The sequence below is a fragment of the Devosia sp. genome, from assembly GCF_048261455.1.
Taxonomy (GTDB): domain Bacteria; phylum Pseudomonadota; class Alphaproteobacteria; order Rhizobiales; family Devosiaceae; genus Devosia_A.
This window is the reverse complement of record NZ_JBLXGA010000002.1, coordinates 1-55,632: the sequence shown is the minus strand read 5'-3', so window position 1 is coordinate 55,632 and position 55,632 is coordinate 1. Positions and strand designations below refer to the sequence as shown.

Annotated in this window: 53 protein-coding genes and 2 pseudogenes; 32 read left to right on the top strand and 23 right to left on the bottom strand. The window is 64.0% G+C overall.

Features of this window, described 5'->3' with window-relative positions:
• A partial coding sequence (locus tag ACN0TK_RS02285; protein ID WP_417307821.1) for an ABC transporter permease subunit occupies positions 1-1,442 on the top strand: 1,442 nt, incomplete at its 5' end.
• Between the two features lie 49 nt (positions 1,443-1,491).
• Here ACN0TK_RS02285 and ACN0TK_RS02280 read toward each other — a convergent pair.
• The gene (locus ACN0TK_RS02280) at positions 1,492-2,484 is read right to left on the bottom strand and encodes a mannonate dehydratase (RefSeq protein WP_417307820.1); all 993 of its coding nucleotides are present in this window, start codon (positions 2,482-2,484) and stop codon (positions 1,492-1,494) included.
• 142 nt (positions 2,485-2,626) lie between these two features.
• On the opposite strand from ACN0TK_RS02280, the gene kdgD reads away from it, so the two are divergent.
• The 3 genes from kdgD to ACN0TK_RS02265 all read left to right on the top strand — a co-directional run bounded on the left by kdgD (position 2,627) and on the right by ACN0TK_RS02265 (position 5,391).
• On the top strand, positions 2,627-3,565 hold the full coding sequence (kdgD, locus tag ACN0TK_RS02275; protein WP_417307819.1) for a 5-dehydro-4-deoxyglucarate dehydratase: 939 nt from the start codon (positions 2,627-2,629) through the stop codon (positions 3,563-3,565).
• Positions 3,562-4,896, top strand: a complete 1,335-nt coding sequence (locus ACN0TK_RS02270) for an enolase C-terminal domain-like protein (RefSeq protein ID WP_417307818.1) — start codon at positions 3,562-3,564, stop codon at positions 4,894-4,896. Before kdgD ends, ACN0TK_RS02270 begins: the two co-directional genes overlap by 4 nt.
• 204 nt (positions 4,897-5,100) lie before the next feature.
• Complete coding sequence (locus ACN0TK_RS02265) at positions 5,101-5,391, top strand: hypothetical protein (protein ID WP_417307817.1); 291 nt, start codon at positions 5,101-5,103, stop codon at positions 5,389-5,391.
• 78 nt (positions 5,392-5,469) lie between these two features.
• Here ACN0TK_RS02265 and ACN0TK_RS02260 read toward each other — a convergent pair whose 3' ends face one another.
• From ACN0TK_RS02260 to ACN0TK_RS02250, 3 genes are all read right to left on the bottom strand, one after another.
• Positions 5,470-6,627 (bottom strand): mandelate racemase/muconate lactonizing enzyme family protein, encoded by a 1,158-nt coding sequence (locus ACN0TK_RS02260; protein ID WP_417307816.1) that lies wholly within the window; start codon positions 6,625-6,627, stop codon positions 5,470-5,472.
• Between the two features lie 151 nt (positions 6,628-6,778).
• Positions 6,779-7,567 carry a cell wall hydrolase gene (locus ACN0TK_RS02255; protein WP_417307815.1) on the bottom strand — a complete coding sequence of 263 codons (789 nt, stop codon included), beginning with the start codon at positions 7,565-7,567 and terminating at the stop codon, positions 6,779-6,781.
• Positions 7,568-7,927: 360 nt separating this feature from the next.
• Positions 7,928-8,608 carry an HAD family hydrolase gene (locus ACN0TK_RS02250; RefSeq protein ID WP_417307814.1) on the bottom strand — a complete coding sequence of 227 codons (681 nt, stop codon included), beginning with the start codon at positions 8,606-8,608 and terminating at the stop codon, positions 7,928-7,930.
• A 116-nt stretch (positions 8,609-8,724) separates the two neighbouring features.
• Here ACN0TK_RS02250 and ACN0TK_RS02245 point away from each other — a divergent pair, with 116 nt between their 5' ends.
• The gene (locus tag ACN0TK_RS02245) at positions 8,725-9,333 is read left to right on the top strand and encodes a DnaJ domain-containing protein (protein ID WP_417307813.1); all 609 of its coding nucleotides are present in this window, start codon (positions 8,725-8,727) and stop codon (positions 9,331-9,333) included.
• Here the strand turns inward: ACN0TK_RS02245 and ACN0TK_RS02240 are convergent.
• A complete protein-coding gene (locus tag ACN0TK_RS02240; RefSeq protein ID WP_417307812.1) occupies positions 9,308-9,760 on the bottom strand; it encodes a DUF1810 domain-containing protein in 453 nt (150 codons plus the stop codon). The genes ACN0TK_RS02245 and ACN0TK_RS02240 overlap by 26 nt on opposite strands.
• Positions 9,761-9,910: 150 nt before the next feature.
• Between ACN0TK_RS02240 and ACN0TK_RS02235 the strand changes: the two genes are divergently transcribed.
• Complete coding sequence (locus ACN0TK_RS02235; RefSeq protein ID WP_417307811.1) at positions 9,911-10,378, top strand: thermonuclease family protein; 468 nt, start codon at positions 9,911-9,913, stop codon at positions 10,376-10,378.
• 4 nt (positions 10,379-10,382) lie between these two features.
• Here the strand turns inward: ACN0TK_RS02235 and ACN0TK_RS02230 are convergent, their stop codons facing one another.
• The gene (locus ACN0TK_RS02230; RefSeq protein WP_417307810.1) at positions 10,383-11,528 is read right to left on the bottom strand and encodes a HAMP domain-containing protein; all 1,146 of its coding nucleotides are present in this window, start codon (positions 11,526-11,528) and stop codon (positions 10,383-10,385) included.
• 246 nt (positions 11,529-11,774) lie between these two features.
• Between ACN0TK_RS02230 and ACN0TK_RS02225 the strand changes: the two genes are divergently transcribed.
• The 11 genes and pseudogenes from ACN0TK_RS02225 to ACN0TK_RS02175 form a co-directional block, all read left to right on the top strand.
• Positions 11,775-12,731: a sugar-binding transcriptional regulator gene (locus ACN0TK_RS02225; protein ID WP_417307809.1), complete on the top strand. Its 957-nt coding sequence runs from the start codon at positions 11,775-11,777 to the stop codon at positions 12,729-12,731.
• 158 nt (positions 12,732-12,889) lie between these two features.
• Positions 12,890-14,200: an ABC transporter substrate-binding protein gene (locus ACN0TK_RS02220; RefSeq protein WP_417307808.1), complete on the top strand. Its 1,311-nt coding sequence runs from the start codon at positions 12,890-12,892 to the stop codon at positions 14,198-14,200.
• A gap of 168 nt (positions 14,201-14,368) precedes the next feature.
• Complete coding sequence (locus ACN0TK_RS02215) at positions 14,369-15,241, top strand: carbohydrate ABC transporter permease (RefSeq protein ID WP_417307807.1); 873 nt, start codon at positions 14,369-14,371, stop codon at positions 15,239-15,241.
• Between the two features lie 102 nt (positions 15,242-15,343).
• Complete coding sequence (locus ACN0TK_RS02210) at positions 15,344-16,168, top strand: carbohydrate ABC transporter permease (protein WP_417307806.1); 825 nt, start codon at positions 15,344-15,346, stop codon at positions 16,166-16,168.
• Between the two features lie 12 nt (positions 16,169-16,180).
• Positions 16,181-17,188, top strand: coding sequence for an ABC transporter ATP-binding protein (locus tag ACN0TK_RS02205; protein WP_417307805.1), 1,008 nt, complete (start codon positions 16,181-16,183; stop codon positions 17,186-17,188).
• 14 nt (positions 17,189-17,202) lie between these two features.
• On the top strand, positions 17,203-18,681 hold the full coding sequence (locus ACN0TK_RS02200) for a mannitol dehydrogenase family protein (protein ID WP_417307804.1): 1,479 nt from the start codon (positions 17,203-17,205) through the stop codon (positions 18,679-18,681).
• Positions 18,682-18,763: 82 nt separating this feature from the next.
• Positions 18,764-19,342 (top strand): annotated as a pseudogene (locus ACN0TK_RS02195) (HAD family hydrolase); the annotation flags it as partial.
• Positions 19,343-19,402: 60 nt separating this feature from the next.
• Positions 19,403-21,034 carry an FGGY-family carbohydrate kinase gene (locus tag ACN0TK_RS02190; RefSeq protein ID WP_417308133.1) on the top strand — a complete coding sequence of 544 codons (1,632 nt, stop codon included), beginning with the start codon at positions 19,403-19,405 and terminating at the stop codon, positions 21,032-21,034.
• 70 nt (positions 21,035-21,104) lie between these two features.
• Complete coding sequence (locus ACN0TK_RS02185; protein WP_417307803.1) at positions 21,105-21,350, top strand: hypothetical protein; 246 nt, start codon at positions 21,105-21,107, stop codon at positions 21,348-21,350.
• 19 nt (positions 21,351-21,369) lie between these two features.
• Positions 21,370-21,561: a hypothetical protein gene (locus tag ACN0TK_RS02180; protein ID WP_417307802.1), complete on the top strand. Its 192-nt coding sequence runs from the start codon at positions 21,370-21,372 to the stop codon at positions 21,559-21,561.
• 322 nt (positions 21,562-21,883) lie between these two features.
• Positions 21,884-22,222: pseudogene (locus tag ACN0TK_RS02175) on the top strand (transglycosylase SLT domain-containing protein); the annotation flags it as partial.
• A gap of 16 nt (positions 22,223-22,238) precedes the next feature.
• Here the strand turns inward: ACN0TK_RS02175 and ACN0TK_RS02170 are convergent.
• Positions 22,239-22,895 (bottom strand): response regulator transcription factor, encoded by a 657-nt coding sequence (locus tag ACN0TK_RS02170; RefSeq protein WP_417307801.1) that lies wholly within the window; start codon positions 22,893-22,895, stop codon positions 22,239-22,241.
• A 763-nt stretch (positions 22,896-23,658) separates the two neighbouring features.
• On the opposite strand from ACN0TK_RS02170, the gene polA reads away from it, so the two are divergent.
• Entirely contained in the window at positions 23,659-26,574 is a 2,916-nt protein-coding gene (polA, locus tag ACN0TK_RS02165) for a DNA polymerase I (protein ID WP_417307800.1), read from the top strand.
• 219 nt (positions 26,575-26,793) lie between these two features.
• Entirely contained in the window at positions 26,794-28,119 is a 1,326-nt protein-coding gene (locus tag ACN0TK_RS02160) for a hypothetical protein (RefSeq protein ID WP_417307799.1), read from the top strand.
• A gap of 327 nt (positions 28,120-28,446) precedes the next feature.
• Here ACN0TK_RS02160 and ACN0TK_RS02155 read toward each other — a convergent pair whose 3' ends face one another.
• Positions 28,447-28,752, bottom strand: a complete 306-nt coding sequence (locus ACN0TK_RS02155; RefSeq protein WP_417307798.1) for a GIY-YIG nuclease family protein — start codon at positions 28,750-28,752, stop codon at positions 28,447-28,449.
• Positions 28,753-28,966: 214 nt separating this feature from the next.
• Positions 28,967-29,194 carry a DUF3072 domain-containing protein gene (locus ACN0TK_RS02150; RefSeq protein ID WP_417307797.1) on the bottom strand — a complete coding sequence of 76 codons (228 nt, stop codon included), beginning with the start codon at positions 29,192-29,194 and terminating at the stop codon, positions 28,967-28,969.
• A 127-nt stretch (positions 29,195-29,321) separates the two neighbouring features.
• On the opposite strand from ACN0TK_RS02150, the gene ACN0TK_RS02145 reads away from it, so the two are divergent.
• The 8 genes from ACN0TK_RS02145 to ACN0TK_RS02110 all read left to right on the top strand — a co-directional run bounded on the left by ACN0TK_RS02145 (position 29,322) and on the right by ACN0TK_RS02110 (position 38,856).
• Entirely contained in the window at positions 29,322-29,585 is a 264-nt protein-coding gene (locus ACN0TK_RS02145) for a DUF2171 domain-containing protein (RefSeq protein ID WP_417307796.1), read from the top strand.
• Positions 29,586-30,190: 605 nt separating this feature from the next.
• A complete protein-coding gene (locus tag ACN0TK_RS02140; protein ID WP_417307795.1) occupies positions 30,191-31,030 on the top strand; it encodes a DUF1206 domain-containing protein in 840 nt (279 codons plus the stop codon).
• 209 nt (positions 31,031-31,239) lie between these two features.
• Positions 31,240-32,838 carry an ABC transporter substrate-binding protein gene (locus ACN0TK_RS02135; protein WP_417307794.1) on the top strand — a complete coding sequence of 533 codons (1,599 nt, stop codon included), beginning with the start codon at positions 31,240-31,242 and terminating at the stop codon, positions 32,836-32,838.
• 56 nt (positions 32,839-32,894) lie between these two features.
• Complete coding sequence (locus tag ACN0TK_RS02130; protein WP_417307793.1) at positions 32,895-33,905, top strand: ABC transporter permease subunit; 1,011 nt, start codon at positions 32,895-32,897, stop codon at positions 33,903-33,905.
• The gene (locus ACN0TK_RS02125) at positions 33,902-34,813 is read left to right on the top strand and encodes an ABC transporter permease subunit (RefSeq protein ID WP_417307792.1); all 912 of its coding nucleotides are present in this window, start codon (positions 33,902-33,904) and stop codon (positions 34,811-34,813) included. The genes ACN0TK_RS02130 and ACN0TK_RS02125 overlap by 4 nt, the downstream gene beginning before the upstream one ends.
• 3 nt (positions 34,814-34,816) lie before the next feature.
• Entirely contained in the window at positions 34,817-35,659 is an 843-nt protein-coding gene (locus ACN0TK_RS02120; RefSeq protein ID WP_417307791.1) for an ABC transporter ATP-binding protein, read from the top strand.
• A complete protein-coding gene (locus tag ACN0TK_RS02115) occupies positions 35,656-36,492 on the top strand; it encodes a dipeptide ABC transporter ATP-binding protein (protein WP_417307790.1) in 837 nt (278 codons plus the stop codon). The genes ACN0TK_RS02120 and ACN0TK_RS02115 overlap by 4 nt, the downstream gene beginning before the upstream one ends.
• Before the next feature lie 204 nt (positions 36,493-36,696).
• Positions 36,697-38,856: a putative bifunctional diguanylate cyclase/phosphodiesterase gene (locus tag ACN0TK_RS02110; RefSeq protein WP_417307789.1), complete on the top strand. Its 2,160-nt coding sequence runs from the start codon at positions 36,697-36,699 to the stop codon at positions 38,854-38,856.
• Here the strand turns inward: ACN0TK_RS02110 and ACN0TK_RS02105 are convergent.
• Genes ACN0TK_RS02105 through ACN0TK_RS02095 form a run of 3 tightly spaced genes read right to left on the bottom strand, consistent with a single transcriptional unit; the run spans position 38,853 to position 40,950 of the window.
• The gene (locus ACN0TK_RS02105; protein ID WP_417307788.1) at positions 38,853-39,299 is read right to left on the bottom strand and encodes a Fur family transcriptional regulator; all 447 of its coding nucleotides are present in this window, start codon (positions 39,297-39,299) and stop codon (positions 38,853-38,855) included. The genes ACN0TK_RS02110 and ACN0TK_RS02105 overlap by 4 nt on opposite strands.
• Positions 39,299-40,114 carry a metal ABC transporter permease gene (locus ACN0TK_RS02100; RefSeq protein ID WP_417307787.1) on the bottom strand — a complete coding sequence of 272 codons (816 nt, stop codon included), beginning with the start codon at positions 40,112-40,114 and terminating at the stop codon, positions 39,299-39,301. The genes ACN0TK_RS02105 and ACN0TK_RS02100 overlap by 1 nt, the downstream gene beginning before the upstream one ends.
• Before the next feature lie 44 nt (positions 40,115-40,158).
• Entirely contained in the window at positions 40,159-40,950 is a 792-nt protein-coding gene (locus tag ACN0TK_RS02095) for an ATP-binding cassette domain-containing protein (RefSeq protein ID WP_417308132.1), read from the bottom strand.
• Between the two features lie 15 nt (positions 40,951-40,965).
• On the opposite strand from ACN0TK_RS02095, the gene ACN0TK_RS02090 reads away from it, so the two are divergent.
• Positions 40,966-42,267, top strand: a complete 1,302-nt coding sequence (locus tag ACN0TK_RS02090) for a zinc ABC transporter substrate-binding protein (protein WP_417307786.1) — start codon at positions 40,966-40,968, stop codon at positions 42,265-42,267.
• A 637-nt stretch (positions 42,268-42,904) separates the two neighbouring features.
• Here ACN0TK_RS02090 and ACN0TK_RS02085 read toward each other — a convergent pair.
• Positions 42,905-43,027 (bottom strand): hypothetical protein, encoded by a 123-nt coding sequence (locus ACN0TK_RS02085; RefSeq protein ID WP_417307785.1) that lies wholly within the window; start codon positions 43,025-43,027, stop codon positions 42,905-42,907.
• Between the two features lie 121 nt (positions 43,028-43,148).
• On the opposite strand from ACN0TK_RS02085, the gene ACN0TK_RS02080 reads away from it, so the two are divergent.
• The 4 genes from ACN0TK_RS02080 (at position 43,149) to ACN0TK_RS02065 (ending at position 47,393) form a co-directional block, all read left to right on the top strand.
• On the top strand, positions 43,149-44,012 hold the full coding sequence (locus ACN0TK_RS02080) for a flagellar hook-length control protein FliK (RefSeq protein ID WP_417307784.1): 864 nt from the start codon (positions 43,149-43,151) through the stop codon (positions 44,010-44,012).
• Complete coding sequence (locus ACN0TK_RS02075; protein WP_417307783.1) at positions 44,009-44,287, top strand: EscU/YscU/HrcU family type III secretion system export apparatus switch protein; 279 nt, start codon at positions 44,009-44,011, stop codon at positions 44,285-44,287. The genes ACN0TK_RS02080 and ACN0TK_RS02075 overlap by 4 nt, the downstream gene beginning before the upstream one ends.
• Before the next feature lie 75 nt (positions 44,288-44,362).
• The gene (locus tag ACN0TK_RS02070; protein ID WP_417307782.1) at positions 44,363-45,418 is read left to right on the top strand and encodes a D-TA family PLP-dependent enzyme; all 1,056 of its coding nucleotides are present in this window, start codon (positions 44,363-44,365) and stop codon (positions 45,416-45,418) included.
• Positions 45,419-45,446: 28 nt separating this feature from the next.
• Positions 45,447-47,393: a beta-N-acetylhexosaminidase gene (locus tag ACN0TK_RS02065; protein ID WP_417307781.1), complete on the top strand. Its 1,947-nt coding sequence runs from the start codon at positions 45,447-45,449 to the stop codon at positions 47,391-47,393.
• An 84-nt stretch (positions 47,394-47,477) separates the two neighbouring features.
• Here the strand turns inward: ACN0TK_RS02065 and ACN0TK_RS02060 are convergent, their stop codons facing one another.
• From ACN0TK_RS02060 to ACN0TK_RS02015, 10 genes are all read right to left on the bottom strand, one after another.
• A complete protein-coding gene (locus ACN0TK_RS02060) occupies positions 47,478-48,452 on the bottom strand; it encodes an ABC transporter substrate-binding protein (protein ID WP_417307780.1) in 975 nt (324 codons plus the stop codon).
• Positions 48,453-48,474: 22 nt separating this feature from the next.
• Positions 48,475-49,572 (bottom strand): ABC transporter permease, encoded by a 1,098-nt coding sequence (locus tag ACN0TK_RS02055; RefSeq protein ID WP_417307779.1) that lies wholly within the window; start codon positions 49,570-49,572, stop codon positions 48,475-48,477.
• A complete protein-coding gene (locus tag ACN0TK_RS02050; protein ID WP_417307778.1) occupies positions 49,569-50,450 on the bottom strand; it encodes an ABC transporter permease in 882 nt (293 codons plus the stop codon). The genes ACN0TK_RS02055 and ACN0TK_RS02050 overlap by 4 nt, the downstream gene beginning before the upstream one ends.
• Complete coding sequence (locus ACN0TK_RS02045) at positions 50,447-50,998, bottom strand: hypothetical protein (RefSeq protein ID WP_417307777.1); 552 nt, start codon at positions 50,996-50,998, stop codon at positions 50,447-50,449. Before ACN0TK_RS02045 ends, ACN0TK_RS02050 begins: the two co-directional genes overlap by 4 nt.
• Complete coding sequence (locus tag ACN0TK_RS02040) at positions 50,998-51,777, bottom strand: ABC transporter ATP-binding protein (RefSeq protein WP_417307776.1); 780 nt, start codon at positions 51,775-51,777, stop codon at positions 50,998-51,000. The genes ACN0TK_RS02045 and ACN0TK_RS02040 overlap by 1 nt, the downstream gene beginning before the upstream one ends.
• On the bottom strand, positions 51,777-52,214 hold the full coding sequence (locus ACN0TK_RS02035; protein WP_417307775.1) for an NUDIX hydrolase: 438 nt from the start codon (positions 52,212-52,214) through the stop codon (positions 51,777-51,779). Before ACN0TK_RS02035 ends, ACN0TK_RS02040 begins: the two co-directional genes overlap by 1 nt.
• Positions 52,215-52,216: 2 nt before the next feature.
• Positions 52,217-53,671, bottom strand: a complete 1,455-nt coding sequence (hydA, locus tag ACN0TK_RS02030; protein ID WP_417307774.1) for a dihydropyrimidinase — start codon at positions 53,669-53,671, stop codon at positions 52,217-52,219.
• Complete coding sequence (locus ACN0TK_RS02025; RefSeq protein WP_417307773.1) at positions 53,668-53,817, bottom strand: hypothetical protein; 150 nt, start codon at positions 53,815-53,817, stop codon at positions 53,668-53,670. Before ACN0TK_RS02025 ends, hydA begins: the two co-directional genes overlap by 4 nt.
• Positions 53,818-53,884: 67 nt before the next feature.
• The gene (locus ACN0TK_RS02020; protein ID WP_417307772.1) at positions 53,885-55,135 is read right to left on the bottom strand and encodes a Zn-dependent hydrolase; all 1,251 of its coding nucleotides are present in this window, start codon (positions 55,133-55,135) and stop codon (positions 53,885-53,887) included.
• A 102-nt stretch (positions 55,136-55,237) separates the two neighbouring features.
• On the bottom strand, positions 55,238-55,632 hold a 395-nt coding region (locus ACN0TK_RS02015), incomplete at its 5' end, for an aldehyde dehydrogenase family protein (RefSeq protein ID WP_417307771.1).

Genomic DNA, 55,632 nt, shown 5'->3' with positions numbered 1-55,632 from the left:
GGCTCTCCGATTCCAACCTTGCCCTCGGCAGCGTCACCGCGGTGAACGTGTGGAAGGGCATTCCTTTCTATACGCTGCTGCTGCTCGCCGGCCTCAAGGCCATCGATACCGAGCTCTATGAATCGGCTGAAGTCGACGGCGCCAATGCCGTGCAGCGTTTCCGCTACATCACCCTGCCGGGCATGCGCTACGTCATCCTGGTGGTGATGCTGCTCAGCTTCATTTCCACCTTCAACCAGTTCGGCCTCATCTTCCTGATGACCGGCGGCGGACCGAGCGGCGCGACGCGCCTTTACTCGATCCTCGCCTACGAAAAGGCGATTGGCTCGCTGCAGTATGGTCCCGGTAGTGCCATCGCACTGTCCGTTGCCCCGCTGATGGCCTTCCTGATCTACCTGCTCTCCAAATACATGCGGCACGACGAACGCTCGGCCGGCGTGGAAAAGAAGCGGTTCAGCCTGGGCATCGGCAAATTCTTCGGTGCCGCCTTCACCCTGCTGCTGGATATCTTCTTCTGGCCCTTCGACATGCTGAACCGCGGCATCGAACGGATCGGTTTCGCCGTGCGTCAGCGCATGACGGGCTCCGCCTCCAAACCGGTGTTCAACCCGCAGAACCGGGAGCGAATGGGCATCGGTATGCGCTTGCTGATCTTGTTCCCGATCATGGTGTTCGTCTTGTTCCCCTTCTACTGGGTGACGATCACCTCGTTCAAAACGACGGCGCAGATCAGCCAGCGTGAGTCGATCTTCTGGCCCAGTCCGGCAACCCTGAACCAGTATCAGGAACTGGTCTTCAACTCGCCGTTCCTTGTCTGGCTCGGCAATTCCCTGCTGGTCGCTGCGCTCAGCACGGCCATCTCGGTGGCCATCGCCGCCTTGTCGGCCTATGCCCTCACGCGTCTGAAGTTCCTCGGCGCCGGATTGCTGACCACGTCAATCCTCATCACCTATCTGTTGCCTGGAACGCTGATCTTCATTCCGCTCTACCAGACGCTCAGCGATCTCGGACTGATCAACAGCTATGGTGCCCTGCTGACCACCTACCCGACATTCCTGGTGCCATTCGCCACCTGGGTGCTGATCGGCTACTTCCGTTCCATCCCGGTGGAACTGGAGGAGGCGGCGATGATCGACGGGGCGAGCCGGCTCTATGCCTTCATCCGCATCACCCTGCCGCTCGCGGCACCGGCGCTGCTCTCGGTGGCTCTGTTCGCCTTCACCACCGCCTGGAACGAGTTCCTGTTCGCCTTCGTGTTCATCACGTCGGAATCGCTCAGGACGCTGCCGATCGGCCTGCAGTCGATGGTGGTGGGTGACATCCTGCCCTGGGGTGAGTTGATGGCGGCGTCGCTGCTGACCGCAATCCCGGTGGCCGTGCTCTACATGTACGCCCAGCGGTTCCTGGTCGGAGGCCTTACCGTCGGTGCGGTCAAGGGTTGATGGCAATCACGCCAACCGGGCGGGAGCAATCCCGCCCGGTGGCACTGGCTTACAATTCGACGGAGCCGGGCATTTCCTCATTGAGGACCTGCATCAGCGCGCGGATGTAGCCGAAGCAATACGAGAAGGCGACGGCATCGTCCGCCGCCCCGCTCAGATGCGGCACATGGTCGGGCATGACCATGTACTTGTAGCCGACCTCCGCCAGCACTTTCAGCGCACTCCACATGTCCATGTCGCCCTCGTCGGGGAAGGACTCCATGAAGCTGAGCTTCTTGCCCTTGATGTTACGGTAGTGGATGTTGAACAGCTTGCCCCGCTCGCCGAACCAGCGGATCGCATCGTTGATCTCGGCGCGTGGGTCATCCATCATCTCGCCGACCGAGCCGATGCAGAAGTTCAGTCCGTGATAGGGGCTCTCGCGCATCTGGACGAGCTTTTTAAGGCCCTCGACCGTCCCCAGCACCCGCGTCACGCCCATATAGCCGGGCGGCGTATAGGGGTCGTGCGGATGGCAGGCGAGGCGGATCTTGTTGCTCTCGGCGACGGGGATGACGCGCTCGAGGAAATAGTCGATCCGCTCCCAGTTCTCCTCCTCGCTGAGCTCCCCGATGGGGCCGGGTTTGGCCTGGTCCATCTTGTCCCAGCGGAAGGTCGAGTTGCGCGATCCGCCGCGGCCGGCCTCCGAGGTCGAGCGCGGAATGCCGATGATGTTGAGATTGTACTTGGCGGCGGGGATGCCGACTTCGGCCAGCATCTCGATCAGCCGGCAGATGGACTCGATCTGCTTGTCGCGGTCGGGGCCGGCACTCAGGATGTCCGGGCTCGACTGCCGGGTGATCAGCATGGATTCGAGCGGCAGCTGCACCATGTCGAGCACCAGCCCGCAGCGCTCCATCCGCTCCTTGTGGCGCTTCAGGTCGTCCAGCGTCCAATCGTGCGGGTTGCCCTCCGGGTCGGCGTTGACATGCGTGACACCGAGCTGCGCGAACTGACGGTATTCGTCGTCGGTCCGCACCCGGTTCTGTGTTCCGAGATACATCTATCTCCCCCTGGTGATTGTTCTTTTTATGATGTCGCCGCCGGCGGCCTTCGGCCGGACGGGTAGCCGCGCAGCAATCGACAGCTGACGGCGTCTCCAGCTTGGCGCGAATAACTATCGGGTGAAAGGCCCAAACATAAACATGGCTCAGTTTACGCCCAATCAGATGGCAACCGAGATCGGCAAAGGTTTGCTGTCCTTCCCCATCACCCACATGACTGCCGATCATCAGTTTGACGAGACTCCGTTCCGCGACCACCTGCAGTGGATTCTCGATGCCGGGCCGGCGGGCGTGTTTTCTGCCGGCGGTACGGGCGAGTTCTTCTCCCTCACCCCCGATGAGGTCGAAAAAGTAACTGCCGTCAGCGTCGAAGTGACCAATGGCAAGGTCCCGGTCATTTCCGGCGCGGGCTATGGCACCGCCATCGCCACCGATCTCGCCAAGCGCGCCGAACGCGCCGGTGCCGATGGCATCCTTCTGCTGCCGCCCTATCTGGTGAACGCCAGCCAGGAAGGCCTCATCGCCCATGTCGAGGCGGTCTGCAAATCCACCGGCCTCGGCGTCATCGTCTACAACCGCGACAACGCCATTCTCAACGCCGAGAGCGTCGCGCGGCTGTGCGAATCCTGTCCCAATCTGGTCGGCCTCAAGGATGGCGTCGGCGATATCGAGCTGATGGTGCGCACCGAAAGTCTTGTCGGTGACCGCCTCGTCTATGTCGGCGGCCTGCCGACGGCGGAAACCTTCGCGCTGCCCTATCTCACCATGGGCGTCACCACCTATTCCTCGGCGCTGTTCAACTTCATGCCGGTCTTCGCCCGCGGCTTTTACAATGCGGTTCGCGCCAACGACCTGCCCACCATCGCGGCGGGTCTGCGCGATTTCATCCTGCCCTACACTGCCATCCGCAACCGCGGCCGCGGCTATGCCGTGTCGATCGTCAAGGCCGGCGCCACCATCGTCGGGCGCCCCGGCGGCCCGGTCCGTCCGCCGCTGACCGAGCTCGACGAGAAGTCCTTTGCCGATCTCGCCGCGCTGGTCGAAAAGCACGGCGATGTCGCGCCGCGGGGCAACCAGTGAGCCTCTCCGCCGCACCCACCGTCACTGGGCTGCGCGTCGTCCCGGTGGCGGGCCATGATTCCATGTTGCTCAATCTAAGCGGTGCCCATGCCCCGCTGTTCACCCGCAATGTGGTCATCCTCACCGACAGCGCCGGCCACACCGGCCTCGGTGAGGTGCCGGGCGGCGAAGCCATCGCGAAAACCATCGCCGATGCCGAAGACCTGCTCACCGGCCAGCCGATTTCGTCCTATCGCAGCCTCCTGCGCGAGGTGGGCGAGGCCTTTGCCGCGCGCGATGCCAGCGGCCGGGGCGCCCAGACTTATGACGAGCGCGTCACCATTCACGCCGTCGCCGCGCTCGAATGCGCGCTGCTCGATCTCTTCGGCCAGTTCCTCGGCGTCCCCATGGCCGAACTGCTCGGGGACGGCCAGCAGCGCGATCGCGTCGAAATGCTCGGCTATCTGTTTTACGTCGGTGACCGCAGCAAAACCCCGCTCGGCTATCGCGAGCCGCCGACCGAGGGCGACGACTGGCTGCGCCTTCGCGACGAAAAAGCCCTCGACCCCGAGGCCATCGTTCGCCTCGCCGAAGCCGCCGAAGCCCGCTACGGCTTCCGCGATTTCAAGCTCAAGGGGGGCGTCTTCGCCGGCACCGACGAGGCCGAGGCCATTGTTGCCCTGGCCGAGCGCTTCCCCGAGGCCCGGCTCACCATCGACCCCAATGGCGCCTGGTCGCTCGCCGAAGCCATCGAGATCGGCAATGTGCTCAAGCCCATCCTCGCCTATGCCGAGGATCCATGCGGCGCCGAAGCAGGCTTTTCCGGCCGCGAGGTCATGGCCGAGTTCCGCCGTGCCACGGGACTAAAGACCGCCACCAACATGATCGCCACCGACTGGCGCCAATTGGGCCATGCCGCCGTCCTCGGCAGCGTCGACATCCCGCTCGCCGATCCGCATTTTTGGACGCCGCGCGGCTCGGTCGACGTGGCAAAGCTCTGCCACCGCTGGGGCCTCACCTGGGGCAGCCATTCCAACAACCATTTCGATATTTCGCTGGCGATGTTCACACAGGTCGGCGCCGCCGCCCCTGGAACCATCACCGCCCTCGATACCCACTGGATATGGCAGGACGGCGAAGGCCTCGCCGTCGATCCTCCGCTGATCGAAGATGGTCACGTCGCTGTCCCCGAGCGTCCGGGTCTCGGCGTCGAACTCGACGAGACGGCGCTGGAAGCGGCGCATCAGCGCTACCGCAGCCTCCCCGCCGGCGCCCGCAACGACGCCGCGGCCATGCAATACCTCATCGACGGCTGGCGCTTCGACCCCAAACGCCCCTGTATGGTGCGCTAGGCCCACCACACGCGGCCACGGCGCGCCTGAAACTTGCTCGCGGGTCGAGATCGCGCCACGCACCTTCTCCCCTCGTGGGAGAGAGTGCCCGAGGGCGGATGAGGGGCACGCCCCCAGTTCCCCCCACAACGCCCCACCACCCAATTCCGGAACGTCCCTCCACCCGAGGCGTTGGGTCTGTGACGAATGCAAAGGAGAATTCCAATGGCCAACGCATCGCACAACATGGGCTCTCACACCGGCGCGCAGCATGGCGCCAAGGGCGCGGGCAAAACCAAGCCAGGTGAGACGTTGGACGAGTTCGATCTCGCGTCCGATCTCATGGGCAACAATCAGCTTCAGGCCGACAACCAGGTCGATCACGTCAATGAGCGCAAGGCTCAGGCCGGCGCCACGGGCGAGACGGACGGCATCATCGAAAGCTTCGAAAAGCTCGACAAGGATGTCCGCGCCGAGCGCGACCTGGGCAAGGGCAACCGTTCCTCCAAGGAATAGCCGCCCGCTCCGACTGCCAGAAAGTGAAACGCCGGCCTCTGAGGCCGGCGTTTGCATGTTCAGTGCAGATGAAAAGCCTCACTCGAACCAGGTCGTCCCCGGATACTGGTGAGCCTTCGCCACCTCTTCGTTCAGTTCCAGCCCGATGCCCGGGCGGTCGCTCATCTTGATCCGGCCGTTCTCGATGATCTCGCCGCCATCGGTCACCGTGCGCCAATAGTCCAGCCGGCTGAACCAGTGGTACTCGAGCACGAGGAAGTTCGGCACCGTGGCGCACACATGCGCCGAGGCCATCGTTCCGATCGGCGACGACACATTGTGCGGCGCGAACGGGATGGAATAAACGTCCGCCATTTCCGCGATCTTGCGGCATTCGGAAAGCCCGCCGCACTTCGGAATGTCCGGCATGATGATGTCCAGCGCCTGCTTCTCGAAAACCTCGCGATAGCCGTGGCGCAGGTAGAGGTTCTCTCCGCCGCAGATCGGCACGCTGGTCGAGCGGGTGATCTCGGCCATGACGCCAACGTTCTCGGGCGGAATCGGCTCTTCCAGCCACATCAGCTGCAGGTGCTCGAGATCCTTGCACAGGCGTATCGCCGAATGCTTGTCGAGCCGTGTGTGCAGGTCGCAGGCGACGTCCACGTCCTTGCCGGCCGCTTTCACCACCATCTCGGCCAGCTGCACCATGCGGTCATGCTCCCACTTGTTGGGAGTCATGTTGAATGTGTCCTTCACATACCACTCGGTTTCCGTGCCGGTGTGGCCATAGGCGCGGATATCGAGGTCGACCTTCAGCGCGGTGAACCCGGCTTCGAGAACCGTGTCGATTTCGCGCTGCACTTCGTCCATGTTCATGCCGGGCGACACTTCGCAGTCGCAGTAGACGCGGATGTCGTCGCGGAACTTGCCGCCCATCAGCTCGTAGATCGGCACCTCGAGCGCCTTGCCCTTGAGGTCCCACAGCGCAATCTCGATGCCCGTCAGTGCAGTGATCAGCGCGCCCGCGAATCCGCCCTCGAACACCAGACTGCGGCGGATTTCCTCGAACATCGCATCGATGGCGAACGGGTCGCGGCCCACCAACCGGCGCTCGAGCTCCTTGATGATGGCGATGGCCTGATGCCCGCCATGCACGCACTCACCCAGCCCGGTCACCCCGGCGTCTGTTTCAATCTTCACCCATAGCTGCATGGTATGGCCGGTGCTGGCGGCCGTCTTAACCGACGTAATCTTCACTGCTGTCTCCTCCACGCGACACGCCGGATTGGATTCCGCTCTGGTGTCGCCTTACGTACCTCAACTTACCGCAAACCGGGTGCGGCGCAACGGTGCGCAAACGAAAAAGCCCGCCTTGGGGGCGGGCCTTTCGTCTAGTCTGAGCAGTTGTTTAGTTCTTGGCGTAGAACAGGTGCGAACCGATTGCGGCGACGCGGTGGAAGCTGCGCGACCAGCTCGGTTTCACTGCCGTCGTATGGTAAAACAGCACCGAATTCGGCACCACACCCGGCGTCTCGCCATCCTGGAACTCGTGGAAGGCCGTCTCGGCCATCTTCATCGAGCGGTTCCATGCGGCCCGCTCGGAGCCGAAATCGCTGCGCCCGTCACAGGCGAAGGTGAACTGGCAGCGGAACTTGCCCTTGTCGGCATTCTGGAACACCACGCCGCAGATCGTCGACGGGTAGCGTTTGTTCATCGCCCGGTTGATGATGACATTGGCAACTGCCAGCTGCCCCTCACGGCTCTCGCCACGGGCTTCATGATAGATCGCCTGGGCGAGACACAGCTTCTCGTCGTCGGCCAGCTTCACGCGCTTTTCGGTCGGCACGAAGTCTTTCGTCACATAGTCGCTCAGCACTTCGGCGTTCAGCGCCGGCTTGGCGGTGATGTCGACGCGCTCGATCGCGTCCAGTGCCTGGTTGCGTTGCCGGTCGATATAGCCCAGCAGCACTTCTTCGGTCAGTTCGGGCAGCGGTGCCGGGACATCGAAGCCGTCGAAGGCTTCGATCTTCTTCTGGCGCTCGGCATAGGCGGCTACCAGCGTCGACGTCAGCTTGGGCTGGGTGACGGCGTGGAATTCCTGGCGCTTCTCGACAATGCCTTCAGGCAATTCGATGGGAACCACGGGCGCAATTGCGAGTTCTTCAGCTGAAGCCGGATGAAAGGTGATCGCCAGCACGACGACTGCTGATGCGATTGCGAGGCCTCGCGCCAAAGCGCGACGCGTCCATCCCGAGTTCACTTCCCGCAATGTGCCTACCTTCCCCCGCGTCGCCCCCGAGGCAGCGCAGTTTCGTCAATACCGTCGCCCGGAAACTAGCCGAGCGCGGTGCCCGATGGAACCCAGTTTTTACAGTTACTTAACCATGAACGTTAGGGCATTAAAAACAGGTTAATAGCTCGCGCATTGGCAAGAAACCCCTTAAATTCAGGGGCTTCCGCCGCAGTAAACGAAGCCTTCGGGAAGTACGTAAAAGTTAATCGATTCGAATCGTTGCGCGTTTGCAACAGATATCGGGGCCGATTTCGCCCCCTGGACTCAGCCTGCCGTGAACGCGGCCTCGCGCAGATGGTGCAGGCTCTCGAGAACGTCGTGGCACAGCGCGATGATCTCTTCATTGGGATGAACGATGTCGGGCACCATGATCGTCTGCATCCCGGCCGCGACCGCCGCACGCACGCCTGTGTGCGAATCCTCGACCGCCAGGCACAGCTCCGGCGCGATGCCGAGTCGCCCCGCCGCCGTCAGGTAGGGTTCGGGGTGTGGCTTGGGGTTGATCACGTCGTCGCGGCTCACCACAGTGTCGAACCGGTCGAGGATGCCGGCACCACCCAGATGGCTGATCGCAGCGGCGGAGCGCGACGAGGTCGCCACCGCCATCGGGATCTTGCGCGCTTTCAGTTCGTCCAGCAGTTCGACCACACCGCTCTTCAGCGGTACGGCGATTTCCATGCGCGATTGCATCTTCGTGCGGCACATGTCGTCGAAGATCGCGTATGGAAAGCTCACGCCATAGGCTTCCGCCAGCACCTTGCTGGTATGCTCATGCGTATTGCCGATCATCGAATGATGCACGCTGTCGGTCATCTCGAACCCGAGTTCGGATGAGACGTCGAAAACGATGTCGCGAAACACTGCTTCGCTGTCGATCAGCGTGCCGTCCATGTCGAACACGGCGGCTGCAAACGGTCTTATCGGCTGGGAACGGGTAGGCACCATTCGGGCTGCTATAGGCCGCTTCGCCCCGCTTGACCAGATGGCCCGGCCAGATGACCGGTCACTTCGCGTCTCCGTCCCGCTTCAACCACGCCGATTGACCTGCTAGACACCACCGAATGAGCGAATTCGACCCATACGATATTCTCGGTGTCACCGCCGCCGCGACGCCTGCCATGGTCAAGACGGCCTACCGCCAGCGCGTCCAGGTGGCCCATCCCGATCGTGGCGGCGATCCCGACCAGTTCATGCTGATCGTGCGCGCCTTTGGCCTGCTGTCCGATCCCGATGCCCGCCGCCTTTACGATGAGACCGGCTGCATCGACGAGGATGGTGCGCGCAACTATCGGCGCGACGTCGCCAGCATTCTGGTCGACATGTTCGATGCGGCGGTCGAAACCGCCGTCGCCACCGGGCTCGATCTCACCAAGCTCGATTTCGTCGCCCAGATGACGGCGGCCGTCACGACCGGCCTCGGCGACGCGCGGGTCAAGCTCGCCCGGGCCGATCGTCAGATCGGCGAAATCCAGAGCCTCAGGGCCCGCATCAGGCGCGCCGACAGCGGCCCGAACCTCTTCGTCGAGCGCCTCGACGCGCAGATTGCCGCCCGCACCGAGCAGCACGCCACCATCCGGCGCCGCGTCGCCATGCTCGAAACCGCCCTCGTCGAACTGGGCAATTACCAGTCCGAAACCGAACTCATCACCGCGCTCGAAACCCGGCTCTGAACGCGTCCTGACGCGGCGCCAGGCCCAGCAGTTGCAGGGTCGCCGGGTCTTCCTGCCCGTCATAATACTTGGCCAAAACCTCACCGAACACCGCAGCGTCTGGCGCCGCCCGGCTGAACAGCGTCATCGAACTGCGCAGCTTCAGGTCATCCGGCGTGCCGAAGATGGCGTGTGCGCTGCGCCCCTCCACGGCAAGCACCATCTCGCTGCACGCCACGAGCCGCGGCCCCAGCACCGGGTGGCGCAGATAGGCCTCGGCTTCCTTCAGGTCCGCGATGCCGAAATGCTGCGCCGTCGGACTTCGGCCCAGCCCGCGCAACTGCGGAAAAATGAACCACATCCAGTGGCTGGTCTTCCTGCCAGCGCTGAGTTCAGCCTCGACCTGTGCATAGACCGGCGCCTGCGCCGCAACGAACCGCTCCAGCATGGCGCGCCTCCCCGTCGTTAACTTCGTGGTAACCCCTAGGCCGCTTCCCTGATCCGCGACTCGCGCCACCCGGACACACTGCCCCGGCGAGGCCGTGAAGGGGAGGGGAAGATCGCCAGATCGCAGCGCAACCGTCGCCGCCGCAAGCGATTGCCCGTCTGGGCTCCCGTTGGCCTGCTCCTGACCATGGTCGGGCTCGGCACCCTCTCGGCCGCGTCGCGCGCCCTAGAAGAACCCGGCAACCTCGTGCCAACATCGTCGCCTGCGGCCCATGCCGCCGCCTTCGCCAAATGCCGCAACGGCAGTCAGCTCACCTGCGTCGTCGATGGCGATACCTTCCGTCTCGACGGGCTGAAAATCCGCATCGCCGATATCGATACACCTGAAACCTATCGCGCCGGATGCGTGGCCGAACGGACGCTGGGAGATGCCGCGACCATCCGCATGACCCAATTGCTCAATGCCGGGCCCTTCACCATGCAGCGCGCCGATCGTGACGAAGACGTCTATGGCCGCAAGCTGCGTGTCGTCATGCGCGATGGCCAGTCGCTTGGGGAAATCCTGGTCGCCGAGGGTCTGGCGCGCCGCTGGGATGGCGCCCGCCACCCCTGGTGCTAGCCGGTCACAGCTCGCGCCGGTCCAGAACCCGTGCATTGTCGCGGAACGCCGTGGCCGCGCCGGCCATCCGCCCCACTTCATCCTTGCGGCCGACATAGGGAATTTCGGCATCCAGCCGGAAAGCGGCGATATCGGTCATCGCCGCGGTGATCCGCTGCAACGGCCGCACTACGCGCACGATGACCAGCCACACGGCACCCACCGCCAAGGCCAGGCCCAGCAACACGCCGGCCGCGCTGAGCGCCAGATTGCCCCGTGCCACCTCCGAGGCACGCGTCGTTTCGGTCTCCATCACGGCGCCGGCGACCTTTTGCATTTCCAAAATCGTGTCGATCGCGCGGGTCGACTCGTCGATCCAGGTCTGGGCGTCGATCGGGTAGGGCGCACCACCGATCCCCGCCGCATAGATCCGCTTGCGCAGCGCTTCGAACGACCCGAAGAACACCGCATCGACCCGCGCCGTCGCGTCGGCGATCTCGGTGTCGATGCCGGTGGTCTGGGCAAACAGCTTTACCTCGTGCCAGGCCTGCTCCAGCCGGCCGCGCAACCCGCTCAGCAATCGCAGCTTGCCGGCATCGAGCGGCGCACCCGAGGCAATGGCGCCGCCGATATGCGCGCGCTCCAGCCCCGAAAACTCGCTCATCGTCCACATTGACGATTTCACAGCATCGATGAGCGCGATGCGCGCCAGCGGATCGTCCGACTGGAAATCGGCCAGCTGTCGCACATCCTGCGAGCTGTGAATCAGCTGGGTCATCGCCTCCACCCAGCGCGCCGCCAGCATCGGCGGGCGCTGCGCCACCGGCACGTCGAGCGCTTCCTCGGTCTCGAGGCGCAGTTTGCGCGCCGTTTCGAACCGCTCGGTAAACAGCGTGATGGCGCTGCCAGACAGGTCGTTCATTGGCTGCGCCGCGATCCGCTCCAGCGCTTCGGTCATCGCCGCGTCGCCACTGGCCCGCAGTGCGGTCAGCCGGCCCGTCACATCCGGCGACGCCGGTTCGGGGGCGGCCAGCGCGGTATTGGTCAGCCCGCGCTCCAGCGCCCAGCTGCCGGCGCTGCTCAGCAGCAGGTCCGATGTCGTATTGCTGTAAACGATGCGCGCATGACCATTCGACTGATCCAGCGCATCCATCGCGTTCTGGATCGCCATGCCGATCACAACCAGCGATAAAACGCCAATTGTTACAATTAGGCTTGTTTTGATCGAGGGCGGAACGACTTGCATTGTTTATCTCGCCGAACTGATAGCCCGTACGCCATCAAGCGATATACTTACCCTTTACCCGGCCGCAGGCCAATGCCGATTTATTGCTAGGCTGGACGGTCCGCGCCAATTCGCCCCTTGCGGGCAAAAGCCCCGTGCCTGAGTATCTGCTCCGCAACGGAGAAAGTGACGATGGCGCAGCGGCAGGAAACGTCCGGCAATCGCCTGGACGATGCGGCGCGGGCCGGGTGGCTCTACTATGTCGCCGGCAACAATCAGGAGCAGATCGCCAGAAAACTCGGCGTCTCGCGCCAGACGGCGCAGCGCCTGGTCTCGCTCAGCGTCAGCGAGGGGCTGGTCAAGGTGCGGCTGGATCACCCCATCGGCCGCTGCATGGAATTGGCCGAGGCCCTCAGCAGGCGTTTCGCTCTCGATCTGTGTGAGGTCGTTCCCTCCGATCCCGGCTCCGACTCCACCATTCTGGGCGTTGCCCAGGCCGCGGCCGCCGAAATCGAGCGCCGCCTGCGCGCCCCCGAGCCCATGGTCATGGCCATCGGCACCGGCCGCACCCTCAAGGCGGCCATCGAGCAATTGCCGCCCATGGATTGCCCGCAGCACAAGGTCGTCTCGCTCACCGGCAACATCGCCCCCGATGGCTCGGCCGCCTTTTACAACGTCATCTTCAACATCGCCGACGCCGTGAAGGCGCGCAGTTTCCCAATGCCGCTGCCGGTCATCGCGTCGTCCGCCGCCGAGCGCGAGGCGCTGCATCGCCAGCCGATGATTCGCGACACCATGGCCCTCGCCGCCCGCGCCGACATCACCTTCCTCGGCATCGGCGATCTCGGGCCCCAGGCGCCGCTGTTTCTCGATGGCTTCATTTCCGAGCCCGAACTCAAGGCGCTGCAGAAGGCCGGCGCCGTCGGCGAGATCGTCGGCTGGACCTTCGATGCGCAGGGCAAACTGATCGACGGGCTGACAAATGATCGGGTCGCGTCGGCCCCGCTGCCGTCGCGCGAAACCTCGCTTGTTGTGGCACTCGCCATGGGCGAGAAAAAATTGCCCGCCATCCAGGCCGCACTTAATCGCAGGCTTGTGAACGGTTTGCTCACAGACGAGCGCACTGCGGAAGCACTGCTATCCGCCTGATTTAGCGCAAAAATCCCTAAAAGTCGTACAATTCAGCACAGCGCTGGCGTCGCGCTGCGCGCATGCCTGCCATGCAAATGGCTTGACTTCGTCAGCTGCATGGTGAGTAATTGCCCAAGCCAAGGATAAATGCTCGACTTGGTATTGGGAGGATACATATGAGACTGCTACCGGCCATTGCGGCCTTTTTGCTCGCCGGCGCGGCCACCAGCGCCATCGCCCAGACCACCACGCTGACCATCGCCACCGTGAACAATGGTGACATGGTGCGCATGCAGGGTCTCACCGACGATTTCACCGAAAAGAACCCCGATATCGAACTGCAGTGGGTCACGCTCGAGGAAAACATTCTGCGCGAGCGCGTCACCACCGACATCGCCACCAAGGGCGGCCAGTTCGACGTCATGACCATCGGCACCTATGAGGTTCCGATCTGGGCCGGCCAGGATTGGCTGCTGCCGCTCGACAATCTCGGCGACGACTATGATGTCGAAGATCTGCTGCCCGCCATCCGCGGTGGCCTGACGGTCGACGGCAAGCTCTACGCCGCCCCGTTCTACGGTGAATCCAGCTTCATCATGTACCGCAAGGATCTGATGGAAAAGGCCGGGCTCGAAATGCCCGACGCCCCCACCTGGGACTTCATCGCCGAAGCGGCGCGGGCCATGACCGACCGCGACAACGACATCAACGGCATCTGCCTGCGCGGCAAAGCCGGCTGGGGCGAGAACATGGCGTTCCTGACGGCCATGTCGAATTCCTTCGGCGCCCGCTGGTTCGACGAGGACTGGAATCCCCAGTTCGACTCTGACGCCTGGAAGAACACGCTGCAGTTCTACGTCGACCTGATGAACGATGCCGGCCCGGCCGGTGCCTCGTCCAACGGCTTCAACGAGAACCTGACACTGTTCCAGCAGGGCAAGTGCGGCATGTGGATCGATGCCACGGTTGCGGCGTCCTTCGTCACCAACCCCGATGAATCCCAGGTCGCCGATCAGGTCGGCTATGCGCTCGCCCCCGATACCGGTCTCGGCAAGCGTGGCAACTGGCTCTGGGCCTGGTCGCTGGCGGTCCCCGCAGGGTCGCAGAAGGCCGATGCGGCGCAGAAGTTCATCGCCTGGGCAACCAGCAAGGACTATCTCGAACTCGTCGCCGAAAACGAAGGCTGGGCCAACGTCCCGCCGGGCACCCGCACCTCGCTGTACGAGAACCCGGAATACACGGAAGCTGCGCCCTTCGCCGAAATGACGCTCGAAGCCATCAACTCGGCCGACCCGAACAACCCCACGGTTGATCCGGTCCCCTATGTCGGCGTGCAGTTCGTCGCCATCCCCGAGTTCGCCGGTCTCGGCACCACGGTGGGTCAGATCTTCTCGGCTGCGCTCGCCGGCCAGACCAGCGTCGATGACGCCCTGTCCCAGGCACAGGATGCCGCCACCCGCGAAATGCGCCGCGGCGGCTACATGTAAGACCCGACGTCCGGGGCCGCCTGTCCTCAACCGGCCCCGACGTGCTCAGTCCCCGCGCCGCTCACTCCTCCTGGGCGCGGGGGCGCCCCATCACCGGACCGCCCCTTAAAGCACCGATCGTCCGGCCCACCGTTCATTTCGTGATACTGCAACGCGGGAGACGCTCCGATGGCAACCAGGCAGACGCGCACCCTTGCGCGCATCATGATCGCCCCGTCGGTGGTGGTGCTGCTGATCTGGATGGTGATCCCGCTCGGCCTGACCCTGTGGTTCTCGTTTCAGAACTACAACATCCTGCGTCCTGAGCGCCAAAGCTTCGCCGGCTGGGACAACTTCATCTATGTCTATACCGATCCGGCTTTCTGGCAGTCGATCTCCAACACCCTGACCATCGTCGTCGGCGTCCTTGCCATCACCGTGATCATCGGCACCTTGCTGGCTCTGCTGCTCGATCAGCCGATCTGGGGGCAGGGGATCGTCCGCATCCTCGTCATCTCCCCATTCTTCGTCATGCCGCCCGTGGCCGCTGTGCTGTGGAAGCACATGATCATGAACCCGACCTGGGGCGTCTTTGCCGAAATCTCGCGCGGCCTCGGCCTGCAACCGGTCGATTGGTTCGCCCAGTTTCCGCTGTTCTCGATCATTCTCATCGTCGCCTGGCAATGGCTGCCGTTTGCGACCCTCATCCTGCTGACCGCGCTGCAATCGCTCAGCGAGGAGCAGAAGGAAGCCGCCGAAATGGATGGCGCCAACTTCCTCAACCGCTTCATCTACATAATCCTTCCGCACATGGCCCGGGCCATCACCGTGGTGATCCTGATCCAGACCATCTATCTGCTCGGCGTCTATGCGGAGATCCTCGTCACCACCGGCGGTGGCCCGGGCTATGCCTCCACCAACCTGCCGTTCCTCATCTATCGCATCGGCGTCCTCAACTCCGATGTCGGCGGCGGTGCTGCAGGCGGTGTCATCGCGGTCGTCCTCGCCAACATCGTCGCCATCTTCCTGATGCGTGCCGTGGGGAAGAACCTCGATGCGTGAGCTTGAGCACTTGGCACCACACACCGAACCCCAAGAGCCTCATCCTGAGCGTGTCGAAGGAGAGGCGGGCACACCGCGCCATAACCAGAAGGGAGCCCGCTGATGGCCCGCGCCGTATCCACTCGCCGCCGTATCGTCATGACCACGCTGGCCTGGCTCGTCGCGCTGGTGCTCTTCTTCCCCATTCTTTACGCCATCATCACCTCGCTGAAGACCGAGGGCGAGGCGGCGGCGGGCTTCAGCCTCATTCCCAGCTTCACCATCGAGAGCTATTTCGATGTTCAGGCGCAGCGCGACTATTTCAAGCCGTTCTTCAACTCGGTGATCATCTCGCTCGGCTCGACCGTCATCGCCCTGTTGATCGGCATTCCGGCGGCCTGGGCCATGGCCTTCACGCCCACGCCGCGCACCAAAGACGTGCTGATGTGGATGCTCTCCACCAAGATGATGCCGGCCGCCGGCATCATGGTGCCGATGTATCTGATCTTTTTGTGGCTCGGCCTGCTCGATACGCTCTTCGGCCTCACCGCTATCCTGACGCTCATCAACCTGCCGATCGTCATCTGGATGCTCTACACCTACTTCAAGGAAATCCCGGTCGATATCCTCGAAGCCGCCCGCATGGATGGCGCCACGCTCCCCAAGGAGCTGATCTACATCCTCGTGCCCATGGCCGTTCCCGGCATCGCCTCGACCCTGCTGCTCAACGTCATTCTCGCCTGGAACGAGGCCTTCTGGACCATTCGTCTGTCGGCCGCCAATGCCGGGCCGCTCACCGCGTTCATCGCATCCTTTTCGTCGCCGCAGGGCCAGTTCCTGGCCAAGCTGTCGGCGGCTTCAACTCTCGCCATCGCGCCGATCCTGCTGCTCGGCTGGTTCAGCCAGAAACAGCTCGTCCGCGGTCTCACCTTCGGCGCCGTGAAATAGGGGTCACGCAAGATGGGTTCGATCACTCTCGACCACGTCAACAAGTCCTTCGGCAGCCATGCCGTCATCCCGGATGCAAGCCTGGAGATCGAGGATGGCAGCTTCGTCGTCTTCGTTGGCCCCTCGGGCTGCGGCAAGTCCACGCTGCTGCGGCTGATCGCCGGGCTCGAGGATACGACCTCGGGCGCCATCAAGCTCGACGGGCTCGACGTCACCGATAAGGGCCCGGCCCATCGCGGCCTCGCCATGGTGTTTCAGTCCTACGCGCTTTATCCGCATATGACGGTGCGCCAGAACATCGCCTTCCCGCTCAAGATGGCGGGCATGGAAAAGGAGGCACAGGACAAAAAGATCGCCGAGGCGGCGCGCGTCCTCAATCTCGGTGACTATCTTGATCGCAAGCCCCGCGCGCTCTCCGGTGGGCAGCGCCAGCGCGTCGCCATCGGCCGCGCCATCGTGCGCGAGCCCAAGGCGTTCCTCTTCGATGAGCCGCTGTCCAATCTCGATGCGGCGCTGCGCGTCAACATGCGCATCGAGATCACCGAACTGCACCAGCAGCTCAAGACCACCATGGTCTATGTCACCCACGATCAGGTCGAGGCCATGACCATGGCCGACAAGATCGTCGTGCTCAATGCCGGCCGCATCGAGCAATACGGCACCCCGATGGAGCTTTATCGCACGCCGGCGAATATCTTCGTCGCCGGCTTCATCGGCTCGCCGCGCATGAATTTCGTCACCGGCAAGGATGCCGAGAAATTCGGCGCCGCCACCATCGGCGTGCGCCCCGAGCATCTCACGCTCGCCAGCGGCGAAGGCATGTGGAAGGGCACGGTCGGCGTCGCCGAACATCTCGGCTCCGACACCTTCCTGCACGTCCATGTCGATGGCATCGGCCAGCTCACCGTGCGGGCCGGCGGCGAACATGCGCTCTCGCATGGCGATACCGTCTGGCTTTCGCCCGACCCCACCCGTATCTACCGCTTCGACAAGGACGGTCTGGCCCTGCCAGGCGCCTGACGAGGAACGTGTCTATGCCTGTAAAACTCTCCACCAGCACCCTGTCGCAACTCGATGCCAGCGTGACAACGCCGAACTATGATGCTTCCGCTCTCACCGCCGGCATCGTCCATTTCGGCGTCGGCAATTTCCATCGCGCCCATCAGGCGGTCTATCTCGATGATCTGTTCGGGCTGGGCGAGGGGCACGAGTGGGGGCTCATCGGCGCCGGCGTCCGGCCCGCCGATACCGGCATGCGGTCGACGCTGGCCCGGCAGGATTGGCTCACCACGGTCGTCGCCCAGGAGGCCGGCGAAAGCACCGCGCGCGTCACCGCGCCGATGGTCGATTTTCTGCCCATCGGCGATGCCGCGGCAATCATCGCCCAACTCGCCGACCCGAAGATCCGCATCGTCTCGCTCACCGTCACCGAGGGCGGCTATTATATCGATCCGGCCACCCAGCGCTTCGACCCCGATCACCCCGAGATCGCTGCCGATGCCGCGGCGCCGGACAGCCCGAAAACCGTCTTCGGCCTCATCCTCGCCGGTCTGCGCCTCCGCCGCGACGAAGGCACCCAGCCCTTCACCGTCATGAGCTGCGACAATATCCCCGGCAATGGTCACGTCACCGAAAACGCCATCGCCGGCCTCGCGCAAAAGATCGATCCGGCGCTTGCCGACTGGGTCCGCGCCAGTGTCGCCTTCCCCAACGGCATGGTCGATCGCATCACCCCCGCCACCTCCGATCGCGAGCGCCAGCTGCTCGCCGACAATTTCGGCGTCGCGGATGGATGGCCGGTGTTCTGCGAACGCTTCCGCCAATGGGTGCTGGAGGACAATTTCCCTGCCGGCCGCCCGGCGCTCGAAAAGGTCGGCGTGCAGTTCGTGCCCGATGTCGCGCCCTACGAGCACATGAAGATTCGCATCCTCAACGGCGGCCACGCGACCATCGCCTACCCGGCGGCGCTGATGGACATCCACTTCGTCCACGAGGCCATGGAAAACGACCTGGTCCGCGATTTCCTGCGCAAGGTCGAGCGCGACGAGATCATCCCCGTCGTCCCGCCGGTGCCCGATACCGATCTCGACGGCTATTACACTCAGGTCGAGGCGCGCTTCGCCAATCCCAAGATCGGCGACACCATCACCCGGCTCTGCCTCGATGGCTCCAACCGCCAGCCCAAGTTCATCCTGCCCTCGGCCGCCGACCGGATCGCCGCCGACCAGTCCGTCACCGGCCTCGCGCTCGTTTCGGCGCTCTGGGCCCGCTACTGCTACGGCGAAACCGACTCCGGCCAGCCCATCGCCCCCAACGACCCCAGCTGGGACCGCCTCACCGCCCAGGCGAAAAAGGCCAAGGACAATCCAGCCGCCTGGCTCGAGATGACCGATATCTTCGGCGATCTCGGGACCAACCAGGCCTATGTCACCGCCTTCACCCACGCCCTGTCGACCCTGTGGGCCTTCGGCACCGTCGAAACCCTCAACCGCTACCTCTCCGACACCCTCTAGCCCGGCGCCCATCCGTCCCGCGCAAATCGCCCTAGCCGCCCTTGCCGCCACCGGCTAGCCTGCGGCCCGAGAGGGAAGGTCCATGTCTGCGCCGATCAAACTGGTGATTTTCGACTGCGACGGCGTGCTCGTCGACAGCGAGCCGCTGGCCATGCGGGTCCTGCGGCGCGCCATCGCGCGCCAGGGCGTCAGCATTTCCAACGAGACCGCCTATCGCGACTTTCTCGGCCGCAGCCTGCAATCAATCTCGCAGACCCTCGAAGCTGATCACGGCACGCCGCTGGGCGAGGATGCGCTGCGCATGATGCGCGACGACCTGTTCGCGCTCTATCGCACCGATCTGCAGCCGACGCCGCATCTGGCCGCGACGCTCGACCGGCTCGACCTCCCCGTCTGCGTCGCGTCGTCCTCCGGCCCCGAACGCATTGCCGTCAGCCTCGAGGTCACCGGCCTCATGCCGCGCTTTGCCCCGCATATCTATTCGGCCACCATGGTCGAACGCGGTAAGCCGGCGCCCGATCTCTTCCTGCATGCGGCCCGCGAAATGGGCGTTGCCCCCGAAAACTGCCTCGTTATCGAGGACAGCCCGGCCGGCGTCCGGGCCGCCCGTGCTGCCGGCATGCGGGTCTTCGCCTATCTCGGCGGCGGCCATGTCGAAGCCGCCGGCCTCGCCGCCCAGCATGCCGCGCTTGAGCCCGATGCGCGCTTTGCCGACATGCGCATGCTGCCCGGCCTCATCGCGCTGCATCAGACCCGGGACCGGGGCAGGGCGCCAGATCTCGTCGCCGCCGTTGATGTCGGCACCGCCAGCGCCCGCGCCGCCATTGTCGACGCAAACGGCGACTTTCTCGCCCGCGCCGATGCACCCTTTGCCATGCACCGGCCCGACGGTGACATCGCCGAGCATGACTCCGAAGCCATCTGGGCCGCCGTCTGTCTCGCGACCCGAGAAGCCATGAGCCGCTGCCGCGCCGCGCCCGACGAAATCACCGCCATCAGCTTCGACGCCACCTGCTCGCTAGTGGTTCGGGCCGCCGATGGCACGCCCCTGCCGGTGTCGACAACCGGCGAACCGGCGCTCGATACCATCGCCTGGATGGATCACCGTGCCCAGGCCGAGGCCGCCGAGGCGACCGCCACCGGTCACCCCGTGCTGGCCCATACCGGCGGCACCTTCTCGCCCGAAATGCAGGTGCCCAAGCTGATGTGGCTCAAGCGCCATCTGCCCGGCACCTGGCAGCGGGCGGGGCTGATCTTCGACCTCGTCGATTTCCTCTGCTGGCGCGCCTCCGGCAATCCGTCGCGCTCCATCTGCACCTTGACCTGCAAATGGACCTATCTGCCGCATCAGGGCGGCTGGCAGCCCGATTTCCTCGCCACCGTCGGCCTCGATGATCTCATGGCGCGCGCCGGCCTGCCCGACAGCCCGGCCGCCATCGGCGCCGATCTCGGCCCGCTCACCTACGATGCCGCCACCGGCCTCGGCCTCACCGAAACCTGCCGCGTTGCCATGGGCTTGATCGACGCCCATGCCGGGGCGCTTGGCGCCGTCGATCCCTCTCGCGCTGCTGCCGAGGGCGGCCAACTGACCCTCGTCGGCGGTACCTCGAGCTGCGTCATGGCGCTGTCGGCCGATCCCCACCCGGTGCCCACCGTCTGGGGGCCCTTTGCCGATGCCGTGCTGCCCGGGCTCTGGCTCAACGAGGCCGGTCAGTCCGCGACCGGCGGCCTGCTCGAATATGTCTTGCGCACCCATTCGGCCGGTGGTGCGCCCACCGCATCACGGCACGCCGCGGTTCTCGCCCGCATCGCCGAGTGCCGTAAAGCCGAGGGCGATGCCTATGCCCGCCGGCTGCATCTTCTACCCGATTTTCACGGCAATCGCTCACCGCTCGGCCAGCCCCGGGCCCTCGGCGTCGTCAGCGGCGCCACGCTCGACGAGAGCTTCGATGCGCTCTGCCGGCTCTATTATCGGGCGGCCACCGCCATCGCCATGGGCCTTCGGCACAACCTCGAAACCCTGGCGGACCACGGCTATCAGACAGCCGAGATTCACATCGCTGGCGGCCACACCCACAACCCGCTGCTGATGGAGCTCTATGCCGACGTCACCGGCGCCTGCCTGCTCGAGCCGGCAACGCCCGATGCAACCCTTCTTGGCGTGGCGATGGTTGCGGCGACCGCGGTGGGGCACCATGCCGATCTGCCCGCCGCCGTGAGCGCCATGGCCCCGCCGACCACGGTGCGCCGGCCCAATCCGGCCCTCCGTACCCGGCACGATCACGACTATCGCATCTTCCACCAGATGCTCGCGCACCGCGCTGCGCTCGACGCGCTCATCGCTGCCGACTGAGGCGCCGTCGGGGTCCGCCGGTCGGAACTCACGCCTGTGCCATGGGTTGTGCCTCTTCAAGGAGGCCGACATGACCATACAGCCACAGCTGCCCCCAAATCTCGACCCCAACCTCCCCGGCCGCGTGCCGGACGTCCCCGGTCCGGGCACGCCCGAGCCTGTGCCGGAGCCGCAGCCCGATCCGGTGCCTGGTCCTTTGCAGGAGCCGCCGCCGGCGCCGGGTCCCGATATTCCGCCGGCCGAATTCCCGGAGCCCGATCCGGCACCGGAGCCCGACATCACGCCGCCGCCCGGTGAAGAGATCCCCGTCCGCTGATCAAGACAGGAGACCCACGATGACCGACGAAATCGCCCCGGAAGTCACCCCGCCCGATGGCACCAAACATGGTCCGGTGCCACCCATGCAGCCGGGTGAACGGCACCCCGACCCGGGCCGGAAGCCCATCCCGAACCCGAAAAAACCCGGCGACAATCCGGTCCTGCCCCCCGGGCAGGATCCGTTTCCCGATAACGTCGTCGACGATTGATCACGTGTGACGGCGGCTGCTTCGGCAGCCGCCCGCACTGCGGGTTAACAGATAGTTTCCTGCCGGCTCCGGCTCTGCTATGTGTCTGGCCATGAAGCCGGTAGCCACCATCCCCAAACACGCCGTCACCACCTCGGGCATGCGCCTTGTCGCGCCGCTTTTGGCGGCAGCCGTGCTGAGCGGGTGCTCCATGTCGGGCCTGCCGGGCCTAAAGCCGGCCAGTCCGACTGTCGCCGCGCTGGCGCCGACACCCGCCACGCGGGCCGCGCCGATGGACGTCGAGGTCATGGCCTATGCTGCGGCACCGCGCTCTTCTCAGGTCGATCACCTGATCGGCAAATATGCGCAGATCTATGCCGTTCCGGAATCTTTGGTGCGCCGCGTCGTGCACCGGGAAAGCCGCTTCAATCCGGCTGCCCGCAACGGGGCCTACTACGGCCTGATGCAGATCAGCTACGCGACCGCGCGCACCATGGGCTATTCGGGCACGCCGACGGGCCTGCTCGATGCAGAAACCAACCTCAAATACGCGGTGAAATATCTGCGCGGGGCCTACATCGTCGCCGGATATGATGCCGACGGGGCGGTCCGCAACTACTCGCGTGGCTATTACTACGATGCCAAGGCCAAGGGCCTGCTGGAAGAGGTCGGGCTGCGCTAGACAGCCCGACAAGTCCTCAGTTCTTGATCGCCAGCCGCACCAGTTCGGCGGTGTTGCGCGCGCCGATTTTTTCCATGATGTGGCGGCGGTGCACTTCGACCGTGCGATAGGACAGCCCGAGATCGACGGCGATCTCCTTGTTGGTCTGGCCTTCCACGACGAACTGCAGAATCTGCCGTTCGCGGTGGGTCAGGGTGCCGAAACCCTTCACGGTCACTGATGCAGAGCCGTTCTTGTCCGGTCCAACGTGAATGTCACCCCGGAAGATCTCCCGCGCCGCACTCGCCAGTTCCATCGGCGGGTATGGGCTCGAGAACACCGAACTTGCGCCGGCCTTCATCGCTTTGCACACGATCTCGGCCCGCACGATGTCCGGTGCAAGCAAGAACGTGTGAATACCTAGATGCTGAGCGCGTATTGCCGCGACCACTTCCAGGGTGTCCTCAACAGTTCCGCTCTCGTCGAACAGAGCCATGAGAACAAGATCTGGCCTTCGCAACTCTATCAGGCGCATCAATCCTGCGATGTCCGGCACAATGGACACCTGGAAGCCTTCTGCGATAAATTCGTCGCAGAGAGTCTTCGTCACTTTTTGATCTGGATGCGTGAGATAAATCAATCGGTCTCGATTCAAGTAAGGCCGATATGACACTTCATCCGCCAACCGTTCCATCTGTCCCTCCTAAGGGATTTGCGAGGCGGAACTCTGTCCCACTCTCGATCAGATACCAGCGATTCGCGTCCACCTAAGTACTACTGCCTTCGGGATTAGGAAAAGACAATGCGTTCTGAAAATATGACAGCCGTTGTTTAGTTTGTGCTGACGATAACTTCAGAAAATGTTTTCATGGCCTTAGGGACAGTCGGATAAGGTTGTCAGCGTTTAAGTTCTGTAACAGAACTCTTTGATTGTGCAAACGGAAATCCGGTTTGACGGCCGTGCGTCAAGGCAATCCACGCGACATCATGGCCGAGCATGGATACGTGAAAACACGTGCGTTTTTGCCCGATTAAGTGCGGGACATCACAATAACGTTATCTCAGTATCCTTGGGGTTATCCCCAGCTTCGGGCCTGTTCGGCATGTCATTTTTAATGCCAGACCTGCCGCCAGCCCTCTTGCTGAGACGGCGAGGAGCTCCCGGTCCGCAGCGCCTCTTCCGGGTGTTGCGCCGCAGCTTGGCCGAGCGTCGCCAGTGCCGAGCCTCGGACCACACTGCCGCGCCCTAGCGGCCGGGTCTGCGCCGCCAGGCTTTCCGCGCATGGCCGGCCAGACGGCGGCCGGCCTTGCCCAGCAACCAGCCCGTCCGCGCCAGCGGGTTGCTGCTGGGCCGATGCAGCTCGAACACCACATATCGCGCCGCCGACGCAGGGTTTCCCCGCCGCTCCGCTGCGGCTAATCTGCGCCTCCGACTCCCCTTCCGGATCTGCCCGCACATGCATCTCGTTCTCGTCGACGGCTCGGCCTACATCTTCCGCGCGTTTCACGCCCTGCCGCAGCTCAACCGCAAGTCCGATGGCTTGCCCGTCGGCTGCGTCCAGGGCTTTTGCAACATGCTGTGGAAGCTCACCGAGGATCTGAAGGGCGACGACGCGCCGACCCATTTCGCGGTGATCTTCGATCATTCCGGCAAGACCTTCCGCGACGACATTTACGACCAGTACAAGGCCCAGCGCCCGCCGGCGCCCGAGGAGCTGGTGCCGCAGTTTCCGCTGACGCGCGCCGCCACCCGCGCCTTCAACCTCGCCTGCATCGAACAGCAGGGCTGGGAGGCCGACGACATCATCGCCACCTATGCCCGCATGGCGCGCGACGCCGGCGGCAAGGCCACCATCGTGTCCTCCGACAAGGACATGATGCAGCTGATCGACCCCGATGGCGCGATCCGCATGCTCGACACCATCCCGCGTCCCGGCCAGCCGCCGCTGCGCTGGATCGGCCCCGACGAGGTGATGAAGAAATTCGGCGTTACCCCCGACAAGGTCATCGAGGTCCAGGCGCTGTGCGGCGACAGCGTCGACAACGTCCCCGGCGTCCCCGGCATCGGCGTCAAAACCGCCGCCGATCTCATCAACACCTATGGCACCATCGAGATCCTGCTCGACCACGTCGACGACATCAAGCAGAACGCCCGCCGCGAAAAGCTGCGCGAAAACGCCGAGCTCGCCCGCATCTCCAAGCGCCTCGTCACCCTCGAGCAGCAGGTACCGGTCGAGCTCGATCTCGACGCCCTGGCGCGCCAGCCGGTCGAGCCGTCAAAGCTCTTTCCGTTTTTGAAGGCGATGGAGTTTGCGACCATCACCAAGCGCCTCGCGACCTTGCTCGAGGCCGACCCGGATGCCTGGGAGCCCGATCCCGAGTTCGCCGCCGAAAAGACCGCCGCCGTCGGCTTCGACAACACGGCCCGCGCCAATGCCCGCGCCGCCCGCCACGCCGCCGAGGGCACCGCCGATGCCCCCACCGTCGTCCACGCGCGCGCCATGCACGAAAAGATCCGCGCCATCCCGTTCAAGCCCGAGGCCTACGAGATCATCCGCGACGCCGACCGCCTCAGCCAGTGGATCGATGCCATCTACGCCCAGGGCCAGGTGGCGCTCGATGCCGAATCCACCGGCCTCGACAACCAGACCGCCGATCTGGTCGGGCTGAGCTTTTCCATCGCCCCCGGCACCGGCGCCTATCTGCCGCTCGGCCACGTGAGCGGCAATGGCGACATGTTCGGCGGCGGCCACGCCGAGGGCCAGATGGACATACGCACCGCGCTCGATCTGTTGCGCCCCGTCCTCGCCGATCGCTCGATCCTGAAAATCTTCCACAACGCCAAATACGATCTCGGCCTCCTCGCCCGCTACGACGTGCCGGTGAATAGCCTCGATGACACGCTGCTGTTGAGCTACGTGCTCGACGGACCGCAGTTCAACGGCCTCGGCGAGCTGGCCGATCACTGGCTCGGCAACGCCGGCACCGCGATCAAGGAGCTGATCGGCTCCGGCAAGACCCAGATCACCTTCGCCCAGGTCGAAATCGACAGGGCCGCGGCCTATGCCGCCGAGGATGCGGATATGACGATCCGCCTGTGGCATATCCTCAAGCCGCGCCTCGTCGCCGAAAAGATGACGGCGCTCTACGAAACCATCGATCGCCCGCTCGCCCCGGTCCTCGCCCGCATGGAGGCGCGCGGCATCTCCGTCGATCGCAACATCCTTGCGGGTCTCAGCGCCGATTTCGCTCAGCGCGCCGCTGCCTTCGAGGCCGAGGCCTATGAACTTGCGGGCAGTAGCTTCAACCTCGGCTCCCCCAAGCAGCTTGGCGAAATTCTCTTCGATCGCATGGGGCTCGAGGGCGGCACCAAAACCAAGACGGGCGCCTGGTCCACCGGCGCCGGCGTCCTCGAGGATCTGGCATTGAAGGGCGTGCCGCTCGCCCGCACCATTGTCGATTGGCGCCAGCTCACCAAGCTCAAGGGCACCTATACCGATGCGCTGCCCACCTACATCAACGAGCGCACGCGGCGCGTCCACACCACCTATTCGCAGCATTCGGTACTGACCGGGCGATTGAGCTCCAACGATCCGAACCTGCAGAACATTCCGGTGCGCACCGCCGATGGCCGCAAGATCCGCACCGCCTTCGTCGCCGAACCTGGCAAGCGCCTGATCTCGGCCGACTATTCCCAGATCGAGCTTCGCGTCCTCGCCCATATTGCCAATATCCAGGCGCTCAAGGATGCTTTCGAGGAAGGGCTCGACATTCACGCCATGACGGCGTCCGAAATGTTCGGCGTCCCCGTCGAGGGCATGCCGTCCGAGGTCCGCCGCCGCGCCAAGGCCATCAATTTCGGCATCATCTACGGCATCTCGGCCTTCGGCCTCGCCAACCAGCTCGGCATCCCGCGCGGCGAGGCGGGCGACTACATCAAAACCTATTTCGAGCGCTTCCCCGGCATCCGGCAATATATGGACGAGCAGCGCCGCCGCGTGAAAGCCGATGGCTATGTGACGACGCTCTTCGGCCGCCGCATCAACTTCCCCAATGCCAATTCATCGAACCCGTCCGAACGCAGCTTCGTCGAACGCGCCTCCATCAACGCCCCCATCCAGGGCTCCGCGGCAGATATCATCCGACGCGCCATGATCCGCATGGAACCGGCGCTCGAAGCGGCCAACATCGAAGCCGACATGCTGCTGCAGGTCCACGACGAACTGATCTTCGAAGTCCCCGACGGCACGGAAAACCAGGCCATCCCGGTCATCCGCGAGATCATGGAGGGGGCGGCGGAGCCCGCAGTGCGTCTGACGGTCCCGATCAAGGTCGACGCCGCCGCGGCACGCGATTGGGACGGGGCGCATTGAAGTATTTCGTGGTTATGGCGTGGGCGATCTCGTACTTGAGGCGTCCAGATCAATCAGTGTGCGAATGCAAAGTAAGAAACATATGAAAAGCACTTAATCTGTCGGTTTATCGATTTTGCCGCGGCAGTTGGGCAATCTGCTAGAAAGCAAGTCACGGAGCATGTAGTAGTGAGGCTCGGTGCTGCTGCTGAGTAGCAGCCAGAAGATTTTCGGTGCGATGTGATCTATCAAAGCGACATTTTAACGGTCAACGATGCCATCGCAGCAATACGGCAGTCATTTGATTCCATAGCGCGGCGTGAAAAGGAGGAGGTTCGGGCTGAGATCGAGCCTGCATACCTGAAATTTGAGAGCGTTAGATATCGGTTTGCACACCGGTTGATGCAGGTAAGACGTAGCGGACACGTCCAAGCTGCAGGAGTGGTGATAAGTGAGCTGCGGCATGCATTAATCGATTTGTCTTACGATAAAGAATTTTGGCAGATTGCTTCTCAGATCCGGATAACCCGAGTAGTTCGGCCACGAAACTCTCCGTTCCATGATGACATCCGGCTATTGAGTGAAATCGGCAGGGGTATGCCGGTTTCGACGGCGATAGGAATACTTGTTGAGGTTCTTAATGGGGGCGTGGAATGGAATGAGGATATCGATCGGGAGGTATTTGCTGCGAATGAGGCAGAAAGGGACGCAAATACTTTAAGAAAGTTGGTTCCTGAGCAAAAAATTGCGCCGGTACAATTTGAGGTCGAAGGCGGACAACTGCACATTAGGCAGCAGGCGCATTCTCCTCTGCCGGGGCGGGAGGCAGTTGTGGATGCTGCTGCCGGAGAGCTCGTCCGCAGGGGCGAGGACTTGGCGAACCAATTAAGAAATTCGAACTGTGATCCAAGGCTTCTGAACAACGTAGAAGAACTACAGGAGCACCTGAAGACAGGACAGAATGCGATCCAGATCGGAATTTCAAACTTGGCCTGCGAGCAGCTGGCGAAGGCCTTCTACGTCGAGCTCCCAGATGCGCTGGCGGCACTGCTAGTTGCTCATACTTCGAGCGTGAGCATGTATTTGTCACAGTTTTCAGAATGGAGAGATTTCAGTGAATCTGCTGAGATCGCCCGGGTAACGGAGTTCGACGTTTCCTCGATTTCACAGATATTGTCAGATGTAGTTAATGATCTCGAACAAGACCCTCAGATCTCAGATCCAGAGGTGCCCAAGGTTCTTCGGGCATTGCGTGAATTTCTCGATGACCCAAAGAAAAGCTCAAAAAAAGTCGCGCTAGCTGCGGTTAGAACAATTGAAAATCTTGTTATTCGCGTTTTTGGCTATGGTGCGGACTTTATTGATAAGACAATACACAAGACTATTGACCGGTCATCCGGGGTTGTCGCCATCGCACTGGCCGGTGCCCTTATATCTGTTGCATTGACGGCGGCAGGTGGCCTTGGGGTGCTGGCGCCGGGTATTGAGGGACTAGGTTGGATGCAAGACGCGATGAGTATCGTTGTGCGCCAGCTCCAGTTATTACAGCAGGGGGCGGGAGGGTAAGCTCAGGGCCGGGGTCATCCAGCGCGTCGCGCCATCTCACCCCTTGCGCTGACCGATGATCTCCCACCACAGGTCCGCCCGGGATGACATCGAGTTTCTTGCACCGTCGGTGCCCAGTTTGCGGGCTCTTGCACCGCCCATCCCACACCCACGGTGTCACCCCGGGCTTGACCCGGGGCCCATCTCGAGATCGCCCCACAGCCGCTAGGTGGTAACGGGCAGCACCTCAAGCTGGATCCCGGGTCTTCGCCCGGGATGACAACGAGTTTCTTGCGCCGTCCGTGCCACACTCCGACCGCTCAGCGCCGCCCCGCGCGTGGCACCATCTCACCCGTCCCTCTGGCCGGTGATCTCCCACCACAGGTCCCGCCATTCCGGGTTGCGCTCGGCAATCAGCGCTTCCTTGAACGCCCGGCGCCAGCGCTTCAGCCGCTTTTCATGCGCAATCGCGGCGTCGATATCGGTATGGGTTTCGAACCACACGAGCCGCGTACAGCCATGCGTCTTCGAAAATCCGGCGATGACGCCCTCGCGATGTTCATAGGCGCGCCGCACGAGGTCATTGGTGACGCCGGTATACAGCGTCCCGTGCTTGCGGTTGGTGACGATATAGACCTGATAGGTCTTCTCCATGCGCCGACCCAAGCACAGCCCGTTTCACCTGTCACCGGTGATGTGCGTTGAGGCTCTTGCACCAGCCGTCACCCACGCACGGTGTCACCCCGGGCTGGACCCGGGGCCCATCCCGAGATCGTCCCACAGCCGCCAGGTGGCAGAGGTAAGCCCTCAAGCTGGATCCCGGGTCTTCGCCCGGGATGACCCCGAGTGCTTTGCAAACGCCAGCGCCCTACATCCCCAACTGCTCCCGCAATCCATCGATCCGCTGGCTGGCCTCCGCCTTGCTCAAATCCTCCGAAAACTGCTCCGGCGCATTGGCCTGTTCGGTCAGCGTCTTCAGATAGCTCGCCTGCGCGCCGGTCATCGGCTCGTCGCCGGTGGTCCAGTCGGCCGGGTCCTTCACGGTATTGGTGTCGGGGGCAGGGTCGGCCTTCGGGTTGTGCGTGGGGGTGCTCATGTCGCGCTCTCCGTGTTTGTATGTTCACTAAATGTTCCTGTCCGCGATGTGTTCCACCGCCGCGCCGCATCCTTTGCTCCGGCCGCGCGTTTCTGACACCCAAGGCACCACATCGAGGAGTATTCCCATGGCCAATCTTTCCGATATTCGCGAGCACATGAAGGTCGTCGGCGCCGATGGCGCGGCGGTCGGCACCGTCGATCGCGTCGAAGGCGACCGCATCAAGCTCACCAAGGATTCCTCCGGCGAGGGCAGCCACGAAGGTCACCACCACTATCTGCCCGGCGGCCTTGTCGCCGACATCGAAGGCGACACTGTCCGCCTCTCCGCCGACGCGGCGACCGCGGCCGAGTTGTTCGAGCAGGAAGAAGACGGCTCCCCCACAACCTAAGTCCGTCCCCCGCGCATTCTGCGCGATCGCACTCACCTCCTCTCTTCCCTGCTTGGGGAGGGACGCGCGGCAGGGTTTTGGCCCTTTGCCAAACCCGTCGTCGCGCCGGGTGGCGCAATCTCTTTGCGCGCTAACACCCCCCAACTTATCCCCGTCCCATCACGCGGCGCTAAACTCGTGCTGTTCCCGGCAGGGCGCGGTCGCGTACGGACGGCTGGCCGGGGCTTTGGGGGCCGCCGGAGCCGTCCGGCGGCAGGTCATTGGCATGGGCAACCGGCCGACTGGTCAGGTCCCGTCCCGGTAACGGTGACGTGGAGGGCACCAGCCACGCACGCTCCCTCATGCGCAATGGTCTCAACCGACCTCAAACGGTCCGGCGCGGCGACGGCCGTTACTTTTGCGGACTACCGCGTGGCCAGACACCGCGCCGGACCCGCCCATCCTGCGCACCCGACGGCAGAAGCCGGCCGGGCCTTTCGTGCTGCGTGCTCCTATCGCGCCAGCACCGAAACCAGCGCATCCGGGGCAGGGGCGCACGAACATCGCCCGAGCGACCGGAACCACCATCGGCCAGCCTCGTTAGCTGACGAAGAGGAGCACCGCCGATGGACGACCACTTTGAAACACTCGCCCGCTTCGGCTACGGCGCCCGCGGCGTCGTTTACCTGCTGCTTGGCGGTCTTGCCCTCACTTCGGCGGTCTGGGGTGGCGGCGGCGATGGCGAGGGTTCCTCCGACGCGCTCACCAGTCTGCTAGGCCTGCCGTTCGGGCGCATCATGCTCGGTGCGGTCGCGCTCGGCCTCGTTGGCTATATCCTGTGGCGCCTCGCCCAGGGCCTGCTGAATGCCGACGATCATGACGACGACATGAAGGGCTTCATCCTGCGTGCCGCCAATATCGTCAGCGCTGGCGCCAACCTGTTTCTGGCTCTCACCGCCGGCAGCTTGGCCCTCGGCATGGGCAGCTCGAGCGGCGGGTCCGGTTCCGGCTCGGGTGGCGGCGGTGAGGAAACCGCCTCGGCCTGGCTGCTCAGTCAGCCCTTCGGCCCGTGGCTGCTCGGTGCCGTGGCGCTCGGCGTCATCGTGGCCGGCGGCGCCCAGATCTACCGCGGCCTGAGCGAGAAGTATCGCAAGCGCATCAAACTGCCGAAAAAGCACGAATCCTGGATGGACCCCATCTGCCGCTTCGGCCTGTCCGCCCGCGGCGCAGTGCTGATGATCGTCGGTGGCTTCGTGCTCTTTGCCGCCATCACCGTCTCGCCCGAAAACGCCGGTGGCACCCGCGAGGCGCTGGCCTATGTCTACGATCTGCCCTTCGGCCGCTGGCTTTATGGCATTGCCGCGCTCGGGCTCATCAGTTTCGGCATCTATTCGATCATCGAGGGCATCTACCGCAATCTTGACTCGCCCGACATGAGTGACGTGCGAGACGCCATTCCGGGTTGATCTTGGCCGGTATGTAACTGGTATTGGGAAAGACTTGCGGCGGCGAAACTACGTCAGACTTTCTGTCCATTTTCTTTGACCGCTTGGTCAAAATCCCCATTGCGTCACTCTCGAAAAAGCGCTTTTCTGTCGCCCAAGCTCCGGCCGTGCTCCTCACTCAAGAAGAGCCAAGACGTGCCGAGAGCGCCATAATCGGGAGACAGAACATCATGAAATTGATGAAAACCCTGCTTGCAGCGACAGCGGTCACGGCCGTCATGGCGTCGGGTGCGGCGTTCGCCAAGACCCTCGTATATTGCTCGGAAGCCTCGCCTGAAGGCTTCGATCCGGGCCCCTACACGACGGGCACCACCTTCGATGCCGCCTCGCGCACGATCTACAATCGCCTCGTCGAGTTCAAGCACGGCGAAACCGAGCTCGAGCCCGGCCTTGCCGAAAGCTGGGAAGTATCCGACGACGGGCTGGAATATACCTTCAAGCTGCGCCCCGGCGTGAAATTCCAGACCACTGACTATTTCACCCCCTCGCGCGATCTGAATGCTGACGACGTGATCTTCTCGTTCGAGCGTCAGTGGAAGGAAGACAACGACTGGTATTCCTATGCCGACGGCATTTCCTGGGAATATTTCAACGGCATGAGCTTCCCCGACCTGCTGTCCTCGATCGAAAAGGTCGACGACATGACGGTCAAGTTCACCCTGTCGCGTCCCGATGCGGCCTTCCTCGCCGACCTGGGCATGGATTTCGCCTCGATCGTGTCCAAGGAATACGCCGACCAGCTGATGGAAGCCGGCACTCCCGAAGTGCTGAACCAGAAGCCGATCGGCACCGGGCCGTTCACCTTCGTCGACTATCAGCAGGATGCGGTGATCCGCTACAGCGCCTTCCCCGACTACTGGGCCGGCAAGCAGCCGATCGACGACCTGATCTTCGCCATCACCACCGACGCTTCGGTGCGCGCGCAGAAGCTCAAGGCCGGCGAATGCCACATCATGCCCTATCCCAATCCGGCGGAAGTGGCTGACCTGCAGGCCGATCCGAATCTGACGGTCGGAGAAGCCGAGGGCCTCAATGTGGGCTACCTCGCCTACAACACACAGATGGCGCCTTTCGATCAGGTCGAGGTCCGCAAGGCCCTCAACATGGCGATCGACAAGCAGGCCATCCTCGACGCAGTGTTCGCCGGCGCCGGCGCGGCGGCCAAGAACCCGATCCCGCCGACCATGTGGTCCTATAACGACGCGGTGAAGGACGATCCCTACGATCCGGAAGCCGCCAGGCAGATGCTGGCCGATGCCGGCGTCGAGGACCTGTCGATGAAGATCTGGGCCATGCCCGTTTCTCGGCCCTACAACCCCAACGCCCAGCGCATGGCCGAAGTGATGCAGGCCAACTTCGCCGATATCGGCGTCGATGTTGAAATCGTCACTATGGAATGGGCCGAATATATCGCCCAGTCCTCCGCCGTCGATCGCGATGGTGCGGTGTTGCTCGGCTGGACCGGCGACAACGGTGATCCGGACAACTTCCTCGGCGTGCTGCTCGGCTGCGATGCCGTCGGCGGCAACAACCGCGCCCAGTGGTGCAACGAGGAGTTCGAGGACCTGATCCAGAAGGCTCGCCTGACCTCCGATCAGGCCGAACGGACCGACCTGTACGAGCAGGCCCAGGTCGTCTTCAAGGAGCAGGCCCCTTGGGCCACCATCGCCCACTCCAAGGTGTTCATGCCGATGCGCAATGAAGTCACCGGCTTCGTCATGGATCCGCTTGGCTATCACCGCTTCGACGGCGTCGATATCGCCGAATGATGCACTGACCATCGGAGGCGGCGCCATCGTGCCGCCTCCGTACAGCGTCGCAGAACATGCTCAGATACATCCTTAATCGCCTGGCCCTGGTCGTGCCGACATTCATCGGCATCACCATCGTGGCCTTTGGCCTTGTGCGCGTCCTCTCGGGCGATCCCGTGGCGCTGCTGTCGGGCGAACGCGTCATGTCGCCCGAGCGCCATGCTCAGCTGGCCGAACAGCTCGGCTTTAATCGCCCCATCTGGGAGCAGTATTTCGATTACGTGCTGAGCGCCCTGCAGGGCGATTTCGGTACCTCGATCAAGACCAAGACCGCGGTGATCGACCAGTTCCTGGCGCTCTTTCCGGCAACACTCGAACTCGCCACCTTCGCCATGCTGTTCGCGGTAGCGATCGGTATTCCGGCTGGCATCTTTGCCGCAGTAAAGCGCGGCTCGTGGTTCGATCAGGTCGCCATGGGCTCGGCCCTCGTCGGCTATTCCATGCCGATCTTCTGGTGGGGCCTCCTGCTGATCATCTTCTTTTCCGGCTATCTCGGCTGGACTCCCGTTTCGGGCCGCATCGGGCTGCAATTCTTCTTCCGCCCCGTCACCGGCTTCATGACCATCGACAGCCTGATCTACGGCAACTGGCCGGCCTTCATTTCGGCCCTGCGCCACCTGATCCTGCCGGCGGCCGTTCTCGGCACCATTCCGCTCGCCATCATCGCGCGCCAAACCCGTTCGGCGATGCTCGAAGTTCTGGGTGAGGACTATGTGCGGACCGCCCGTGCCAAGGGGCTGGAACCGCGGCGCGTCATCGGCTTGCACGCGCTGCGCAATGCCATGATCCCGGTGATCACCACCATCGGATTGCAGGTCGGCATGCTGATGGCCGGTGCCATTCTCACCGAAACGATCTTTTCCTGGCCCGGCATCGGCAAGTGGATGATCGAGGCCATCGGCCGTCGCGACTACGCCATCGTCCAGGGCGGCATGCTGATCATCGCCATCATCGTCATGATGGTGAACCTGATCGTCGACCTGCTCTACGCTCTCATCAATCCACGTATCAGGGTGCAGGCATGAGCGCCGACGCCGTCGAAACCGACACGCCCACCGCCTCGACCTCCCGTTTCGCGGGGCTGCGCGAGTTCTGGTACTATTTCTCGGTCAACAAGGGCGCCGTCATCGGTCTGGTGATCTTCCTGCTAACCGTGCTGGTCGCCATCTTCGCGCCGCTGCTGGCCCCGCACGATCCCGAGCAGGTCTATTCCGGCGCCATCCTGATCCCCCCATCCTGGCAGGACGGCGGACAGGCGCAGTTCCTTCTGGGCACCGACGAAGTCGGCCGCGACATCCTCTCCCGCCTTATGTGGGGCGCCCGCTATTCGCTGGCGATCGGCCTCGTCGTCGTCACCATCGCGCTCGTTTCGGGCGTCACGCTCGGCGTCATTGCCGGCTACTTCCGCGGCTGGGTCGATGCGCTGATTATGCGGGTGATGGATATCATCCTTGCCTTCCCCTCGCTGCTGCTGGCGCTGGTGCTGGTGTCGGTGCTGGGCAAGGGCCTGTTCAACGCTATGTTGGCCATCGCGCTGGTGCTACAACCGCATTTCGCCCGTCTCGCCCGCGCCGCCGTCATGGCCGAAAAGAACCGCGAATACGTCACCTCGGCCAAGGTCTCCGGCGCCGGCAATCTGCGGCTGATGTTCATCACCATTCTGCCCAATTGCCTCGGCCCGTTGATCGTCCAGGCGACGTTGAGCTTTTCCAACGCCATCCTAGATGCGGCGGCGCTGGGCTTTCTGGGGCTGGGCGCCCAGCCGCCGACGCCGGAATGGGGCACCATGTTGGCCCGGGCCCGCGAGTTCATCACCTCCGCCTGGTGGGTGGTGACCATTCCTGGCCTCGCCATCCTCATCACCGTGCTGGCGATCAATCTGATCGGCGATGGCCTGCGCGATGCGCTCGATCCCAAGCTGAAGCGGAGCTAAGCCATGTCTCTGCTCGAAATCCGCAATCTCTCGGTCAGCTTCGAGACCTCGGCAGGCGAGTTCTTTGCCGTCAAGGGCATCGACCTGCATGTCGAGCCGCGTGAGGTGCTGGCCATCGTTGGCGAGTCCGGCTCCGGCAAATCGGTCGCCATGCTTGCCGTGATGGGGCTGCTGCCCAATACCGCGACAGTGAAGGCCGACAAGCTCACGTTTGACGGCCATGACCTGCTGGCCATCACGCCCGAACAGCGGCGCAGGATCATCGGCAAGGACGTGGCGATGATTTTCCAGGAGCCGATGTCGAGCCTCAATCCGTGCTTCACGGTCGGCTTCCAGATCGAGGAAGTGCTGCGCTTCCATCTTGGCATGGACAAGCAGGCCCGGCGCGCCCGGGCCATCGAGCTGTTCGAGCAGGTTGGTATTCCGGATCCCGAGCAGCGGCTCAACAGCTTTCCGCACCAGATGTCGGGCGGCCAGAACCAGCGGGTGATGATCGCCATGGCGATCGCCTGCAATCCCAAGCTGCTGATTGCCGACGAGCCGACCACAGCGCTTGATGTCACCATCCAGAAGCAGATCCTCGACCTGCTGATGCGCCTGCAGGTCGAGCACGGTATGGGCCTGATCATGATCACCCACAATATCGGCGTCGTCGCCGAAACCGCCGACCGGGTCGTCGTGCAATATAAGGGGCTGAAGATGGAGGAGGCGGGCGTCCTCGAACTCTTCACCGCGCCGCGCAGCCCTTATACGCGGGCGCTGCTGGCCGCCTTGCCCGACAACGCCACCGGCGATCGCCTGCCTACGGTTTCCGGCTTCACTCTCGAGGAGTTGATCGCCGAATGACCCCGGTCCTCGAAGCCCGCAATCTGGTGCGCGACTACCACGTCGCCGGCTCTCTGTTCGGCGGCGGCCGTACCGTCCATGCCGTACGCGACATCAGCTTCACCCTCGAGCGCGGCAAGACCCTGGCTATCGTTGGCGAGTCCGGCTCGGGCAAGTCGACGCTCGCTCGCATCCTCACCCTCATCGACCGCCAGACCTCCGGTGACCTGCTCATCGACGGCCAAACGATCGATATCGGCAACGGCCGCATCGGTGCGCAGCTTCGCCGCAAGGTGCAAATCGTCTTTCAGAACCCGTACGGCTCGCTCAATCCGCGCCAGAAGATTGGCGAAGTGCTGATGGAGCCGCTGAAGCTCAATACCGACATGCCTGCATCGGAGCGCCGCCAGCGAGCGCAGGAGATGCTGGTCAAGGTCGGGCTCGGCCCCGAGCACTTCAATCGCTATCCCCACATGTTCTCGGGCGGCCAGCGCCAGCGCATTGCCATCGCCCGCGCCATCATCCTCAATCCCGATCTGCTGGTGCTCGACGAGCCGGTCTCCGCCCTGGACCTGTCGGTGCAGGCGCAGATCCTCAACCTGCTGGCCGATCTGCAGGAGGAATACAACCTTACCTATGTCTTCATCAGCCACGACCTGTCGGTGGTGCGCTATATCGCTGATGAAGTGATGGTGATGTATCTGGGCGAGGCGGTCGAATATGGTAGCCGCGAGCAGGTCTTTGCGGCACCGTCACACGACTACACGAAATCTCTTTTTGCCGCGACGCCGCGTGCCGATGTCGATAGCATCAAGGCCCGTCTGGCCCGCAAGGCAGCGGAGTTGCAGACCTAGAATGTCCGTTTTCATGCGCGCATGCGGGCGCCTGCGCAGTAGCGACTTAAATCGCCATTAATTGCATCACCTTAGGTTGACGGCTGCCTTTAGTCGCGGTGCGTAGTCGTGTCAAAACCTGTAGACACAGTTCAGACACCCGCCCCTGGGGGAGGGTCGCCGAGGACCCTACCGTACCGCCGGCAGCCATTCCTCCGCTTCATCATGTTCCTGGTTCTGCCGGCAGCCCTGATCTATCTGGGTGTGTGCGGGCTGGTGTTTCTCGGCCTCTACCTCATGAGCGTCGAGATCAACGATCTGGAATCAGAGCGTGCGCGCCAGTCTCTTAGCGCCGGCATGCAGTCACTTGTCGCGGGACTAGGGGACTACGCGGTAGATGAGGCGACCTGGACCGAAGCTTTTCTCAACGTCTATGTCGAGCCGAATCCAGCCTGGTACGATGCCACCTGGGGAACGACCGCCCGCAGTTCCGAGGCCTACGACACCGCAATTCTCACCGATGTCGAGGGCAATATCCTGTTTGGCGAATCGGCTCGCGGTTCGGTCGATGGCACTCTGGCGCGCCATTTCAGTGGCGCCCCGCAGATGCTCGGTATGCTCGAGCAGTTGATCAATCGCTACGGCAACGATGTCTCCGTGGCGCGGCTTGCCCGCAATGACTTCGGGGTCGTCGCGCTCGCCGGTGCCATGATCCAGGGTTCGGCCGGCGAGGCCAGCATCCCATCGAAGGAGCGCCGGTTCCTGTGGTTCGCGCGGCAGATCGATGATCGCCTCCTCACATCCATCGCCGACCGCTTCCAGATGCCTGTCCCAGCTCTGGCGGATAGCGCAACGCCGTCGCAGAACAAGATCCCGCTCTATGACGGTGCGGACGTGAACATCGGCCTGCTTGTCTGGCCGAACCGGTATCCCGGTGACACGGCCTTCCGGCACGTGGCGGGTCTCGCTTTCATCGTCATGCTGATCATCGGCGGTCTGACCATCGCGGTCTTCGTCGCCTTCGGCGCCACGGTGCGTAGCCGCGCGGCGTCGGAAAAACGCGACTATCTCAATGCGCGCTACGATCCGGTGACCAGCCTGCCGAATGCCTTTGGTCTCGAGGAGCATCTGCAAGGGCTCCTCTCGCGGCGCCAGCCCGAGATACAGATTACGGTCCTCCGCGTCGGCATCGACAATTTCGACGACATCAGCAGCTTTTACGGACGGGACGTCGGCGATCAATTGCTCATCGTCATCTCGTCTCGCTTCGAAAGCGAACTGGACCACAAGGTGACTCTTGCACGGGTCGGGCCGGTGGACTTCGTGCTCGCCCGCGCCGGCGAGGAAGGCCCCGAGCAGCTGCAACAGTTCGCGACCCAGATCACCGACATCGCGGCGGAGTCCTTGGCCGTCGGCCAACTGCGCCTCAAGCCCAGCCTCAGCATTGGCTATGCCGAGATGCTGGCGACGCGCGACACCATCGCCGAAGTGCTGCGCATGGCGGAAACGGCAAAGTCGCGGGCCCGGGAGACCGGCGGCAATCACGTAGTGCTCTACGATCCGGCCATTGACGACGAGCGCCGCGCGCGCCTCGTCCTGGAGGCCGACATCCGTCGCGGCATCGAGGCCGACGAGTTCGATCTCGACTACCAGCCGCTGATCGACACCGCGGAACAGACCATCTCCGGCGTCGAGGCCCTGATGCGTTGGCGCCGGCGTGCTGCTGGCCCGATATCGCCATCGGTCTTCGTGCCGGCCGCCGAAGCGTCGGGGCTCATCGACGACCTCGGCATGCTGGCGTTGCGCCGTTCGATTGCCGAGATCGGTCCGCTGCCGGGCCTGAAAATCTCCGTCAACGTGTCGACGACGCAGCTTCGCAATCCGCAACTGGCTGACGTGATCTTCGAAACGCTCGAACAGGCGGGCGTGCCGCCCGAGCGCCTGCAACTCGAAATCACCGAGTCCTTTCTTTTGGCCCACCCCGAGCGGGCCCGGCGCGTCATCGACCGGCTGCGCAAGCGCGGCATCATGATTGCCCTCGACGATTTCGGCACCGGCTATTCCTCGGTCGGCTACCTGCGCCAGTTCCAGTTCGACCGGGTGAAGCTCGACCGCTCGCTGATCGAGAACATTGATGCCGACGACGTCAAACTGGCGCTGGTGAAATCGACACTGCTCTACACCTTCGCCATGGATCTGGCGGTCACCGCCGAGGGTGTCGAACGTCGCGAAGAGGTTGCGGCCCTCAACAGCCTCGGCTGCCGCGAATTCCAGGGCTACTTCTTCGCGCGGCCCATGAGCATCGAGGCGCTGCGCAAGCTCGTCAGCGCCAACGCCAAGACGCCCGAAGAAATGGCCGATGAGGCAATGCTGAAAGCGGGCTAGTTGGCCCGCTGTTCCGCTACGCGGCAGTCCTGGCACTGGCCGCGCAGTTCGATCGTCGTGCGGGCTAGCGTGAACTGTGTGTCGGCCGCCCAGTCGGCCAGCCGCCGCGTCACTTCGGGGTCGGTGAATTCATCAACCCGCCCGCAGTCCGAGCAGATGGCAAATGCCGCCGATCCGCTGCTCTTTCTATGGCACCCTGCGTCGGCACAGCACACGAACGCGTTGAGCGATTCCAGCCGGTGCGCCAAACCGCTGGCCATCAGCTTGTCGAGGGCACGGTAGACCTGCAGCGGCGCCCGCAGCCCTTCGGTCCGCAACCGGTCGAGAATGTCATAGGCCGACAGCGGCCCGTCTGCCCCATTCAGCGTATCGAGCACCAGCTCCTGGTTGCGCGTCAGGTCGGCTGGCCGCTCGTGATGGTGGTCGTCATGCGAATGGGCCATCAGTTGCTCCTCTGTAGCTTTGAGCGCCCCAGCCGCGCCGGCACCACCAGCACGATCAGGAACAATACCAGGGCGGCGACGACAATCGACGGCCCGCTCGGCGTGTCGAACCGCAACGACCCGAAGAGGCCCCCGGTTACCGATATGGCGCCGGCTATGGCAGCCAGCACGCCCATCTGCTCGGGGGTCGCCGCAAGTCGGCGTGCCGTCGCCGCGGGGATGATCAGCAGGGAGGTGATCAGCAGTACGCCAACGATCTTCATCGCAATGGCGATCACCAGCGCCAGCAGCAGCATGAACAGTGCGCGCGTCAGTTCCGGGCGCATGCCTTCGGCTTCCGCGAGTTCGGCATTCACCGTCGCCGCCAGCAGCGGTCGCCACATCCACACCAGCCCCGCCAGGATCACCGCACCGCCCAGATAGATAACCACGATATCGGTCACTGAAACGGCAAGGATGTCGCCGAACAGGAACCCCATCAGGTCGATCCGCACCCAGCTCATGAACGCCACCAGCACCAGCCCGATGGCCAGTGTCGAGTGGCTCAGGATGCCCAGCAGCGCATCGGTCGATAGCGCATTGCGCCGCTGCAGCAGCAACAAGGCGCCAGCCACCGCAGCCGCGACGATGAAGACGCCTAGCGTCATGTTGACCTCGAACAACAGGCTCAGCGCGACGCCAAGCAGCGCCGAGTGGGCCATGGTGTCGCCGAAATAGGCCATGCGGCGCCACACGATGAAGCAGCCGAGCGGGCCCGCGACCAGCGCCAGTCCAATGCCCGCGACCAGCGCGCGTGTGAAAAAGTCAGAAAGCACGAAATGCTCCTGTCGGCCGAAGAATGATCGCGTCGCGTCGCACCCTAACCATGCGAATGGCCTGCGTGGTCGTGGTGGTGATGGTCATGCGCATCCACCACCGTGCCATCGCTCTCCAGCACCCGCCCATCGGGCAGGTGCGTATGGTCGTGATGATGCTGATAGACGGCGAGCGACGAGGCCGCCCGCGCGCCGAACAGGCTGAGATATTCGGGGCTTTGCGCCACGAGGTCCGGTGTGCCGCGACAACATACATGTCCATTGAGGCAGATCACCGTATCGGTCGCTGCCATCACCACATGCAGGTCGTGACTGATCAGCAGGATGCCGCAGTTGGTCTCGTCGCGAATTCTGCCGATGAGATCGTAGATCGCCACCTCGCCGGAATAATCGACGCCCTGCACCGGCTCGTCGAGCACCAGCAGGTCGGGCTTGCGGATCATCGCGCGAGCCATCAGCGTGCGCTGGAACTCGCCACCCGACAGGTGCTGCACCTCGGCCTTGCGCAGATGGGCCACGCCGGTTGCCGCCAGCGCCGCCTCGATCTGCTCCGACGTGAACCGGCCGGTCAGTGTCATCAGCCGGTCGACCGTCAAAGGCATGGTCCAGTCGACCGACAGCTTCTGCGGCACATAGCCGATGGTCAGCCCGGCCTTGCGCGTCACCGTGCCGGCGTCGGCACGCACCACGCCGGTCACCAGTTTGGCGGTGGTCGACTTGCCGGATCCGTTCGGCCCGATCAGCGTCACGATTTCCCTGCGCCGCAGGTCGAGATCCACACCTTCGACCAGCCAGCGCTCACCGCGCCGCACGCCGGCGCCGCGCACGGTCACCAGCGTTTCGCGATCAGCATGGGTCTCAGCCAGCTTCGCATCACGGCTCACAGCCATCTCATACATTCCGTCACGTCACTTGTCGGTCACGTCTCATTACGTTATAGCGTAACGCACCGAAAGCGTAATGTCATAACATATCAAATGGAGTTACCCATGCGGGCTGCTGTTCAGGCACTCTTGCTCTCAACCGTGCTGACAGGTGTTTCGCCTGCCTTGGCTGAGACGCCCCGTGTCGTCGCCACCATCAAGCCGATCCATTCGCTCGTCGCTGCGGTCATGGGTGAGCGTGGCACGCCAGACCTGATTGTCAGCGGTAGTGCCTCGCCCCACGATTATGCACTGCGACCGTCGAACGCAGCGGCCCTGCAGAATGCCGATCTCGTTTTCTGGACCGGTCCTGATCTCGAGGCTTTCCTCAGCGACTCGCTCGCCACGGTTGCCGATCAAGCGACAATCGTCGAGCTCGACGAGACGCCCGGACTCAACCTGCTGCCGCCGCGCGAGAGTGGCACCTTCGAGCCCCATGATCACGATCATGGACATGAAGATGAACACGGGCATGGGCATGGGGATGACGAAGACGAAGACCATGACCATGCCGACGACCACGAACACGTACATGCCGACGAGCATGGCGATCACGACGAGCATCACGATCACGATGACCACCATGATCATGACGACGATCATGAAGATGGCCACGACCATGAAGATGATCACGATGCCGACCACGATCATGACCATGCCGCCAGTCACCATGACGACGAAGCCGGCCACGATCACGCAGACCATGACCACGGAGAGTTCGACCTCCACTTCTTCCTGGATCCCGCCAACGCCAAGCTGATGACCAGCGCCATTGCCGATGCGCTAGCCACTGCCGATCCCGAGGGTGCCGATACCTATCGTGCCAATGCCGAGGCCGAGATCGCCGATCTCGATGCGTTGATTGCCAAAACTGAGGTGGCCTTGGCTCCGGTGCAAGAGCGCCCCTTCGTCGTCTTTCACGACGCTTACCAGTATTTCGAGAACCGCTTCGGTCTCAACGTCGCCGGCTCGGTGACGGTCAGCCCGGAAGTGGCGCCCGGAGCCGACCGGATCGGGACTATCCGGGCCAAGCTGGAGACACTCGATGCGGCCTGCGTTTTCGCCGAGCCGCAGTTCCCCAATCGCATCGTTGACGTCATCGTCGAGGGCACGGGCGCCCGCGCCGGTGTGCTCGATCCTGTTGGCGCCGCCATCGAGCCCGGGCCTGGCCTCTATCGGCAGTTGATCGAGAATCTGGCGGGCGATCTCAAGGCCTGCCTCGCGCAGTAACCGAACTGGCCAGCGTTAACCGGCGTTAACCTGTTGCGCGCATCATGCGTCGCATGTCTGACCCGGCTGTCACGCTTGCCCAAACAACCCGCACTGAAACGGCGGCCGAGCCCTCGGCCGCCGTGCTGCGTCAGGCGCGTACCAGTCTCGACACACTGCTGTCGCGCCTCGGCCAGTCCCTGCCTGCAACCGTCTCAGCCGAACTTCCCGGCGGCTTCGCAAAGCTCGCGGCAGGCAGCGAGACCTTTGTTCTCAAGCTGCAGCCGCCCCTCCCCGTCGGCACCTCGGTCGTGCTGCGCCCCGCTGCCGACGCCAGAGGACAGGCTGCCGTCACTGTGCTGACCCGCCCACCGGCATCCACATCTGCCGCGCCGACCCTGGCGCCGGTCGCGCGCATACCTCTGCCGGTCACAGCGCCGCCCACGTCAGGCGCAACACCCCCCGCAGCGTCGTCAGGCGCGCGTCAGGCCCCCGCATCCGCCGCGCGCCCCACCACGCCTGTTGCCGCAGCAGCCTCAAGCCCGACGCCGCCGCCATCCGCTTCCCTCACGCCGCAACGCGCCTCCGCCAATTCGCCCATAACGGCTTCGCAGCCAGCGGCACCATCCGCAACGACACCATCCGCGCCGAATCCCGCTCAGGCCTCGGGACCGCCGACCACCGCCAGTTCCCCGCCCTCCGCGGCCCAGCTCATCACGACATCAGGCGGCGGCCAGGCGCTGGTCCAGCCCGGCACGGCGACTGCGCTCCAATCGTCCACACCTCAAATATCGCAGACCAATTCTCCTGCACCGCAGACCGGCGCCACACCGTCCAGTCCGTCAGCCGCAGCGACCACTGCGCCGCGCGCCGCGTCGCTGGCGACAGTCCTGGCAGACCCAGTGCAGGCAGCCGCCCGTCAGAACTCCCTTGCCCCGGTGCTCGCCCGCCTTCCGGCACTGCTCGATGCCGCGGCGACGCTCCCCCAGCCACTGGTGGCAGCTGCGCAAAAGCTCCTCGCCAACAGGATCGATCTGGCCCGTGGCGCACCGACTGCGGCGACCCTGAAGGCCGCCGTCACCGCTGCGGGGATTGCCAGCGAACCTGGTGCACGCCCTCTGCCCACCGATACCCGCGCCGCCTTGCTGGGTCTGCGCACCGGGCTGTTGGCGCTGCTGGGGGATGCCATCGAGCCCGTCGCTCCTGTCACCCGCCAGCCGCCACCGCCCCTGAAGGGCGATCTGCCCCGTGCGCCCGATCCGCAGCCGCAGCTGCCGCCGGACAACTCGCGTGAGGGCCTTCGGCAGCTGCTGGGTCATACCGAAGCCGCCATCTCGCGGCTAAAGCTCATGCAGCTCGCCTCGCAGCCGCCCGATCCCGGCCGCCCCTCCGCCCAGCCGGCGGAATTCCGCGTCGAAGTGCCCCTGCTGTTCAACGCCCAGACCGCCATGTTGCAGCTTCAGGTGACCCGCGATGCGCCGCGCCGCGATACCGATCGTCGTCCCCGCGGGTGGCGCATGCGCTTTGCCGTAAAGCTCGCCGCCATCGGTGAAGTCGGTGCCGAGATCGCCCTCATGGGCACCAGTGCCAATGTCGCGCTCTGGGCCGCCGAGCCGGCCACTGCGGATGCGCTCGAAGCCCTGCTGCCCGAACTTGCTCCGGCCCTCACCGCTCGCGGTCTGGAGGTTACTGGCGTCCACTTGCGGCGCACCCCGGCACCGCCGAAACCCGGCCAGCCCGGCCGCCTGCTGGATGCCGCGACATGAATGAGCCCGAAGACCGCCCCATCGATCTCGCCGTGGCGCTTTCCTATGAGCGCGGCAGCCGCGAAGCGCCCCGTATCACAGCCAAGGGCAGGGGGGAGCTGGCCCGGCGCATCGCCGCGCTGGCGGCAGAAAACGGTGTCGCCATCGAAGCCAACGAAACCCTGGCCCAGGCCCTCGCGGGCGTAGAGCTCGACGAGACCATCCCGATCGAGCTTTACGAGGCCGTCGCCGAGATCATCGGCTTCGTTCTGCGCGCCGCAAATTCTCAGCGCTGACGGTCGCACTTTCCGGTAGCGATCGGCTAGTGTAGCGCATCTTTTAAGGCGCGCCGCCAAACCGGATCCCGTTACATGTCTCAGCCCTTCGCCTCCATCGACACCCCTGCCGTCCTCATCGACCTCGATCGGGTCGAAGCCAACCTGCAGCGCACCCAGCAACACGCCGATGCCGAAGGCTACAAGCTCCGCCCCCACATCAAGACCCACAAGCTGCCGCGCTTTGCGCTGCGCCAGGTCGAACTCGGCGCCGTCGGCATCACCGTGCAAAAGCTCGGCGAAGCCGAGGTCATGGCCGATGGCGGCATCACCAATCTCCTTCTGCCCTACAACATCATCGGTGAGCGCAAACTGGCCCGGCTCGTGGCCCTCAACGCCCGTGTCACGTTGGCCGTCACGGCCGACAGCCCAGATACCGTCGCCGGCTATGCCGCGACCTTCACGGCCGACCAGCCGCTGACCGTGCTGGTCGAGTGCGATACCGGTGCCGGGCGCTGCGGCGTGCAATCCCCGGCACAGGCGCTCGCGCTGGCCCGTCAGATCGACATGGCACCCGGCCTCAGCTTCGGCGGGTTGATGACCTATCCGCCTAAGCACGACATCGCCGCTTCGAACGCATGGCTCAGCGAGGCGGTCAACCTCATCGAACAGGCTGGCCTGCCGGTGCCCGTCGTCACTTCGGGAAATACCCCCGACATGTGGAGCCCCGCAGCCGCGCCGGTCACCGAGCGCCGCCCCGGCACCTATATCTATTTCGACCGCTCGCAGGTGGCGAGTGGCGTTGCCAACCTAGACGATTGCGCCCTCACGGTTCTCGCCACGGTGGTCAGCCGGCCAAATGCCACGCGTGCCGTCATCGACGCAGGTTCGAAGGCCCTCACCTCCGACACGTTGGGGATGGACGGGTTCGGCCTCATCATGGGCACCGACCTCACCGTCACTGCGCTTTCAGAGGAACATGGCGTCATCAACCTGCCCGACGCCTCGGACTGGCCGCGGGTCGGCGATCGGTTGCGCATCATCCCCAACCACGCCTGCGTCGTCTCCAACCTTTACGACAGCGTCAATCTGGTCTCGGGCGATGATCTGGTCGAAACCGTTCCGGTTGCTGCCCGCGGTCGAAGTGACTAAAACCACTCCAGCAGGGAGTGGTATTTAAATGGTTCTTGATTGGTACGAAAAGCTTACCCTCAGCAGCGAGTGGCAGCCGGAGGAGGGTGACACCTCCGCGCGCTATACGCTGCGGTTGAAAAACGGGTCGGAACACGCGCTGAGCGGTTTCGGGCTCGGCTTTTCCGGCCTACTCCATGTCAGCGCCGATGCCCCCATCGAAGGCGGGCGGATCCTGAAGGCGCTGTCGAACTATTGCGAGGTCGCGCCGCCGCCCGACATCACGATCGCTCCGGGCGAGACCTGGACAATCATACTGCCCGAGCTCGGCTATCCGCTGCAGCATTGGACCGATGGTGTCGTCACCGGCTTCCTGATCCTCGACAATGGTGAAACCCGCTCGCTGCGCACCATCCCCACTGCGCTCGCCGGCAGTGACGCGCCGCGCCGCCGCGGCAGCCAGGCCTTCCCGCTTCCCGCGCATCCGCCAGAGTCGGTCGCCGTCATTCCGTGGCCGCGCGACGTGCAGATTGGCGGGCGCCGCACCGTGCCCGCCGGCCTGTCGCCGGTGTCGGACAGTACGGCAGGCACCGCTGCCATTGCGGCCTTCGACGCGCTCGTTGGACGCCTGTTTCCGGGCGAAGGTCTCATGCGCCCAGCCCGTGAGGGCGGAATAGACGTTCGTCTCGTCGATGGCCCCGGTGGTCCGGAGGGCTACGAAATCAGCTTCGCCGACGACGCGATCACCATCACCGCCGAAACCCGCGTGGGGCACCTTTATGGCCTCATCACCTTGGGCCAGATCCTGCGCGGCGCCAGACGGGGCCTCGATAGTCTCGATTTTCCGACCTCCGGTGCCATCACCGACGCGCCCGAACTGCGCTGGCGTGGCTGCCATCTCGATGTGGCGCGCCGTCTTTACGACGTCGATGAGGTCGAGCAGTTCCTCGCCATCCTGGCCTGGAACAAGCTCAATGCCTTCCACTGGCACCTCAGCGACGACGAGGCATGGCGGGTCGAGATCGCTGCCGTCCCCGAACTGACAGATATCGGCGCCTGGCGCGGCTATGGCCTGCCCATTCCGCCGCTGCTCGGCACCGGGCCGGAGCGGACCGGCGGCTATTATACCAAGGCAGACGTGCGCCGCGTGGTGACGCGCGCTGCCGAATGGGGCATCGATGTCGTCCCGGAAATCGACGTGCCTGGTCATTGCTACGCCGTGCTGCAGGCGCTGCCGCAACTGGCCGACCCGACGGAAAACGGCAGCTACAGTTCGGTGCAGGCATTCACCAACAACTGCCTCAATCCGGCGGTGGAAGCCGTCTACACGACCCTCGAAACCATCTTCGGCGAACTCGTCGAGCTGTTTCCGTCGCGCTATTTCCACGTCGGCGCAGACGAGGTGCCCGCAGACGCCTGGGCGAGTTCGGCCGCAGCCAAAGAGCTCGCGAGTGGTCTGGGTGGCACAGGTGCCGCGCCGCTCCAGGCGCATCTCCTCCAGCGCATCCAGAGCTTCCTGACCAGCCAGGGCAAGATCACCGGCGCCTGGGAAGAGGCCGCGCAGGGCGGCGGCGTCGACAGCGAAAACAGCTACCTTGTCGGCTGGCACACGGTCGAAGCCAGCCAGCGGCTCGCGGCCCGGGGCTATGACGTGGTCGTCGCCCCAGGTCAGGCCTATTATCTCGATATGGCCATCGCCCCGGAATGGCACGAATGCGGGGCCTCATGGGCCGGCTTCTCGTCGGTAGAAGCCACCTATGCCTTCGATCCGGCGGACGGCTGGTCCGACGCCGAGCGCCAGCACCTGCTCGGCGTGCAGGCCTGCATCTGGTCCGAGCCGATGACCGACCGCGCCGTCTTCGACCGGCTGGTCTTCCCGCGCCTTTCGGCCATTGCCGAAACTGGCTGGACCGCGCCCGCGCAGCGCAACTACGCCCGCTTTGCTGCCTTCGCCGGGCTCATGCCCAATCTGCATGGCTTTTACGAAGGGCACTGACCCGCGTATGCAGCCGCTAGCAGCGGCGAAACGAAAAGAGGCGGGGGACTGGCCCCCGCCTCGGCATTCAAACGATGCCGTGACTTACAGCGCGTCCGTGATCTCGGTGGTGTAGGCGCCTTCGGGCTCGTTCTCGATGATGTCCTGAGCCAGCAGCGCGTCCTTGGTGCGCTCGTAGGTCTCGAGGTCGAGCGCCGGATCACCGGCATCGACCAGCTTCGAGACTTCGCCGACCATGTAGAGCTGCGCATCAAATTCGGCAGCGCCCGTGTCATCCATCTCGACGACGATCTCGGCCGCCTCTTCCGGATTGTCGAGCGCGTACTGCCAGCCTTCCATAGAGGCCTTTACGAACCGCGTGTAGGCATCCACCTTGGCCGGGTCCTCGAGCGTATCCTCCATCACATAGAGGCCGTCCTCGAGCAGGTCATTGCCCATTTCGCTATAGTTGAAGATGGTCAGGTTGTCCGGGCCATAGCCCGCAGCCAGCGCCTGGCCATATTCGTTATAGGTCATGACCGAGATGCAGTCGGCCTGGCCCTGGATCATCGGCTGGATATCGAAGCTCTGCTGCAAGACGGTCACGCCGCCCTCGGAGCCGTCGGTCGCCAGGCCTTCCTTGCTCATCCAGGCAAAGAACGGATATTCATTGCCGAAGAACCACACGCCAAGCGTGTGCCCGGGGAAGTCCGCCACTTCGGTGATACCGGTCTCGGTTGGGCAGATCATCATCAGGCCCGAGCGCTTGAACGGCTGGGCGATATTGACCAGCGGCACACCCTTTTCGCGTGCGGCCAGCGCGCCACCCATCCAGTCGACGATGATGTCGGCGCCACCGCCGGCGATCACCTGCTCCGGCGCCATGTTCGGGCCACCGGGCAGAATGGTGACGTCGAGATCTTCGGCTTCATAGAAGCCCTTGGATTTTGCCACGAGATAGCCGGCAAACTGCGCCTGCGTCACCCACTTGAGCTGCAGCGTCAGTGCATCTGCAGACATGGCGGCCGTAGCGGAAAACGCCATGGCGCCGGCAGTCAGTGCCATAAGAAGCTTTTTCATCAGATGTCGTCCCTTACCCTCGTTACGCCCGTCCACCACGGACAGACGGATGCCAGAACGTGATGGCGCGCTCGATCAGCGCCACCACGCCATAAAAGGCAGATCCCGCAACCGCCGCCATGGCGATCTCTGCCCAGACCAGGTCGATGTTCAGTTTGCCGACCTCGGTCGATATCCGGAAGCCCATTCCCACAATAGGCGTCCCGAAGAATTCCGCTACGATTGCGCCGATCAGCGCCAGAGTCGAGTTGATCTTCAGCGCGTTGAAGATAAACGGCGCCGCGGCTGGCAGCCGCAGTTTGACCAGCGTCTGCCAGTACCCCGCAGCATAGGTGCGCATCAGGTCGCGCTCGATCACCGAACTGGCGTTGAGCCCGGCGACCGTATTCACCAGCATCGGAAAAAACGTCATCGCGACCACCACTGCCGCCTTAGATTGCCAGTCGAAGCCGAACCACATCACCATGATTGGTGCGATGCCGATGATCGGCAGCGCCGACATGAAATTGCCGATGGGCAAAAGCCCGCGCGCCAGAAACGGAGACCGGTCGACCATGATGGCGACGGCAAAGCCCGAGAGGCACCCGATCGCATAGCCGGCCAGCACCGCCTTCAAAAAGGTCTGCTGGAAATCCGCGACAAGGATCGGGATCGAGTCCAGCATCCGCGCCCAGATCAGGCTCGGGGCCGGCAGGATCACCTGGGGCACATTCGCACCGCGCGTCACCGCCTCCCAGGCGAACAGCAGCATGGCCCCGAACATTAGGGGGATCACGAGCTGCGCCACCCGCTCAGGTATCGTCCCCTCGCGGATCGCCTGCGCCAGCCGCTCGACGAACAGCCAGGAAAACAGCCAGGTCGCCGCGAGCGCCAGCCAGAAGAAGCCCGGCTGCAGCTCATAGGCGGGCAGCGCAAGGATCAGTGCCACGGCACCGAGCAGAGCAATCGCCGCATCCACCCACGGGCTGAAAGTCACGCGGAAGCGCGCCAGGCTCAGGACCGCCACGGAGCCGAAGACGACCAGCAGCAGCGGCGCGCCTCCCGTCAGCAGCGCCAGCACGAGGCTCAACGCGCCGCACCCGCCGGCCAGTGCGGCCAGAACGACTTGCAGCCGGCTCATGCCCGTGCCCCCATCAAGCGACCAGTTACCCGTTCGGCTGCGCCGACCCCGACCACCAGCAAGGCCGAAAGCGCCGCCGCCAGAAACAGCGCCGCCCAGATCTGTACGGTCTGTCCGTTATAGGACCCGGTCAGCAGCCGCACGCCCAGCCCGCCGCCTGCGCTGTTAGATAGTTCTGCCACCACGGCGCCAACGAGCGAGATCGCCACCCCCACTTTCATCGAGGCGAACAGGAAGGGCAGCGACGCTGGCCAGCGCAGCTTGGCAAACACATTCCACGCCGACGCATTATAGGTTCGCATCAGGTCGAACTGGATCGCCTCTGGCGTCCTGAGGCCCTTCACCATCCCCACGACCACGGGGAAAAAGCTCAGATACATCGAGATCAGCGCCTTCGGCACCAGCCCTTGGATACCGACCGCCCCAAGCCCCACCACAACCATCGGCGCAATCGCCAGGATCGGCACGGTCTGGCTCGCAATGATCCACGGCATCAGCGAGCGGTCCGACGCGTCATTGTGCACGATCGCCACCGCCAGCAGCACGCCCAGCGCCGTGCCGAGGATGAACCCGGACAGCGTCGAGCCGAGCGTGATGCCGGCATGGTAGGCGAGCGATCGCTTCGAGCCGATGTCGGTCTCGACCGTCGCCTTCCAGATTTCGCTGAACACCTGGTGCGGCGCCGGCAGCACCGGCTTCGATTGCGACCAGGTCTGGCTGACAAATGTCGTGAACCCGACCGGCTCGCCGGCGCGCTCGTTCAGCCGCGTCTGCCACGGGGCGTTCATCACCACGGCCATGACGTACCAGAACAGCACGATCACCCCGAGCACGGTCAGGATCGGGATCAGCTTGCCCTCGCGCCAGAACCCGTTCATCCGCGCCCCCAGCTCACTGCCAGCCGCTGCTTGACCGCGGCGATCGCCTTGTTGGCTTCAGCTTCGGTGATTCCCCGCGCGCAGCGCAGCTGCAGGTCGTAGGTGGCGATTTCGATCGCCGTTTGCGCCACCCGCCAGCCATTTATTGTCACCTTGCGGGTGGGATCGTCAGCCAGCCAGCGCAGCGCCCGGATCTCCATCGCGGGCACGATGATCGGCTTGGTGATCAGCACCAGCCGCCGCATGATGGTCAGCTCTTCGGCCCGGCTGATCAGAGACTCCGTGCCGAATGTCTGCCAGAGCAGAATGTTGAGCACAAACAGCCCGCCAAAGCCCCAGGCTGCCAGCCAGACCCACAACATCAGCGAAGAGTCAGAACTCGCCGCCAGTAGCAGGGCGCCAAACCCCGCGCCCACCATCCACGCCAGCAGGAATGCGATCATCTTGAGCCCGCTCAGCCATCGCCCGCGGCGCCGAAACGCCACCTCGGTCATCCCCTGACCTTCGATGACCTCTGCGCTGATGTTCGTGGCCCCTCCTGCCAGCATCACTGCTCCTCGTAGCTGTGACCGGCCCGTAGACCCTCGCGCACGCGATGAGCGATCTCAAGAAATTCTGGCGTCTCGCGGATGTCCAGCGGCCGCTCGGCGGGCAGGGGGCTTTCGATCACGTCGGTCACCCGTCCGGGCCGCGGGCTCATCACCACGATCTTGGTGCTGAGATAGACCGCCTCGGGGATCGAATGGGTGACGAAGGCGATGGTCTTCTTCGTCGCGGCCCAGAGCTTCAGCAGTTCGGAATTAAGATGGTCGCGGACGATTTCGTCCAGTGCCCCGAATGGTTCATCCATCAGCAGCAGGTCGGCATCGAAGGCCAGCGCCCGCGCGATCGAAGCGCGCTGCTGCATGCCGCCGGACAATTGCCAGGGGTGCTTTTTCTCAAAGCCGGTCAGGTTGACCAGCTCCATCACCCGCGCGATCCGCTTCTTCCGCTCGGCCTCGCCATGACCCATGATTTCGAGTGGCAGCGCCACGTTCTGCTCGATCGTCCGCCACGGAAACAGCGCCGGCGCCTGGAACACATAGCCATAGGAGCGGTTGACCCGCGCATCCTTCGGCGACGTGCCGTTGACCGTGATGGTGCCAGACGTCGGCTGTTCGAGGTCGGCAATGACCCGCAGGAATGTCGTCTTGCCACAGCCGGATGGCCCGATGAACGAGACGAAATCGCCCTTCTCGATGGTAAGGTTGACGTCCGACAGCGCCACCACGTCGCCATCGCCCGTCGAAAAGGTCAGCCCAAGCCCCTTGGCCGATACCACCGACATCAGCCGGCCTCCGCGCTGCGGGCCCTGGCACGGGCCTGGGCAAGGGGGAATACATGGTCCTCAGACAGTTGCGCCCGCGGCACGCCGATCTCGCCCGCCAGCGGCATCCAGCACAGTTCCTCGATCTCGGCCTGCGGCGACACATCGGCTTCGGCGAAGACCGAGAAGACATCGGCCACCACCTGCCGGCCGGGCTCGTTCGCGGCATCAGCCGCAAACAGCCCCTCATAGGTCAGTGCGCTCTCGGGCAGGTCGAGCGCGATCTCCTCGCGCAACTCCCGCACCAAAGCCGCGACGGGTGTCTCGCCGGCGTCGATCTTGCCGCCGGGCTGCATGAAATGCCGGCTGCCGCGCTTGCGCACCAGCAGCATTTCATCGCGCCCATTGATGATCGCGGCAGCCGCGACGCGGATCGGTTCCCCTGTGCCCCCCGCCACGCCTAGACCCCGCTGGCCGGGATGCCGCTGCGCTCAACCTTGCGCGGTGCGGTCAGCTCTTTCCAGGTCGAGAGTGCCGAGTTGACCGGACCCATCGGCTTCCTCCCGACAAACTCGCCATAGCCTTCGCGGGTGTCGAGCTCGTCCTCTTTCACCGCCACATGGCCGCGGGTCAGAACGAAGCGCGGCAGGCCTTCGACTTCGAAGCCCTCGAACACATTGTAGTCGATCGCCGACTGCTGCGTTTTGGCCGAAATGGTCTTCTTGCGCTTGGGGTCGAGCACGATCAGGTCGGCATCCGCCCCGACCAGCACGGCGCCCTTCTTGGGATAGAGCCCCAGGATCTTGGCGATATTCGTCGAGGTCACCGCGACGAACTCGTTCATCGTCAGCCGCCCGGTCTTCACACCATAGGTCCACAGCAGCGACAGCCGGTCCTCGAGCCCGCCCGTGCCGTTCGGGATCTTGGAAAAATCGCCGATGCCGTTGCGCTTCTGCTCCGTTGTGAAGGCGCAATGGTCGGTGGCGACCACCTGCAGCGAGCCCGAGGCCAGCCCCGCCCACAGCGAATCCTGGTGCTGCTTGTTGCGGAACGGCGGGCTCATCACCCGGCGCGCCGCGTGGTCCCAGTCGGGGTTGGCATATTCGCTCTCGTCGAGCAGCAGGTGCTGCACCAGCGGCTCGCCGAACACCCGCATGCCCTTCTGGCGCGCCCGGCGGATCGCCTCATGCGCCTGCTCGCACGAGGTGTGCACGATATAGACCGGCACACCCGCCATGTCGGCGATCATGATTGCGCGGTTGGTGGCTTCGCCCTCGACCTCTGCAGGGCGCGAGAAGGCGTGTCCTTCAGGCCCGTTATTGCCCTCGGCCAGCAGCTTCTGCGTCATCGAGGCGACGACGTCGCCGTTCTCGGCGTGGACAAGGGGTAAGGCGCCCAGCTCGGCGCAGCGCTGGAACGAGGCGAACATCTCGTCGTCGTTCACCATCAGCGAGCCCTTGTAGGCCATGAAATGCTTGAACGAAGTGATGCCGCGGTCGACGACATCCTTCATCTCGTTGAACACCTGCTCACCCCACCAGGTGATCGCCATGTGGAACGAGTAGTCGCAGCTCGCCTGCGACGTCTTGTTGTCCCACCGCTGCAGCGCCTCGAGCAGGCTCTGGTCCGGGTTCGGCAGGCAGAAATCGACCACCATGGTCGTGCCGCCGGAAAGCGCTGCGCGCGTGCCGGTCTCGAAATTGTCGGTCGAATAGGTGCCCATGAACGGCATTTCGAGATGGCAATGCGGGTCGATCCCGCCCGGCATCACATAGCAGCCGCTCGCATCCAGCACCTCGTCGCCCGAGAGGTCCGGCCCGATCTCGGTGATCTTGCCGCCCTCGACCCGAATATCGGCCGCATAGGTCAAATCCGCGGTAACGATCGTCCCGCCCTTGATGATTTTGGATGTCATGCTTGTTTCCCCGTAATTCCGTTGCCCGGCACCGCATCACGCCTCCCTTCGGGAGAGAGGTCGGTCTTCGCGAAGCGAAGGCCGGGTGAGGGGGCCTTGTCCAGTCTGTCTGCGATTGTCTGCGACACGCCTTCGATGTTGGTCATCACGTCCGTGTTCCAGAAGTGGATCGCGCGATACCCGTGCTGTGGCCCCAATGAGGCGCCTGTTCGCTCACCCCACAATCTCCGCCGTCTCCAGCACCGCCCGCAGCAGCACGTCGGCGCCCGCAGTGGCCCATTCCTTTGAGATATCCTCGGCCTCGTTGTGGCTCAGACCGTCGACGCAGGGGCACATGATCATCGTCGAGGGCGCCAGCCGCGCCGTCCAGCACGCGTCGTGGCCTGCGCCCGAAATGATGTCCATGTGGCTGTAGCCGAGGTCGACCGCCGCCTGCCGCACGCGGCCGACCAGTTCAGGGTCGAAGGTCACCGGGTCGAAATGGCCAACCGCCTCCACTGCGCAGCCGACGCCCAGCGCCTCGCAGATCGTTGCGGCTTCCGCTTCGATCTTGGCGCGCATGCGGTCGAGCTTGTCCTGGCTCGGCGTGCGAATATCGACGGTGAACACAACCTTGCCTGGCAACACATTGCGTGAGTTCGGCGAAAAGAACATCTGCCCCACGCCGCCCACGGCGCCCGGCTGCTCTTCCATCGCCACGGCCTGCACCATCTCGACGATGCGGCTCATCGCCAACCCGGCATTGACCCGCATATGCATCGGCGTCGAGCCGGTGTGCGCCTCCTTGCCGGTCAGCGTGAATTCCAGCCACCACAGCCCCTGGCCATGGGTCACCACGCCGATCTGCTTGTCCTCGGCTTCGAGGATAGGTCCCTGCTCGATGTGATACTCGAAATAGGCGTGCATCTTGCGCGCGCCCACCTCTTCGTCGCCAACCCAGCCGATGCGCTTCAGCTCGTCGCCGAACGCCTTGCCCTCGGGGTCGGTGCGCGCATAGGCATAGTCCTGCGTGTGCATCCCCGCGAAGACGCCGGAGCCCAGCATTGCGGGCGCAAACCGCGCGCCTTCCTCGTTGGTCCAGTTGGTGACGACGATCGGATGCCTGGTCTCGATCCCGAGGTCATTCAGCGTGCGCACCAGCTCGAGGCCGGCCAGCACGCCCAGCACGCCGTCATAGCGTCCGCCGGTCGGCTGCGTATCGAGATGGCTGCCGACATAGACGGGCAGGGCGTCCGGATCTGTCCCCGGCCGCGTCATGAACATATTGCCCATGGTGTCGACGCCCATGCTCATGCCCGCGTCTTCACACCATTTCTGAAACAGCGCCCGGCCTTTGGCGTCGTCGTCCGTCACCGTCTGACGGTTCGACCCACCCGCGATCCCCGGCCCGATCTCCGCCATCTCGTGGATCGAGTCCCACAGACGGTCGGGATTGATACGCAGGTTCTCACCGGGTGCAGGCATGGGGCCTAGCCTCTTTTCGCTTGTGTCAATTTCAGTTCCTCGCCCCCTTCGGGGTGAGAGGTGGGATGACGGTCACCCCACCTGGATGTGTCGTTTCTTCCCTTACTTCTGGCTCGGGAAGCTGAATTCTGCGCCGCCCTTGATCCCGGCGGGCCAGCGCGTGGTGACGGTCTTCAGCCGGGTGTAGAAATGGACGCCTTCCGGGCCATAGATGGAATGATCGCCGAACAGCGAGCGCTTCCAGCCACCGAAGCTGTGATAGGCCACCGGCACCGGGATCGGCACGTTGATGCCCACCATGCCGACCTCGATCTTGTCGGCAAACTCACGCGCTGCATCGCCGTCGCGGGTGAAGATCGCCGTGCCATTGGCATATTCGTGCCCGTGGATCAGATCGACCGCGTCCTGATAGTTCTTGGCGCGCACCACGCTCAGCACCGGTCCGAAGATCTCCTCGCGGTAGATCGTCATGTCGGCCGTCACATTGTCGAACAGCG

Coding starts and splice junctions, on each gene's coding strand:
- ACN0TK_RS02280 (WP_417307820.1), bottom strand. CDS start 2,484: ATGTATCTCGGAACACAGAACCGGGTGCGGACCGACGACGAATACCGT.
- kdgD (WP_417307819.1), top strand. CDS start 2,627: ATGGCTCAGTTTACGCCCAATCAGATGGCAACCGAGATCGGCAAAGGT.
- ACN0TK_RS02265 (WP_417307817.1), top strand. CDS start 5,101: ATGGCCAACGCATCGCACAACATGGGCTCTCACACCGGCGCGCAGCAT.
- ACN0TK_RS02250 (WP_417307814.1), bottom strand. CDS start 8,608: ATGGTGCCTACCCGTTCCCAGCCGATAAGACCGTTTGCAGCCGCCGTG.
- ACN0TK_RS02245 (WP_417307813.1), top strand. CDS start 8,725: ATGAGCGAATTCGACCCATACGATATTCTCGGTGTCACCGCCGCCGCG.
- ACN0TK_RS02240 (WP_417307812.1), bottom strand. CDS start 9,760: ATGCTGGAGCGGTTCGTTGCGGCGCAGGCGCCGGTCTATGCACAGGTC.
- ACN0TK_RS02230 (WP_417307810.1), bottom strand. CDS start 11,528: ATGGCGATCCAGAACGCGATGGATGCGCTGGATCAGTCGAATGGTCAT.
- ACN0TK_RS02225 (WP_417307809.1), top strand. CDS start 11,775: ATGGCGCAGCGGCAGGAAACGTCCGGCAATCGCCTGGACGATGCGGCG.
- ACN0TK_RS02220 (WP_417307808.1), top strand. CDS start 12,890: ATGAGACTGCTACCGGCCATTGCGGCCTTTTTGCTCGCCGGCGCGGCC.
- ACN0TK_RS02215 (WP_417307807.1), top strand. CDS start 14,369: ATGGCAACCAGGCAGACGCGCACCCTTGCGCGCATCATGATCGCCCCG.
- ACN0TK_RS02210 (WP_417307806.1), top strand. CDS start 15,344: ATGGCCCGCGCCGTATCCACTCGCCGCCGTATCGTCATGACCACGCTG.
- ACN0TK_RS02205 (WP_417307805.1), top strand. CDS start 16,181: ATGGGTTCGATCACTCTCGACCACGTCAACAAGTCCTTCGGCAGCCAT.
- ACN0TK_RS02200 (WP_417307804.1), top strand. CDS start 17,203: ATGCCTGTAAAACTCTCCACCAGCACCCTGTCGCAACTCGATGCCAGC.
- ACN0TK_RS02190 (WP_417308133.1), top strand. CDS start 19,403: ATGCTGCCCGGCCTCATCGCGCTGCATCAGACCCGGGACCGGGGCAGG.
- ACN0TK_RS02185 (WP_417307803.1), top strand. CDS start 21,105: ATGACCATACAGCCACAGCTGCCCCCAAATCTCGACCCCAACCTCCCC.
- ACN0TK_RS02180 (WP_417307802.1), top strand. CDS start 21,370: ATGACCGACGAAATCGCCCCGGAAGTCACCCCGCCCGATGGCACCAAA.
- ACN0TK_RS02170 (WP_417307801.1), bottom strand. CDS start 22,895: ATGGAACGGTTGGCGGATGAAGTGTCATATCGGCCTTACTTGAATCGA.
- polA (WP_417307800.1), top strand. CDS start 23,659: ATGCATCTCGTTCTCGTCGACGGCTCGGCCTACATCTTCCGCGCGTTT.
- ACN0TK_RS02155 (WP_417307798.1), bottom strand. CDS start 28,752: ATGGAGAAGACCTATCAGGTCTATATCGTCACCAACCGCAAGCACGGG.
- ACN0TK_RS02150 (WP_417307797.1), bottom strand. CDS start 29,194: ATGAGCACCCCCACGCACAACCCGAAGGCCGACCCTGCCCCCGACACC.
- ACN0TK_RS02145 (WP_417307796.1), top strand. CDS start 29,322: ATGGCCAATCTTTCCGATATTCGCGAGCACATGAAGGTCGTCGGCGCC.
- ACN0TK_RS02140 (WP_417307795.1), top strand. CDS start 30,191: ATGGACGACCACTTTGAAACACTCGCCCGCTTCGGCTACGGCGCCCGC.
- ACN0TK_RS02135 (WP_417307794.1), top strand. CDS start 31,240: ATGAAATTGATGAAAACCCTGCTTGCAGCGACAGCGGTCACGGCCGTC.
- ACN0TK_RS02130 (WP_417307793.1), top strand. CDS start 32,895: ATGCTCAGATACATCCTTAATCGCCTGGCCCTGGTCGTGCCGACATTC.
- ACN0TK_RS02125 (WP_417307792.1), top strand. CDS start 33,902: ATGAGCGCCGACGCCGTCGAAACCGACACGCCCACCGCCTCGACCTCC.
- ACN0TK_RS02120 (WP_417307791.1), top strand. CDS start 34,817: ATGTCTCTGCTCGAAATCCGCAATCTCTCGGTCAGCTTCGAGACCTCG.
- ACN0TK_RS02115 (WP_417307790.1), top strand. CDS start 35,656: ATGACCCCGGTCCTCGAAGCCCGCAATCTGGTGCGCGACTACCACGTC.
- ACN0TK_RS02110 (WP_417307789.1), top strand. CDS start 36,697: ATGTTCCTGGTTCTGCCGGCAGCCCTGATCTATCTGGGTGTGTGCGGG.
- ACN0TK_RS02105 (WP_417307788.1), bottom strand. CDS start 39,299: ATGGCCCATTCGCATGACGACCACCATCACGAGCGGCCAGCCGACCTG.
- ACN0TK_RS02090 (WP_417307786.1), top strand. CDS start 40,966: ATGGGTCTCAGCCAGCTTCGCATCACGGCTCACAGCCATCTCATACAT.
- ACN0TK_RS02075 (WP_417307783.1), top strand. CDS start 44,009: ATGAATGAGCCCGAAGACCGCCCCATCGATCTCGCCGTGGCGCTTTCC.
- ACN0TK_RS02070 (WP_417307782.1), top strand. CDS start 44,363: ATGTCTCAGCCCTTCGCCTCCATCGACACCCCTGCCGTCCTCATCGAC.
- ACN0TK_RS02065 (WP_417307781.1), top strand. CDS start 45,447: ATGGTTCTTGATTGGTACGAAAAGCTTACCCTCAGCAGCGAGTGGCAG.
- ACN0TK_RS02060 (WP_417307780.1), bottom strand. CDS start 48,452: ATGAAAAAGCTTCTTATGGCACTGACTGCCGGCGCCATGGCGTTTTCC.
- ACN0TK_RS02055 (WP_417307779.1), bottom strand. CDS start 49,572: ATGAGCCGGCTGCAAGTCGTTCTGGCCGCACTGGCCGGCGGGTGCGGC.
- ACN0TK_RS02050 (WP_417307778.1), bottom strand. CDS start 50,450: ATGAACGGGTTCTGGCGCGAGGGCAAGCTGATCCCGATCCTGACCGTG.
- ACN0TK_RS02045 (WP_417307777.1), bottom strand. CDS start 50,998: ATGCTGGCAGGAGGGGCCACGAACATCAGCGCAGAGGTCATCGAAGGT.
- ACN0TK_RS02040 (WP_417307776.1), bottom strand. CDS start 51,777: ATGTCGGTGGTATCGGCCAAGGGGCTTGGGCTGACCTTTTCGACGGGC.
- hydA (WP_417307774.1), bottom strand. CDS start 53,671: ATGACATCCAAAATCATCAAGGGCGGGACGATCGTTACCGCGGATTTG.
- ACN0TK_RS02025 (WP_417307773.1), bottom strand. CDS start 53,817: ATGACCAACATCGAAGGCGTGTCGCAGACAATCGCAGACAGACTGGAC.
- ACN0TK_RS02020 (WP_417307772.1), bottom strand. CDS start 55,135: ATGCCTGCACCCGGTGAGAACCTGCGTATCAATCCCGACCGTCTGTGG.